49 protein-coding genes and 1 pseudogene (1 of these 50 running past the window's edge) are annotated in these 57,671 nt (G+C 51.7%); 12 read left to right on the plus strand and 38 right to left on the minus strand.

All coding sequences use genetic code 11. From position 1 onward, the window contains the following. Nucleotides 1-43: 43 nt before the first annotated feature. Nucleotides 44-292, minus strand: coding sequence for a hypothetical protein (locus HDT28_00030; protein ID MBD5130975.1), 249 nt, complete (start codon nucleotides 290-292; stop codon nucleotides 44-46). Nucleotides 293-435: 143 nt separating this feature from the next. After that, complete coding sequence (locus HDT28_00035) at nucleotides 436-1,005, minus strand: hypothetical protein (GenBank protein ID MBD5130976.1); 570 nt, start codon at nucleotides 1,003-1,005, stop codon at nucleotides 436-438. A gap of 88 nt (nucleotides 1,006-1,093) precedes the next feature. Here HDT28_00035 and HDT28_00040 point away from each other — a divergent pair, with 88 nt between their 5' ends. Then, nucleotides 1,094-1,636, plus strand: a complete 543-nt coding sequence (locus HDT28_00040) for a hypothetical protein (GenBank protein ID MBD5130977.1) — start codon at nucleotides 1,094-1,096, stop codon at nucleotides 1,634-1,636. Between the two features lie 911 nt (nucleotides 1,637-2,547). On the opposite strand, the pseudogene HDT28_00045 reads toward HDT28_00040, so the two are convergent. The 4 genes and pseudogenes from HDT28_00045 to HDT28_00060 all read right to left on the minus strand — a co-directional run bounded on the left by HDT28_00045 (nucleotide 2,548) and on the right by HDT28_00060 (nucleotide 8,867). After that, a pseudogene (locus HDT28_00045) lies at nucleotides 2,548-2,748 on the minus strand (sulfurtransferase). Between the two features lie 1,157 nt (nucleotides 2,749-3,905). After that, nucleotides 3,906-5,516, minus strand: coding sequence for a hypothetical protein (locus HDT28_00050; GenBank protein ID MBD5130978.1), 1,611 nt, complete (start codon nucleotides 5,514-5,516; stop codon nucleotides 3,906-3,908). 193 nt (nucleotides 5,517-5,709) lie between these two features. After that, nucleotides 5,710-7,962: a glycoside hydrolase family 2 protein gene (locus HDT28_00055; protein MBD5130979.1), complete on the minus strand. Its 2,253-nt coding sequence runs from the start codon at nucleotides 7,960-7,962 to the stop codon at nucleotides 5,710-5,712. Nucleotides 7,963-8,165: 203 nt separating this feature from the next. Continuing rightward, nucleotides 8,166-8,867 carry a DUF421 domain-containing protein gene (locus HDT28_00060; GenBank protein MBD5130980.1) on the minus strand — a complete coding sequence of 234 codons (702 nt, stop codon included), beginning with the start codon at nucleotides 8,865-8,867 and terminating at the stop codon, nucleotides 8,166-8,168. 224 nt (nucleotides 8,868-9,091) lie between these two features. Between HDT28_00060 and HDT28_00065 the strand changes: the two genes are divergently transcribed. Together HDT28_00065 and HDT28_00070 are read left to right on the plus strand one after the other, a co-directional pair. After that, the gene (locus HDT28_00065; GenBank protein MBD5130981.1) at nucleotides 9,092-10,780 is read left to right on the plus strand and encodes an ABC transporter ATP-binding protein; all 1,689 of its coding nucleotides are present in this window, start codon (nucleotides 9,092-9,094) and stop codon (nucleotides 10,778-10,780) included. A 2-nt stretch (nucleotides 10,781-10,782) separates the two neighbouring features. Continuing rightward, entirely contained in the window at nucleotides 10,783-12,552 is a 1,770-nt protein-coding gene (locus HDT28_00070; GenBank protein MBD5130982.1) for an ABC transporter ATP-binding protein, read from the plus strand. Nucleotides 12,553-12,704: 152 nt separating this feature from the next. Here the strand turns inward: HDT28_00070 and HDT28_00075 are convergent, their stop codons facing one another. The 8 genes from HDT28_00075 to HDT28_00110 form a co-directional block, all read right to left on the minus strand. Further along, entirely contained in the window at nucleotides 12,705-13,790 is a 1,086-nt protein-coding gene (locus HDT28_00075) for a polysaccharide deacetylase family protein (protein ID MBD5130983.1), read from the minus strand. Nucleotides 13,791-13,898: 108 nt separating this feature from the next. Next, a complete protein-coding gene (locus tag HDT28_00080; protein MBD5130984.1) occupies nucleotides 13,899-14,627 on the minus strand; it encodes a nucleoside phosphorylase in 729 nt (242 codons plus the stop codon). Between the two features lie 117 nt (nucleotides 14,628-14,744). Then, nucleotides 14,745-15,464 carry a hypothetical protein gene (locus tag HDT28_00085; GenBank protein ID MBD5130985.1) on the minus strand — a complete coding sequence of 240 codons (720 nt, stop codon included), beginning with the start codon at nucleotides 15,462-15,464 and terminating at the stop codon, nucleotides 14,745-14,747. 42 nt (nucleotides 15,465-15,506) lie between these two features. Next, nucleotides 15,507-17,543, minus strand: a complete 2,037-nt coding sequence (gene hflB, locus HDT28_00090; protein MBD5130986.1) for an ATP-dependent zinc metalloprotease FtsH — start codon at nucleotides 17,541-17,543, stop codon at nucleotides 15,507-15,509. A gap of 260 nt (nucleotides 17,544-17,803) precedes the next feature. Further along, the gene (locus HDT28_00095) at nucleotides 17,804-18,511 is read right to left on the minus strand and encodes an AAA family ATPase (GenBank protein ID MBD5130987.1); all 708 of its coding nucleotides are present in this window, start codon (nucleotides 18,509-18,511) and stop codon (nucleotides 17,804-17,806) included. A gap of 270 nt (nucleotides 18,512-18,781) precedes the next feature. Further along, on the minus strand, nucleotides 18,782-21,307 hold the full coding sequence (locus HDT28_00100) for a S1 RNA-binding domain-containing protein (protein ID MBD5130988.1): 2,526 nt from the start codon (nucleotides 21,305-21,307) through the stop codon (nucleotides 18,782-18,784). A 403-nt stretch (nucleotides 21,308-21,710) separates the two neighbouring features. Continuing rightward, nucleotides 21,711-22,037, minus strand: coding sequence for a hypothetical protein (locus tag HDT28_00105; GenBank protein ID MBD5130989.1), 327 nt, complete (start codon nucleotides 22,035-22,037; stop codon nucleotides 21,711-21,713). A gap of 29 nt (nucleotides 22,038-22,066) precedes the next feature. Then, nucleotides 22,067-23,062 carry an SPFH domain-containing protein gene (locus HDT28_00110; GenBank protein ID MBD5130990.1) on the minus strand — a complete coding sequence of 332 codons (996 nt, stop codon included), beginning with the start codon at nucleotides 23,060-23,062 and terminating at the stop codon, nucleotides 22,067-22,069. A 288-nt stretch (nucleotides 23,063-23,350) separates the two neighbouring features. Here HDT28_00110 and HDT28_00115 point away from each other — a divergent pair, with 288 nt between their 5' ends. Together HDT28_00115 and HDT28_00120 are read left to right on the plus strand one after the other, a co-directional pair. Continuing rightward, a complete protein-coding gene (locus HDT28_00115) occupies nucleotides 23,351-24,070 on the plus strand; it encodes a tRNA 2-thiocytidine biosynthesis protein TtcA (GenBank protein MBD5130991.1) in 720 nt (239 codons plus the stop codon). Nucleotides 24,071-24,081: 11 nt separating this feature from the next. Then, a complete protein-coding gene (locus tag HDT28_00120; GenBank protein MBD5130992.1) occupies nucleotides 24,082-24,732 on the plus strand; it encodes an HAD family hydrolase in 651 nt (216 codons plus the stop codon). Nucleotides 24,733-24,807: 75 nt separating this feature from the next. Here HDT28_00120 and HDT28_00125 read toward each other — a convergent pair whose 3' ends face one another. Continuing rightward, nucleotides 24,808-26,067 carry an HlyC/CorC family transporter gene (locus HDT28_00125; protein ID MBD5130993.1) on the minus strand — a complete coding sequence of 420 codons (1,260 nt, stop codon included), beginning with the start codon at nucleotides 26,065-26,067 and terminating at the stop codon, nucleotides 24,808-24,810. A 196-nt stretch (nucleotides 26,068-26,263) separates the two neighbouring features. After that, complete coding sequence (locus HDT28_00130; GenBank protein ID MBD5130994.1) at nucleotides 26,264-27,211, minus strand: DUF5104 domain-containing protein; 948 nt, start codon at nucleotides 27,209-27,211, stop codon at nucleotides 26,264-26,266. A gap of 113 nt (nucleotides 27,212-27,324) precedes the next feature. Here HDT28_00130 and HDT28_00135 point away from each other — a divergent pair, with 113 nt between their 5' ends. Next, a complete protein-coding gene (locus tag HDT28_00135; GenBank protein ID MBD5130995.1) occupies nucleotides 27,325-27,690 on the plus strand; it encodes a DUF3888 domain-containing protein in 366 nt (121 codons plus the stop codon). Between the two features lie 121 nt (nucleotides 27,691-27,811). Beyond that, complete coding sequence (locus HDT28_00140; protein MBD5130996.1) at nucleotides 27,812-28,213, plus strand: GNAT family N-acetyltransferase; 402 nt, start codon at nucleotides 27,812-27,814, stop codon at nucleotides 28,211-28,213. Between the two features lie 57 nt (nucleotides 28,214-28,270). On the opposite strand, the gene HDT28_00145 is transcribed toward HDT28_00140, so the two are convergent. From HDT28_00145 to HDT28_00220, 16 genes are all read right to left on the minus strand, one after another. Beyond that, nucleotides 28,271-28,447: a cytochrome C551 gene (locus HDT28_00145; GenBank protein ID MBD5130997.1), complete on the minus strand. Its 177-nt coding sequence runs from the start codon at nucleotides 28,445-28,447 to the stop codon at nucleotides 28,271-28,273. Nucleotides 28,448-28,593: 146 nt separating this feature from the next. After that, nucleotides 28,594-28,872, minus strand: coding sequence for a FeoB-associated Cys-rich membrane protein (locus HDT28_00150; GenBank protein ID MBD5130998.1), 279 nt, complete (start codon nucleotides 28,870-28,872; stop codon nucleotides 28,594-28,596). Beyond that, entirely contained in the window at nucleotides 28,869-31,220 is a 2,352-nt protein-coding gene (locus HDT28_00155) for a ferrous iron transporter B (protein MBD5130999.1), read from the minus strand. Before HDT28_00155 ends, HDT28_00150 begins: the two co-directional genes overlap by 4 nt. 58 nt (nucleotides 31,221-31,278) lie before the next feature. Continuing rightward, nucleotides 31,279-31,509, minus strand: a complete 231-nt coding sequence (locus HDT28_00160) for a ferrous iron transport protein A (protein MBD5131000.1) — start codon at nucleotides 31,507-31,509, stop codon at nucleotides 31,279-31,281. Between the two features lie 84 nt (nucleotides 31,510-31,593). Further along, entirely contained in the window at nucleotides 31,594-31,824 is a 231-nt protein-coding gene (locus HDT28_00165) for a ferrous iron transport protein A (GenBank protein MBD5131001.1), read from the minus strand. A gap of 134 nt (nucleotides 31,825-31,958) precedes the next feature. Beyond that, a complete protein-coding gene (locus tag HDT28_00170) occupies nucleotides 31,959-32,873 on the minus strand; it encodes a tRNA glutamyl-Q(34) synthetase GluQRS (GenBank protein ID MBD5131002.1) in 915 nt (304 codons plus the stop codon). A gap of 114 nt (nucleotides 32,874-32,987) precedes the next feature. Continuing rightward, on the minus strand, nucleotides 32,988-34,472 hold the full coding sequence (gene glpK / locus HDT28_00175; protein MBD5131003.1) for a glycerol kinase GlpK: 1,485 nt from the start codon (nucleotides 34,470-34,472) through the stop codon (nucleotides 32,988-32,990). A gap of 54 nt (nucleotides 34,473-34,526) precedes the next feature. Further along, a complete protein-coding gene (locus tag HDT28_00180; protein ID MBD5131004.1) occupies nucleotides 34,527-34,766 on the minus strand; it encodes a hypothetical protein in 240 nt (79 codons plus the stop codon). Between the two features lie 13 nt (nucleotides 34,767-34,779). Beyond that, complete coding sequence (locus HDT28_00185) at nucleotides 34,780-36,888, minus strand: hypothetical protein (protein MBD5131005.1); 2,109 nt, start codon at nucleotides 36,886-36,888, stop codon at nucleotides 34,780-34,782. Between the two features lie 190 nt (nucleotides 36,889-37,078). Next, complete coding sequence (locus HDT28_00190) at nucleotides 37,079-38,203, minus strand: hypothetical protein (protein ID MBD5131006.1); 1,125 nt, start codon at nucleotides 38,201-38,203, stop codon at nucleotides 37,079-37,081. 108 nt (nucleotides 38,204-38,311) lie between these two features. Continuing rightward, nucleotides 38,312-39,466: a spore cortex-lytic enzyme gene (gene sleB / locus HDT28_00195; protein ID MBD5131007.1), complete on the minus strand. Its 1,155-nt coding sequence runs from the start codon at nucleotides 39,464-39,466 to the stop codon at nucleotides 38,312-38,314. Between the two features lie 25 nt (nucleotides 39,467-39,491). Continuing rightward, a complete protein-coding gene (locus HDT28_00200) occupies nucleotides 39,492-40,016 on the minus strand; it encodes a stage II sporulation protein R (GenBank protein MBD5131008.1) in 525 nt (174 codons plus the stop codon). Between the two features lie 105 nt (nucleotides 40,017-40,121). Further along, nucleotides 40,122-41,294, minus strand: coding sequence for a winged helix-turn-helix domain-containing protein (locus HDT28_00205; protein MBD5131009.1), 1,173 nt, complete (start codon nucleotides 41,292-41,294; stop codon nucleotides 40,122-40,124). A 140-nt stretch (nucleotides 41,295-41,434) separates the two neighbouring features. Continuing rightward, nucleotides 41,435-42,019, minus strand: a complete 585-nt coding sequence (gene recR, locus HDT28_00210; protein ID MBD5131010.1) for a recombination protein RecR — start codon at nucleotides 42,017-42,019, stop codon at nucleotides 41,435-41,437. Nucleotides 42,020-42,039: 20 nt separating this feature from the next. Beyond that, on the minus strand, nucleotides 42,040-42,348 hold the full coding sequence (locus HDT28_00215) for a YbaB/EbfC family nucleoid-associated protein (GenBank protein MBD5131011.1): 309 nt from the start codon (nucleotides 42,346-42,348) through the stop codon (nucleotides 42,040-42,042). Nucleotides 42,349-42,656: 308 nt separating this feature from the next. Continuing rightward, a complete protein-coding gene (locus HDT28_00220) occupies nucleotides 42,657-44,444 on the minus strand; it encodes a hypothetical protein (GenBank protein MBD5131012.1) in 1,788 nt (595 codons plus the stop codon). A gap of 178 nt (nucleotides 44,445-44,622) precedes the next feature. Between HDT28_00220 and HDT28_00225 the strand changes: the two genes are divergently transcribed. Next, nucleotides 44,623-45,966: a hypothetical protein gene (locus HDT28_00225; protein MBD5131013.1), complete on the plus strand. Its 1,344-nt coding sequence runs from the start codon at nucleotides 44,623-44,625 to the stop codon at nucleotides 45,964-45,966. Between the two features lie 80 nt (nucleotides 45,967-46,046). Further along, nucleotides 46,047-48,194 carry a response regulator gene (locus tag HDT28_00230; protein MBD5131014.1) on the plus strand — a complete coding sequence of 716 codons (2,148 nt, stop codon included), beginning with the start codon at nucleotides 46,047-46,049 and terminating at the stop codon, nucleotides 48,192-48,194. Between the two features lie 155 nt (nucleotides 48,195-48,349). On the opposite strand, the gene HDT28_00235 is transcribed toward HDT28_00230, so the two are convergent. From HDT28_00235 to HDT28_00250, 4 genes are all read right to left on the minus strand, one after another. Further along, nucleotides 48,350-49,141, minus strand: coding sequence for a hypothetical protein (locus HDT28_00235; protein ID MBD5131015.1), 792 nt, complete (start codon nucleotides 49,139-49,141; stop codon nucleotides 48,350-48,352). Between the two features lie 4 nt (nucleotides 49,142-49,145). Continuing rightward, nucleotides 49,146-49,967 (minus strand): hypothetical protein, encoded by an 822-nt coding sequence (locus HDT28_00240; protein ID MBD5131016.1) that lies wholly within the window; start codon nucleotides 49,965-49,967, stop codon nucleotides 49,146-49,148. Continuing rightward, the gene (locus HDT28_00245; protein MBD5131017.1) at nucleotides 49,948-50,994 is read right to left on the minus strand and encodes an ATP-binding cassette domain-containing protein; all 1,047 of its coding nucleotides are present in this window, start codon (nucleotides 50,992-50,994) and stop codon (nucleotides 49,948-49,950) included. The genes HDT28_00240 and HDT28_00245 overlap by 20 nt, the downstream gene beginning before the upstream one ends. A 123-nt stretch (nucleotides 50,995-51,117) precedes the next feature. Next, entirely contained in the window at nucleotides 51,118-52,107 is a 990-nt protein-coding gene (locus HDT28_00250) for a hypothetical protein (protein ID MBD5131018.1), read from the minus strand. 148 nt (nucleotides 52,108-52,255) lie between these two features. Here HDT28_00250 and HDT28_00255 point away from each other — a divergent pair, with 148 nt between their 5' ends. From HDT28_00255 to HDT28_00265, 3 genes are read left to right on the plus strand one after another with little or no spacing between them, the layout of a single operon-like run. After that, on the plus strand, nucleotides 52,256-53,797 hold the full coding sequence (locus HDT28_00255) for a DUF1538 domain-containing protein (protein MBD5131019.1): 1,542 nt from the start codon (nucleotides 52,256-52,258) through the stop codon (nucleotides 53,795-53,797). Then, entirely contained in the window at nucleotides 53,787-54,323 is a 537-nt protein-coding gene (locus HDT28_00260) for a hypothetical protein (GenBank protein MBD5131020.1), read from the plus strand. Before HDT28_00255 ends, HDT28_00260 begins: the two co-directional genes overlap by 11 nt. Continuing rightward, nucleotides 54,320-54,730, plus strand: a complete 411-nt coding sequence (locus HDT28_00265) for a P-II family nitrogen regulator (protein ID MBD5131021.1) — start codon at nucleotides 54,320-54,322, stop codon at nucleotides 54,728-54,730. The genes HDT28_00260 and HDT28_00265 overlap by 4 nt, the downstream gene beginning before the upstream one ends. Before the next feature lie 25 nt (nucleotides 54,731-54,755). On the opposite strand, the gene HDT28_00270 is transcribed toward HDT28_00265, so the two are convergent. Both HDT28_00270 and HDT28_00275 read right to left on the minus strand, forming a co-directional pair. Further along, a complete protein-coding gene (locus HDT28_00270; protein ID MBD5131022.1) occupies nucleotides 54,756-56,666 on the minus strand; it encodes a leucine-rich repeat domain-containing protein in 1,911 nt (636 codons plus the stop codon). Nucleotides 56,667-56,686: 20 nt separating this feature from the next. After that, nucleotides 56,687-57,671, minus strand: the 3' portion of a protein-coding gene (locus HDT28_00275; GenBank protein MBD5131023.1) for a leucine-rich repeat domain-containing protein. 146 nt of this gene lie beyond the right edge of the window; the window shows 985 of its 1,131 coding nt (coding positions 147-1,131); its start codon lies off the right edge, out of view; its stop codon occupies nucleotides 56,687-56,689.

The raw sequence follows: 57,671 nt of genomic DNA on the forward strand, positions 1-57,671 counted from the left end.
AGGCAAGAAACTTTTAGTGTCGTGTTTTTGCTTGGGTGGTTCATTATTTGTTACACCCGAGTAATGTCTTAACAATATTAATATCTCTACGCCACTTTGGAATGCGTAGGCAAGGAACTTTTACGTTAATATGTTTTAACGTAGTAAAACCACGACTACTGTCATTCCGAGGGTGGCGAGGAATCTCTTGAAGCGGCTTGATAGCGGCATAAGCAGTAAAGAACACAATCGATTGAGTTAAGTAAAACAAAAACACAGATAACAGCCGTTCAGAACGCTTTCCGTTATCCATGTTTTAATTTCGATATTAATTTTTCTGTAACCTGTATCCGCGGTGAGATTTCTCGCTTCCGCTCGAAATGACACAAGCAAAACCGCTTCCACTTTCTACAATCGCCCCGTAGGGGGACCCTACGCCCTATACCCTGCGCCCTGTTACACCAGCTTCTCTATAATAGACAAGAACTTATCGACCTTGTTATCGTCGAGCGTGGATAAATACTCGGTGAGCCGCGAAAAGTTATCGCGTTCTGCTTTGGCGTACGGATCGCGGTAGGCAATGCCGCGCGAACTCAGCGACTGCATGATTTCCTCGACCGTCTTGCGGTGCGAGCGCAGTACCGACCGATACTTGTTCTGATACCTCAGCGCGAGCCTGTCGTCGCCGCCCGCAAGCTCGTAAATCGCCTTGCGCACGCTCACGCCGCGCCCGCCCGCTATGAGCACGCACTCGACAAGACTGTAAACCTCGCTGTCCGTGAACGGCACGAACCGTTCGCGCTCGACGGTGCAAGCCCGAATACCGAGCTTGTCCGCGACCTCGGGCACGAGCTCGAACGTTTTGGCTTGACCGTAATAATAATTACGCACCGAGTTGACCGACCTGCCCGTGCGCTCGGCAACGCGCCTGAACGCGCCCGTAAGGCTCTTGCCCTCGCGCCGCGCGCCGTCGCAAAGCGCAAACAGCTCGCGCGTTTGTTCGACCGTCCAATTGTTGTTGTTCATTGTATGATACCACCTTTTATAACGATAATATAATAATCGACAAACCAAAGCATGAATATACATACAATCGAAAAAATATACTTAGCGTATGGAACTGCATATACAAACCGATTTCGACTGTGTGTTCAATATCAACGGCGAGTTCGTCGAGCGTTGCGACAGCCTGCAAATGCAAGAGTACGACGTAGTGTACGTTACCGTGCTCCCGTTAAACGCGGGTATGCTGCCGTATACCGTCAAGCTCGTGGCGACCGAAAGCCTAAAAACGCCGCTCGCCTGCGGCATACGCCTTTCGCCCGAGCACTACCTGTTGCTGCTCGCGCCGCACTATCCCGTAGTCTACGGCTGCGCGCCGAACAAAACCCCGACCGCGCCGATAAGCCCGATAACGCGGCTGTTCTCGCTGATCAAGAACTGCGAGGAAAACTCGGCTTATGCCATGCTCACCGACAACCTTAAACGCGATATCGATAAGAAAACGCTTATCGGCTTCTTCGACGGTTACGAGCGCATAGCCGAGTGCTCGTGGAAGAACGACGGCGAGTTCTATCTTATCGACAAAAACGGCAACGCCAAACTACATTCGTATACCGTCAAGGACGGCTTTATCGACGATATTGTGGAAAAGTAGGGTTCAGGGCGTGGTGGGACGTAAGGTACCCCTGCGTGGTGATTATAGAAAGTGAACGCCTAATCGCTACTCGCCTTCCCCAAATGGGGGCATGGGGGTGGCATACTACTGCGGTCATGCCGAACACGCATTTCCCCGCACAAAAAAGCTCCGTTCTTTCGAACAGAGCCTTTTTTGTGTGTGGTTAAATGTTATCGTGATTATGCTGCAAGGGTAGTCCCGACATATGTTACTTTCAGCTCGTAATCGTTATTGTCTGCGCTGATATCAATCGTAACGGTGTAGTAGCCTTCTTTTTCAATATTGCAGTTGTTACCGTTCCAGTTATAAACACCTTCTTCTTCTTTCCAAACGCTATGCCCCTTACCATCATCGCAACCTACACGCGCCTTAATTTGATCGCCCACGTATAAATAGACCACAATCTCATAGACGCCCGTTGTTGAAGTTTCCGTCATTTGGAAGCCACTGAACCAATCGTAACTACTCATATTTCTCGATTGGTACTTACCTACAAGGTAAACTCCTTCGGAAATTTTTACGGAATCATCACCGGAATCGAATTGTTTATAAGTAAGCCCTTCATTTTTATCCACGTCGAGATGTTCTGCTTGTTTAATTACCCAAAGTTTCTGGTAATCATCGTTTTCCGAATCAAAAGTATAGTACAAGCCGACGTACGTTCCTGCCGCGAGCGTGAAGCTCTCACCGTCGTCCAAATACGTAGCGTCACCGCCGGACTTGGTCTTATCGATACCAACAATTACGCCGTTGTAAGCGATTTTGACGGTTGCTTCTTCCTCTAAGACAAGACCCTCAATCATAACTTCGTAGTCTTTTTCGGGATTGACCGTGAACGTTGCGGTAAGCTTAGTGGTACCGGCGTATACGCCATCTTCTATCGTTTCACCTTCACCGCCGGTCTCTCCGCCGGTCTCTCCACCGGTTTCGCCGCCGGTCTCCCCACCGGTTTCGCCGCCAGTCTCACCACCGGTTTCGCCGCCGGTCTCTCCACCGGTTTCGCCGCCGGTCTCTCCACCGGTTTCGCCGCCGGTCTCTCCACCGGTTTCGCCGCCGGTCTCTCCACCGGTCTCTCCACCGGTCTCGCCGCCTTGTTCGGGTGCTTTGATAACGTATTCACAAACGTCGCACTTGCCGTCGTCGTTGGCGTCTACGTGCGCGGCTTTATCTTTGGTATCGTTGCAGTCTTCGTCGAGGCAGGTGTGCCAGTGACTGGTGGCGTCGGGCGTCCATTTGTCCGACCAGTTATGCGAGTCGCCGCCGGAGCACGCTACGGCGCCTACGCCCATTGCTAAGCACATTGCGCCCGCCGTGATAGTTGCAGCTAATCTTGATAATTTGATTTTTTTCATTTTTCCCTCATGAATGAAATTTGTATTTAAGAAAAACCGTAAGGCAGGCTTTTAACCTAACCGATTAGATAGCTTCCCCTATGCTTTTTTCTCATACATACATTATACTACTTTTTTATGATTTGTCAATATCCGTTAAGAAAATTTTTTTAATTTTTTCCCCGTACTTCTTTGACCTACTTCTTTGAAAAGAAGTAGGCAAGAAACTTTTAAGCTAATAATTTCGGTGCGAAAAAGCACACCTCCTGTCATTCCGAGGGTGGCGAGGAATCTCTTGAAGCGGCTTGATAGCGGCATAAGCAGTAAAGAACACAATCGATTGAGTTAAGTAAAACAAAAACACAGATAACGGCCGTTCAGAACGCTTTTCGTTATCTGTGTTTTAATTTCGATACTACCCTATTGTAAACCTTATCCGCGGTGAGATTTCTCGCTTCCGCTCGAAATGACACAAGCCAAAAAAGTTACGTTTTTCGGGATAAAAGTGGTTATAACTAACACGCAGATTATAAATATACACTTTTGAGGGGGCACGAGGTGCCGTTTTTAGAATAAAAACCCGAACACGCGATAATTAACCTCCACCTTTTGGGGGGAGGGGGACCGCTTGCGGTGGAAGGGGCATAATAGATAAATAAGAAGTAATAGTGAAAAGTGAATAAGTTAAATGTTTTTCTATATTTACCATTTACCTATTAACTCTTCTCTTTTCACTCTTACCTATAATGCCCCCTCCCCTACCCCTCCCCCAAGGGGAGGGTGGGTTTTTCGGGCGATTAAGCATAACACACTTTATTCCAACACGCAAAAAGAGTGGTTAAGCTTAACCACTCTTTTAATAACTAGCTTAAAGTTTTCTTCGCTTCCTTCTTGTTCACAAGAAGGAAGAAAATAAACTATTCTTCCGTAGAATCGTCCTCGGTATCGTTGCCTTCGAGGATATTCTTGATTTCCTCCTCGGTCGGCTGGTCGAACTCGGCGATCGTGCCGACGAACTGCGCTTCCATACCCTCGGCGCCGTCGACCTTATAGAAATAGGTATAGCCATCCGCCCAGTCGTCGACCTTGGCGAAGTACGTGAAATACCCCGCCGCGTAGTCGCAGCTTATGCCCGCGGAAGTGGTTTCCTCGGCGAGCAATTGCGCCTCGCCGTAGCCGTCGAGATTAGAGAACAGCGGCGCGCGGTAGAAATCGTTGCTCGATCCCGCGAAGTACAGGTAATTGCCCTGAATAAACTGCGGCGTGCCCGCAGTCGCCGAGATAACGCCCAAGCGCGGCGTGGAATTGCTGTTGGTGTACAGCACGAGCGCACTGCTCGTCTGCGCCACGAAATACACGACGTTCGACTTAGTATCGGCACGGAACGGATAGACCGAAGTAAAATCGCTCGAAATGAACGTAGGGAACCGTCCGCTTATGTTCGAGTTCGGTTCTTCCGCTTTCTCCTGCTCGGCTTTATACGCCGCCGAGTATTCCATAAGCTTGTTGTGCAGGTTGTCGTAAGCAAGCACGGTATTGCCCGCGCCGTCCGCCGTGCGGTAGAACAGTATGCCGTCGCGCACGCCCTCGATCGTTTCGGTATTGCCCGTCATGGACACGACGAAGTTATCGCTGCCGTCGGGGCGCATAGCCTCGATGACCGTGCCCGCGCGCTGCGTATCGTCGTCGGTGACCGCACGCACGAAATAGATAAAGTCCTCGGGCGTGTTGTTGGCTATGCCCGTATAGTAGGTATCGCGTACGGGGAAGTATACGCTCGTAGCTTCGACCTCGTAAGCCACGGGATCGTAGACCTTCGCTTTATCGGCGTTTATCTTGACCGACACGATCGTGCCGTCCTCGTTGACAACGAGATACACGAACCCGTCATGCTTATAGAACGCGTACGCCGCCGAACTGGTATCGACCTTTTCGCTCGTGGTGTAGATCTTTTTGGGCGAGCCGCCGTTCAGTGGCATCATGAAGAAATCGGTACTCGTGGTCTGAACGGTACCCGTCGAGTTCTTCTCGTTATTGGGCGAAGCAAAGAACACGGCGTTGTCGTAAATGAATATGCCGCCCGTCGCGTACCCGCTCGTACCTATCGTCTTGGGCGCGATCTTGGCGTTATCGATAATATCCTTGGGCTCGCCGAAGTAGTCCTCGCCCGCCGTGAACTTGAACTCGTAGCCCTTGTCGTCGAGCTCGGGCATGAACGTGTTAAGCCCGGTGTTCTTGTCCTCTGCGGTCTTGCCGTTGAGCTCGGCGCGGTAAAGCGCGCCCTTAACGGTCTTGTTCCAAACGTTGGCGTTGCCGTCGGTATCGTCGTAGCCGCGCGTGCCGTTTATAAAGTACACGTAGTTGCCGTAGGCAACCGCCGAACCGCCCTGGCTTGTGACGATATGCGAAGTGTCCTGCGCGTCGAAGCTTATCGACGAATAATGATCGCCCGAGCAACCCGTGAGCGCTATCGGACAAGCGGCAAGCACGGCGGCAAGAGATATTGATACGAGAGTGCGTTTTTTCATGGTTTCTCCAATAAAGATTATAACCTATAAAATAAATTGTATAATAGTGTTTTACGAAAATGAGTTCCCGACGGCTTAGTCGCGCCGTAGACGGACAACAGTCGGTGAGCCGCCGACGGGAGTGTAGACCCACCTACATGACCTAGGCGGCGAGCCGAGCGTAGTTCGTATACGGTGATGAATACGCCGTCGGTTAATTCTTAATTTTAAACGATATCCTGTTCGACGACAGTCCGTCGCCCGAAATCTTGACTACCGCTTTGTTCTCGGCGGGGTCGGGTCTTATGACCGCAAGCGCTCTGCCGTTAAACGCGGGACAGGTATCGAAGTCGGTTTTCCTGAGCATGGGGTCGGCGTTTATGAACGCGACTAGCTCGCCGCCCGTAACGCTCGCCGTAAGATTGCGCATAGCGTACGGCACGAGCGTACCGTCCTTATCGCACACTTCAACGGTGACGAACCCGAAGTCGCCGCGCGCGACCGATAGGTTCTTATCGAACGCGGAGAGCCTGACCGTTTTGGGCGAGCCCGCCGATTTGAGCGAGGTCCTTGCGCACTCGACGCCTTTAAAGTACGCGACCGCTTCGAGCGTGCCGGGATAGTAGTCGACGGAGAACGAAGCGATATGCCTGTTTATCTTGCCCGCGAGCTTGCGGCCCAGAAGCCGACCGTCGAGGTACAGCGCGACTACGTCGCCCGAGGTGTACACCTTTACGTTCACGCGCTGACCGAGGTGACGCGGCCAGTTCCACATACTGACGGGCTCGTCCGTTTCGGGATCGGATACCGTGATATACGCGACGTTTCGCGCGCCGAGGAGTATGCGTTTATACACGGCTTGCGGTTTCTCGCAGCCGATAGCGTCAATATCGCCGAGTGTGTTGAGTATCTCGTTGAGCTTGCCGCCGCCGGGATAGTCGATACCGCACTCGTTAAAGTCGCCTATAACGCTGTCGTTCTTTTCGGTAGCGTCGAGGCTTTCGAAAGCGCGAAGCGAGCTTGTCCGCGCGCCCACGACAATGCGGTTGCGCTTGGCTTTTTCGCTTTCGTACATATTATCCAGATAGTTGAAGCCGCACACGTCGACGAGCTCGAACGCGCCCGCGGTGAGCTTGTCGAACAAATCGTGTTCCCTGCCCGCGCTGATAGCCGCGGCGTCGCTGCCCATCGAGTATTTCTTGCAACCGACTTTTTCGAGCTCTAACGCAGTAGGCACGAACTCGCGCGCCGAGACCGTTACGGGGCGCGTGTCGTCCGTCGCTTTAATTCCGTCCGCGATCATTTTTATTAGCTCGTGACCGTTGTTGCGGTTGTAGCATTCGGGCACGTCGTCCGCTACGCCGTACAGCGCGACCGACGGGTGGTTCCTGAGCACCTTGACGGTGTCGTCGACCGCAATCGTGTTGAACACGCCGTCGAGCGGGGCTTTGTGTGCAATGAGTCTGTCGCAGACATCTACGAACGCGAGCATACCCACGTCGTCGCACGCATCAAGCGCGGCGGTGGTCGGGCAGCCGACGAAGTGCACTGCGTTATACCCTATTTCTTTGAGCAGGGTCAAGCGCCGTACTTCGTTGGAGTATACGGATACGCCGCCGAGCGCCGCGTCCGCATGAGAGAGGTACGCGCCGAACATAAGCGTTTTGTTGTTATTGATATACAGCCCGCGTGAATTGAGCGCACGCGACACCACGCCGAACCGCGTAGCCGCGGCGCACACTTCTTCACCGGTCTGCGAGAGAAGCTTAGCCGACATGGTGTAAACGTACGTGTCGTCGGTCGACCATTCGTACGCATTGGACAAGCGGACGCGCACGGTGAATTCTTTGCTCTGGTCCGCGCGAAGGAATATCTTGCGCTGCTTTTTGCCCGCGCGCTTGCCGCGCATATTGAGCGCGGTGCAGTCGAGCGTGAGTTTGAGCGTTTTGTCGGAGTTGTTATATACGAAAAGCGAGCAGTCGGCGTAGGTTTTGTCGCCTACCGTCGCGGTTTTGACGAACAGACTGTTATACAGTATTTCTGCGGGCGCGTCGAATATGTTCAGCTTTACGCCATCCGCTATGCCCAGACCGATATATTTATCGGACATTTCGGGCGAGGTCACAAGGTCGATTTTGAGCGTGTTGTGCGAGCAAAGCAACGAGCTGTCTATAAAGAACCGCGCAGGACCGTAGCAGTCGATAGTGCCGATAGCCGTTTCGTTCACGTATACCGAGCCGTAACCGCACGAGCCGAGTATGATAAGCTCCGCTATGCCGTCGTTGGTTAGCTTCGGCAGATCGTGCGTGAAAACGGCACGCGCCGACGGCACGTAACCGTTGAGCTGACCGAACGCACACGAATAATCGCGTGCCGCCGACGCGGTAACGTCGTGCGGCAGGCTCGTAACGTATTCCGCCTGCTCGGTAACTACTTTCCAATTCGTGTTTAATTCGACACTTTTCATACTCTCATTATAACAATTAAAGGATAGAAAAGCAAGTAAATTGACCTACTTTCTTTTTCGAAAGAAAGTAGGCAAAGTTTTTTACTGTCGTGTATTTACTTAGGTGGTTCATTAATTGTTACACCCGAGTAATATCTTATCGTTATAAATATCTCTACGACATTCTAAATAGCAAGGCGCGAAAACTTATACCCTTTTTATTTTTATCCGTTGTTTTTGTAATGCACGTTGAACTTATCCGTTTTGTCATCGTACACGGCAAGTATGATATTCGCCAGGTCGCGCTTCTCTTTTATGTTCAGCCGACCGAACAGCCAATCGACGTCCTTGTTTATCTCCGACAGTCCCGAGTACGATACCGCGCCGTCTACTATCAGTACGTCTGTGAGCTCCGCTTTTTCTATCTTGTCTTTATCGAGGTCTTCCATAACGAGCGGCTTTTGCGCACCGACGGGCAGAACGGACAGATCGCCGCTCGGCTCGAATATGGCGTACGCGACGTCTGTAATATCGAAGAACCCTTTTTCGCGGAGCATGGACAGCAGATCGTTCACGTCGATATTGTTCTTTTTGAGCTGTTTGTAGTCTATCTTGCCGTCGTAGATAAGCGTGGCGGGCTTGCCCTTTAACAGGCGTTTAAGGAATGTGTTTTTTCGCCCTATCACGGCGACGAGCAGCGCCAGCACGAAGAATATCGTCATTGCTATCAAAAAGTAGTAAAACGGCACGTCGGTGGTAAACGCCATTTCGGCGGCGATCGAGCCGAGCGAAATGCCGATCGTGTAGTCTATAAATTCGAGCTGGGCTATTTGTTTTTTGCCGAGCAGCTTGGATATTATGAACAGATACACGAAAGCGACCGTGGCGTTGATGAGCACCCAAAATATAGGCTTTATTCCAAACATGATTTTTTCTCCCAAGATATGATAAAAGTTATTCGAGGAGCATTTTTGCTTGCTTGCAAGGGCAAAAATGCGACGACGAGAAATTAGGTGACCGCGACCCTTGGGGCGCGAAGCGCACAAAGTGCGCTTCCCGGGGCTTACCCCGGGATATACCTAATTTATTGCCGTTTTGCAATAACGCTAAACTCTTGACACTTTTTTTCATAAATAATATAATAAGTTATATGATCAAGCTAATGCGATTTCTCAAAGGACACGTGCCCGCAACGCTCGCAGCGCCGCTGTGCAAGCTGATAGAAGCGATTGCCGAGCTTTGCGTGCCCATAATCATCAAGAACGTTATCGACGTGGGTATAGCCAATTCCGACGCGAACTACGTTATCAAGTGGTGCGTTATTATCGGCGCGCTCGCCGTCGGCGGATTCGTTATATCCATAACGGGTCAGTACCTGGCGAGCAAGGTCGCGCTGGGGTTCGGCACACGCCTGCGCGCGGCGACCTTCGGGCATATAAACAAGCTGCCTATCTCGACCGCCGAAAGGCTGGGCGGCTCGTCGCTCGTCACGCGCGTAACGGGCGACGTCACCAACTGCCAAAACGCGCTTAATATGTTTTTGCGACTCGTTCTTCGTATGCCGTTCGTGGTCGTCGGCGCGTTCGTCATGAGCATGATAATCGATCCCGTTCTGTCGCTCATGTTCCTCGCAATGACGGTCGTTCTCGGCGCAACGATCACGCTCGTGCTTCGGCTGACCATGCCGCGCGTGAAAAAGGCACAAAAGAACCTCGACGAGCTGTCGCGCTCGACAACGCAGAGCCTTACCGGCGCACGCGTCATCCGCGCGTTCGGCAAGCAGTCCACCGCCAAAGCCGAGTTCGACGGCACGGCGGAAACCACCGCGCATGTCAATATCGGCGCGGCGCGTATATCCGCGCTTCTCGCTCCCCTCACCTTCGCGGTCGTCAACCTCGCGATAATCGCCGTGCTGTGGTTCGGCGGCATCAAGGTCAATATCGGCGATCTCACGCAGGGCGAAACGGTTGCGCTCATCAACTACCTTAATCAAGCGTTTTTTGTAATAGTCAATATCGGCAACGTGTTCTCGGTGTTTACGCGGTCGGCAGCGTGCGCCGCGCGCGTAAACGAGATACTCGACGAGCCGCTGCCCGACAACGGCGTCGAGACTCAACCGCTTGACTGCGATACCGTGCTCAAATTCGACGGCGTGTCTTTCGCCTACGACGGCGACTACGACGTTCGAGATATTTCGTTCACGCTCAAAAAGGGCGAAACGCTCGGCATAATCGGCGGCACGGGTAGCGGCAAAACCACGCTCGTCGCGCTCGCCGAAAAGTTCTACGAGCCCGCCGCGGGCGTTATCGAATTTTGCGGCAGACCGCTGAACGACTACGACGTCACCGCGCTACGCTCGTTTATCGGGTACGTGCCCCAGCGCGCCGCGGCGCTTCGCGGCACGATCGAAAGCAATCTCACGATCGCGGGCGACGGCGTTACGCGCGAGCAAGAGGAGCGCGCAATGGAGCTCGCCCAAGCCAAGGAGCTATGGGAGAGCCTGGGTCCCGACGGCGAGGTCGCGGGCGACGGCAAAAACCTTTCGGGCGGGCAACGCCAACGCCTGTCGATTGCGCGTGCGCTCTGCCGCGACAATATTTTGTACCTGTTCGACGACGTTACGAGCGCGCTTGACTACAAGACCGAACGCGATTTCGTCAATGCCATGAAGACGGTCGACGGCGCGAAGATTTTCGTGTCACAACGCATAAGCGCGGTATCGGGGTGCGATAATATCCTCGTTCTCGACGGCGGCGCGGTCGTCGGCTACGGCACGCACGAAACGCTCAAAACCTCTTGCCCGCTGTACGCAGAGTTCTGCGCGTCGCAAACGGAGTGATTATGAAAAACAAAAAAACAAAACAGCCGTCGACGATTAAGCGGCTAATGAAATATCTCAAACCGCACACGGGGCTTGTCGTTATATCGTTCGTGTGCGCGATGATCTCGGCGGCGGCTACCCTGTTCGTGCCCGTCGTTATCGGCGAAGCGGTGGACTGTATCGTCGCTTTGGCGGTCGATTTTTACAAGCTCATGATCTATGCGATAGCGCTCGCAGGGCTTATCGTGTGCGTTATGGTGTTCCAGTGGCTTATGAACATAACCGCACAGCGCGCGGCGCACTTGTCCGTTCGCGACGCGCGGCGCGCGGGGTTTGCCGCGCTTGTCGACGCGCCGATAAGCCTTATCGACAGCAAGGCGCACGGCGATCTTTCGGCGCGAATTTCAGTCGACGCCGACCAGATAGCGGACGGCATTATTCAGGGCGCAACGCAGATATTCACGGGCGTTGTCACCATAATCGGCACGCTCGTGTTTATGATACTGATCAACCCGTGGATAGCGCTTGCCGTCGCCGCGCTCACTCCCCTGTCCATGCTCGTATCGTATTTCGTGGCGCGCGGCACGCACAAGTATTTCACCGAGCAGACCAAGGTACGCGGCGAGCTGTTCGCCAAGACCGAGGAGACCGTAAAAAATCGCAATCTCGTAGCGGCATACGGCTATGCGCCGCGAGCCGAGAGCGAGTTCGGCGTGACCAACGACGCGCTCAATAAGTGCGGGTTTAAGGCGACGTTCTATTCGTCGCTCGTCAATCCGTCGACGCGGCTTATCAACTCGATAGTGTACGCGGTAGCCGCGGTCATGGGCACGGTGTTCGCCATAACGGGCGCGGGCGGCACGGTCGTGACCGTCGGCGGCATTACACAGCTTTTGCTCTACGCCAACCAGTTCGCGCGCCCGCTCAACGAGATAACGGGCGTTGTGACCGAGTTCCAGACCTCGCTCGCCGCCGCTAAGCGCGTGCTCGATCTTGCGGACGTCGAGCCGCAGAACGACGACGGGAAAACGCTCGCGGACTGCAACGGCATTGCGCTCGAAAATATCGATTTCTCGTACGTGCCCGAAAAGCCGCTCTTGCAGGACCTTAATCTCGACGTGCCGCAGGGCACGCTCGTAGCTATCGTCGGGCGCACGGGCTGCGGCAAGACCACGCTTATTAACCTACTAATGCGGTTCTACGATCCCGACGCGGGCAGGATATTACTGGACGGCACGGACGCCGCCGAGTACAGCCGCAGCAGCGTGCGCAGTCGGTTCGGCATGGTGTTGCAGGACAGCTGGGTGTTCAAGGGCACGGTGCGAGAAAATATCGCGTACGGCAAGCCCGACGCCACGCTCGACGAGATCAAAGCCGCCGCGCGCGCCGCCGATATCGACGGGTTTATCGAGCGTATGCCGAACGGCTACGACACGATCATCGACGACAGCGACGGCATTTCACAGGGGCAGAAACAGCTGATCAATATTGCGCGGATATTTCTTGTCAATCCGCCCATGCTCATACTCGACGAGGCAACGAGTAATATCGACACGCGCACCGAGAAGCGAGTGCAGAACGCGTTCGATAAACTGCTCCACCCCGATAGCGGCGAGAAGAAAACGGGGTTCGTAGTTGCGCATCGCCTGTCGACCATAAAGAACGCCGACGTTATTCTCGTTATGGACAGCGGCAGGATAATCGAGCGCGGTACGCATACCGAGCTACTCGAAAAAGGCGGCGCGTATGCCGAGCTCTATAAAGCCCAGTTCGCCCGCGAAGCTGCGTAGATTTTTATCTTCTTTCTTGTGAACAAGAAAGAAGCAAAGAAAACCTACTTCTTTGAAAAGAAGTAGGCAAGAAACTTTTAATTTCAATAATAAAAGAGTGGTACAGCTATACCACTCTTTTTATATTAACCTTATTAATTTCTAATTCCTAATTAATAATACCCGCCCTTATACGAGAACGGTCTGAACCGACTGTTATCGTATATCGCGGCGGTGTCGACCAAGTGCTTATAAAGCTTGCCGTAAAGTCTTAGCGCAGTGCCGTCGAACGGTCGGCGGTAGATATACCGCGCGCCGCTGTCATTTCTTTCGGTCTCGGTCGGCGCATTGCTCCCCACGCATAAGAACGTATCGAACCCGTACTGCTTGAATATGTCGTTCTTGTACGTTCCCGCCTTGTGCTGACCCGCGGGATAGCAAAGCACGCGCGTCTCGCCCACTATCGGCTCGATATACTTTTGCCACGCCTTACAGTCCTTGACAAGCCGCTCGGCGTTCACGCTATTAAAGTAGCTATGATAGTACGTGTGCGACGCGAACGTATACCCTAAGTCCTTTAAGTACTGCACGAGTATTTTACAATCGGCGGTATCGCGCTCGACCTGCTCGTCGCTCACCTTGCAATCGGGCGTAACGCGGTAACCGAGAATACCGTTATACCCGTTCACACACAGCGTGGCGCGCCCGCCCGCAAAAGAGAAATCGGGATGCGCTTCGATAAAGCTTTCGAGTATAGTAACGTTCTCGCGCTCACGCGTATACTGAATTTCGTCGTGCTCGGTATAGTCGTATAGCACGCCGTCCTTTAATACGAGCTTATCTATACACCCGCGGTTAGTCGTGTCGTAGGTCATATCGTCGAACGATAAAACAAGCGGCTTTTTGCCGTCGGGCAGTTCTATGGGCGCGCCCGAAAGGACGGAGTCGAGCGAAACGAGCACGTAGCCGTTATCGTACAGCGATTGCAAAAGCGCCTTGAACTCCTTAGCGGTCAAGTGGTCTTTGTCGAAGCAATCGCGCAGCTTATTGGTCGGCGCGAACGCCTTGGCGGTGTCGTACACAAGCTCGTGCGAGAAGATATATTCCACCTCGTTATAGTCGACGAACATACCGCCGTCGATCTCGGTCTCGGCACGCGCCGAAAACCTCGTGACAGCCCCAAAAGCGGCAAGCACGATGACCGCAATACAAATCAATAAAAATAATGCGTTTTTAAGCGTTTGCGTTTTCTTGTTCATATATTATATGTTGAACAAGTAAACCCGTTTTTATTATTTACCCCAAAAGAAAAGTACGGCTATTAAACCGTACTTAATTTAACATAAAAGTTTCTTGCCTACTTCTTTTCAAAGAAGTAGGGCTAATTGCATTGCCCCGTACACCGCCGCCGCCTTGGAATCGGTCAGCTTGGAATGCAGAATATCGTTCGGCTCCCACTCGTCGCCCGCAAGACTGTCCGCGGAAATAAAGAACGTATAGAACTCCTTTTTACGGAAGTTCGCAGCAGCTTGTAACGCCGAGCACTCCATATCCACGCAAATACACCCGTTACCCTTCATCTCGCTCATGCGCGTGCGCGTTTCACGGTAGAACCCGTCGGTCGTCCACGCCCCGCCCGTAACGGTTTTGATCCCGTTCTTTTCGAGCGCGGACTGCACAAACCCGCTGTTAGTAAGCTCTACGTACTCGGTCGTGGGCATATAATGATAGCTCGTTCCCTCGTCGCGGTACGCGCGAGTAGGCACGATAACGGTATGCATAGGCGTAGGTATAAGCGCGCCGCATATCCCGAACGCAATCACCTTTTTCACTCCGCCCGCGTAGATCTCCTCGATCGCCCCGACCGCCGCAGGCGCGCCGATAGGGCTCTGGTAGATCGCCACGCGCTTGCCGTTCAGCTCGCACGCATACACCTTAATCTCAACGCTGCCCGGCATAACGCCTATCGCCTTCGCACCCGTCTTAGCCACAAGCTCGTCGAACAAATGCGTACTGAACGTAGTTATTGCAATATCGGCATTCACGGACTCGCCCAACGGCGCGATTATGCCCTCTTCTTCTATGTACTTAATCATAAATTTCTCCTGTCAAAAAACTTCAAACAGTTAAGCCCAACCGTAATGTTGGGCTTAATACATTTTGTTATAACGTAAAAGTTTCTTGGTTACTTCTTTTCAAAGAAGTAACAAAAACTATCCATTCTTAATTTCTTGCGCAAGCTCGGTAAGCGCGGCGTATGCTGCGGTTGTATTCCCGCGCACCTTAACGGCGGTAATATAATAATTCTCGTGCGTAACGCCGTCATCGGCAGCCTCGTTCATAACACGGTCGTAGATATACGGATAAAGATAAATATCCCCAACGCTGCGATCGGTGTTCTCGATCACGACCTTAACGCGATCGAAATAAATCACCTCGCCGTCAACTTTAAGCGACTGCACGGACGAAGTAACAACCTCGCCGTCAACTATCTCCGCAGGCGCATAAACGAACTCAATCATGTACGCGTCGGCGGTCGCCGATATCGCCTCGATCTCGTGCGCGTCCATCTTGATCTTCTCGCCCTCGGTCGACTTAACAAAGTTATAAGTATAGTCCCACTTCCATTGCAGAACCGCGCTCATAACGCTGAAATCCATTTCGCCGACTGCGTCCTTAATCTTGGTCTGCGCCTTATCGTTAGTCGACTCGGGACTATCGGCGTCCGCCGAAAGCCCGTAGAAATCATACCGCACCGGGTCGCCGAGCCCGCTCAACGGATCGACGCGCACCGCGCAGAGCACGATTATCGTAATGATAATGAGTGCGGCAATCCCGCCGATGATCGAAACCGCAATGTTCGCTTTTCTATGCGACTTGACAACGGTAACGCTGTCGCTCTTGATCGCATTGTTTTTGTCTTTCTTAGCCATATCGTTTTATCCGTCCAGATAGAAATTGATGAATAGAATGATTTACTTATTGTCGTCCTCGCCGCCGTCCTTGGGCTGCTCGTCCTTCTTGGTCGTCGCGCGCTTGATCGGCTTCTTGGTCGACTTAGGCGCTTCGCTCTCGCTCGCCGTATCGCTAGGCTTCGGCTGTTCGGTCTTAGGTTCTTCCGCCTTGACCTCGCTCGGCGTAACCACAGGCGCAGTCGGCGTTGTGGACGTTTCGCGCTCGGTCACGGCATTGAAGTCTGACAGCGACTTTATCGGCGCTTTTTCCATGTCGTCGCGGTGCGCTGCCTTGTAGCTCAGTCGCTCATTGAGCGCGGCCTTGACTTCCTCGGGCGACGCGCCGTTCATGAGCATATCGACTTCCTCGGTATAGATGGTCTCGCACTCTATAAGCACGCGCGCCATGTTATCCAAAATCTTGCGGTTATCGGTAAGCGCCTTGACGGCTTTTGCGTGTCCCTCGTCGATAAGTCGTTTGACCTCGGCGTCGATCGCGTTAGCCACGCTTTCGGAATACGAATGCTGGGTCTGGTAATCACGCCCGAGGAACACCTCTTGGCTTCCGCCGTAGTAGATAGGTCCAATCTTTTCAGACATACCCCACTCGGTGACCATCTTGCGCGCCATGTTTGTTGCCTGCTGAATATCCCCGCACGCGCCCGCCGTGTAGTCCTCTATAACGAGTTCTTCCGCGGCGCGTCCGCCCATAACGCTCGCAAGCCTACCCAAAAGCTGGCTTACCGCTATATGGTTATTGTCGTTATCGGGTCGATACATGGTATAGCCCGCCGCCTGTCCGCGCGGAATGATCGTGACCTCGTGTACGGGATCGCAGCCCTTGACCACGCGCGATACGATAGCGTGCCCCGCCTCGTGGTATGCGGTAATGCGTTGATCGACGGGAGTGACGAGCCGCGACTTCTTCTGCGGTCCCATTTCCACCTTGTCGATCGCCTCGAACATATCCTCCATCGTGATACGCGTACGGTTGTCGCGCGCACAGAGGATAGCCGCCTCGTTGAGCATATTCTCAATGTCCGCGCCCGAGAATCCGCTGGTGATACGCGCGAGCGTTTGGAAATCTATATCCGACGCAAGCGGCTTATTGCGCGCATGGACCTTGAATATCGCTTCCCTGCCGCGCACATCGGGAAGATTGACGTAGATCTGTCTGTCGAATCGACCGGGTCGCATAAGCGCGGGGTCGAGAACGTCGCTGCGGTTGGTCGCCGCCATGACGATGATATGCTCGTTGGACTCGAAGCCGTCCATAGCTACAAGCAGCTGGTTGAGCGTTTGTTCGCGCTCGTCGTTACCGCCGCCCATGCCCGCGCCGCGCTGACGCCCTACCGCGTCGATCTCGTCGATAAAGACAATGCACGGGCTGTTCTTTTTGGCTTGATCGAAAAGATCGCGCACACGCGACGCGCCTACGCCGACGAACATTTCGACAAAGTCCGAACCCGACTTGGAGAAGAACGGCACGTTCGCCTCGCCTGCAACGGCTTTTGCGAACAAGGTTTTACCCGTTCCGGGCGGGCCTACGAGCAGCACGCCGTGCGGCACGCGCGCGCCGACCGAAGTAAACTTCTGCGGGTTTTTAAGGAACTCGACGATTTCTTTGAGCTCCTCTTTTTCTTCTTCCGCGCCGGCTACGTCTGAGAACCGAATTTTGAGCTGGTTCTGCATATTGGTCTTGGTCTTGCCGAAGTCCATGGTCGAGCGCGTGGAATTGTTCATCGCCCTGAACATGAAGATCATAAGCACGACGAGCAGAATCAGCCCGAGCGCGGGAATAATATACTCGGTAATGGAAGTGGCGTATCGGTTATTGAACGACAGAATGATCTCGGTCGCGTCCTCGCCTTTTACTTCGTAGTACCTATCGATAGCGTCGGTCACAAGCTCGAACCTGGCATACGCCTTGTACTTGAACGACTTGCCGCTGTCGTCGGTGCGCACGTACACGGTGTCGTTTTCGAGATAGATCTCGACCACGCTTCCGCTGTTGATGTCGGCAACAAGCTCGGTATACGTTTTCTCTTTAAGCCCCATGGACGCGTACACGACCACGCCGATTATAACGCCGATAAGAATAACGCTTATTACCGCAATTAGAACTTTGGTACTTGTTTTCAAATAACGATCCTCCGCAACGGGGAAAACCCGAAAGCTTTGTATTTAACGCCGTAACCCAGTACAATAGCTATATTGCCTATTCTACGGGTAGCTTATCATTTAGTATAACACTTTTATGCGAATTGTACAAGCGTTTTTCGCCATATCGGGGTATTTTTAATCTTCTTTTAATGAATTCAATCGTCAAACAAATATCTCTGCATTTTTTCGGGACAAGACAAAAAGCGACTGTATATCGAGAAGATCTCGGTGTCCTTATAATCAATATGCCGAAGATTATCGTCGGCGTTTAATATCACCCCGTCATAGTAAGAAAGAAGTATCGGCGAGTGCGTTACTATAATAAACTGCGATCCGCTTTTAGCGAGCGCGTGCATTCTCGTCAACAACCGCATTTGATTTTTCGGCGAAAGCGCGGACTCGGGCTCGTCCATTAAGTATAACCCATTACCCGCAAAACTATCGAACAGTCTATTAAACGCTTCCCCATGCGACTGTGAATGTATCGGCATTTCCCACGACTCGCGGAACCCCTCGAACGCGTTCGCCATGGTATAGAACGATTCGGCGCGAAGAAAATACTTCCACTTCGGCGGCAAGCCCGATTTTAATACGGTAAGATAATCATGTAGCTTGGAAGTGGTATTGATCGTTTCGTACATCATGTTCCGCGTACCGCCCTCGGCGCTCAATCCCATAGCGACCGCAAGCGCCTCGATAACAGTCGACTTGCCCGACCCGTTTTCCCCGACGATAAACGTGACGGGCTTTTCGAATTGGAGCTCCGTCAAACCTTTAATCACGGGAATATCAAACGGATACCTGTCGAAGCTTTCCACTTCCGCGCGCCGTAGTTTTATCCCTCGTATGAATAAACTGTTCATATTTACTCCCGACAGACCAAAAAGCAACGCCAAAAACCGACGTTGCTTTGTTGACCTATATATTATTTGAAAACGAAACTTTTATTCGGGTGAAATCAATAACTCATCGCTGAGAAAACACACGACACCGAAAGTTTCTTGCCTACCGCTTTACAAAAAGGCAACTTCCTTCCTGTCGCACCGCTCTTATTCGGGTGAAATCAATAATCAAATATTAAGAAAACACACGACACCCAAAGTTTCTTGCCTACTTCTTTTCAAAGAAGTAGGTTATCTTTTGCCGTACTTGCCCATGAGCGCGGCGAGCTTTTCTTCCATCGTCATATTCTCGGTCGAAGGCGCGCGCTCGTCATCGCGGTCGCGATAACCGCTCTGGCGGTTGCGGTCGAACTCCCTGCGCGGCGGACGCTCACCGTCGTTACGGAACCGATCTCCGTCGCGGCGCGGACGGTCGAACTTTTCGCCGTTCGCCTTGCGCTGTTCGTATTCGGCTTGACGCTTTTCGCGTTCTTCCTTGCGTTTGAGATACTCGGCGTGCTTTTGCTCGCGCTCGGCTTTATTCTTCTGCCACTCGGCTTTCTTTTCGGCACGCTCCTGCTTTTGCTTTTCGTGATCCGCCTTGCGCTTGTCGCGGGTTGCGGGATCGAGCATGGTGAGCGCGATACGGTGCTTTTGGTTATCGACGGACAGCACCCACACGTTGACCTTGTCGCCGACCTTCAAAACGTCTGACGGGTGACGGATATAGCTGTCTGAAATCTCTGAAATGTGCAGCAAGCCGTCCTGGTGCACGGATATATCGACGAACGCGCCGAAGTCGGTAACGTTGCGCACAACGCCGACTATCTGCATACCTTCTTTGAGGTCGTTCATGTCCATGAGATCAGAACGGAGAATGGGCGGGGGCAGTTCGTCGCGCACGTCGCGGCCGGGCTTGATAAGCTCGGTAACGATATCGTTGAGCGTAGGCACGCCCACGCCGATCTCGGCGGCAACGTTCTCCTCGCCCGCGTCCTTGACCTTTTGCGGAAGGTCGCCGAGCTTACACGCCTTGACGTCGGCTTCGGTATAACCGAACTTTTCGATCAGTTTTTTGGCTGCGTCGTAGCTCTCGGGGTGGACGGCGGTGTTATCCAACACGTTATCGCCGTCGGCTATCCTGAGGAAGCCCGCGCACTGCTCGAACGCTTTTGCGCCGAGCTTGGGAACTTCCAATAATTGTTTGCGCGACCCGAACGGTCTGTTCGAGCGGTACTCTACTATGTTCTTGGCAATGCCGCTATTAAGCCCCGAAACGTACGCAAGCAGCGCGTACGACGCGGTGTTAAGGTCGACGCCAACGCTGTTTACGCAGTCCTCGACTGCCGCTTCGAGCGACGACACCAACCGCTTCTGCGGCATATCGTGCTGGTACTGTCCTACGCCGAGCGAACGCACGTCGACCTTGATGAGCTCGGCGAGCGGATCGAGAAGCCTGCGCGCGATCGATATGGCGCTGCGGATAGTAAGGTCGAGTTCGGGGAACTCCTCCGCGCCGAGCTTGCTGCCACTGTACACGGACGCACCCGACTCCGACACAACGGCGTACGACACAGGACGGTCGAGCTCTTTTATGAGCTCGGCGACGAAGATCTCGCTCTCTTTGGAAGCGGTGCCGTTGCCTATCGAAATGCAGTCTACGTTATATTTATTAATGAGCTGTTTAAGCGTCGCTTTCGCCTGTTCGGTCTTGTTCTGCGGCGGCGTGGGATAGATGACCGCGCTGTCGAGAAACTTGCCCGACGCGTCGATAACGGCTATCTTGCAGCCCGTGCGGTACGCGGGGTCGAGCCCGAGTATGACCTTGCCTTTGAGCGGCGGCTGCAACAACAGCGGTTTGAGATTGCGCTCGAACGTTTTGATCGCTTGCTCGCTCGCTCTATCGAACAGCTCCGCGCGGACCTCGCGCTCTATGCTCGGCGAGATAAGGCGTTTGTAGCTGTCCTCGATCGTGCGGTCGATAAGCGCGTCGAACGCCGAAGCCTTTTTCTTTGCGGCGGATATGGTCGCGAGCGCCTTTACCTCGTCGACCACTACCGAGACTTTAAGGCATTCTTCCTTCTCGCCGCGCGTCACCGCGAGAACACGGTGGCTGGGCACGGTCGCGACCGCTTCGTCGAACTTGAAGTAGGTCTCGTAGACCTTTTTCTTCTCGTCGTCCTTGCAGCTCTCGTCGAGAACGGCGGTTATGCGACCCGAACTAAGCGCCTGCTCGCGCAGTGCCTTGCGGATAGCCGCGTCGTCTGAAATGCGCTCGGCGATAATATCGCACGCGCCGTCGATAGCGGCTTTGCTGTCGGGAACTTCTTTTTCCGCGTCGATATACGGCGCGGTAAGCTCGGCTTCGTCGTAGCTAGTAAGCTCTTGCGCCTCGATGATATCAGCGAGCGGTTCGAGCCCGCGCGCGATAGCGACGGATGCACGGGTCTTTTTCTTCTGCTTGTACGGGCGGTAGATATCTTCCGCCTCGGTGAGCGTTTTCGCGTTGTCGAGCGCCTTAGCGAGCTCGTCGGTCCACTTGCCCTGCGACTCGATAGAAGCCTGAATTTCTTCCTTGCGCTTGATCAGACCTTTGAGGTACTCGTACCGCTCGCTGAGCTCGCGGATGACTTGGTCGTCGGTCGCGCCGTGCATTTCCTTGCGGTAGCGCGCGATGAACGGAACGGTGTCGCCCTGATCCAGTAGGTCGACGATGTTCGAGCAGTGCTCCTCTTTGAGGCTGAATTCCTCGGCAAGTTGTTTCTTTACGTCCATAATATCCTCGTTACAAATGCGGCTTTTTGCGTTTTCTGCCGCCTTTGTATTTTACTACATTTATAAAATAAAATCAATTGTTTTACCCTTACTTCTTTTGAAAAAGAAGTAAGCAAGAAAACTTTACTGTCGTGTATGAAATTAAAAATTTCGTTCTTTGTTACACCCGATTAATTCCCTTACGTTATTTATTGCTTTCCGCCACTTTGAAAAGAAGTAGGCAAGAAACTTTTACTGTCGGGTATGTGCGAAAGTGATTTGTTCTTCGTTACACCCGAGTAATTTCTGTTCGTTATTAATTGTTCTACGCCATTCTTTCCAGCATTCTAAGCGTAAGGAAAAATCTCTTTAAAAACAGGTAAAAACACCCGTATCGTTCGACACGGGCGTTTTATAAACGAATAAACTATACCTCGGTTCTGCGCGCTGCGATCGCAAGCTCTATGTCCTTAATGAGCTTGTCGGTCTTTTCACTTACCGCGCCCTTAGTCTTGCTGAGCTCGATACGCAAATCGTCGATAATATTGCTTATGCGCTTATCGCAGCTTTTAACGTCGCCGTCCTCGAACGGTATTAGGTATTTAAGCTTTTCTTTAAGCTCGTTGAACCTGTTCGTAAGCGCTTCGTCCTCTGACAAAACGATAAGCGTTTCTACCGCGCGGCTGTTGCTCGCTACGAGCTCTCGATCTAGGGCGGTCTTTTCCGCCGATTTCTTTTTCTTGAAAAAACACATGATACTATCCTTTTTAATTCCTAATTAGCTTACAGCTTTTTACCGCAGCCCGAGCAGAAGGTCGCCGACGCGTCGTTGACCTTGCCGCACGAAGTGCAGGTGATGGGCGCGCGGCTTACGCGTTTACCGCAGGCGGGACAGAACACCGCCATGGGGTCGTGCTCGCCGCCGCAGTGCGGGCAGCGCGGCTTGAACGCAGTTCCGTTAGTTTTCATAGCGTCGTAGTACGCAGTCTTTTCGCGCAGCTCCATTTCGCGCAAATACTTTTGCCGTTCCCAGTTCTTGTCGTCCAAGCGCTCGGCTTCCTCGCGAGCTGCCTTGGCGGCGATAGTCGTGTCGAGTACCTGCTCCATCGCGCGCTTGTCCTCGTCGTGAAGATCGAAGTCGGCAATCTTGAACTCGACTACTTTGAGCCCGTACTGGTTTTCGAACTTCGGGCTTAGGATCTCGCCCATGCGCGAGCTTATCATCTTCTTGTTCTCGACGAACTTGTCGTACGTAAGTTGAAGATCGGCAACCGCGTGCGTGAACACCTCGGCGAACTCGGTAGCGACCGTTTCGCTGAACCTGCGGCTGAACTCGTTGCGGTTGAACTCCTGCTTAACGCCCACTATCTTGCGGAAGAACAGCTCGGGATTGGAAACCGTAACTTCGAACTCGCCGCGCGCGCCGACCGTGATCGCTCTGCCCGTCGCCGCGTCGCGGAGCGTAATGCGGTTGGGCGTGCCCCATTTAATGGGTACGGCGGTGTCCTTCGCGATATACACGACCTCGACCGAAAGCCCGCTTTTCCAGCTCTTGACCTCGGCGCGACTATCGAACACGTCGTAGTTGCCGCTCGGGTAATAGCGCGCGTCGCCGCCGCCCTTGATGATAATTGCGTTGTGCGTGAACGGGACCTCGATACGCGCGTTCTTGTCGGTTATTTCGTCGCGAATACGTATAAAAAGCACGTCGTTGTCGTTGACGTCGCCCTCGCAAAATCTTTGATCGAGCTTGATCACTTGCGGCTTCTTAGAAAACATTGTTCCCTCCGGATATGGAATATTATTCGAACGTTATTTGAATAATATCGTTAAATATATTTCTATATTAATATAATGTATTTAGGTATTAAAAGTCAAGTAGTTTCCTTACTTCTTTGAAAAGAAGTAAGCAAGAAACTTTTAGTGTCGTGTATGGGCGTATGTATTAATTTTGCTTTACGCCCGAATAACATCTTTTCGCAAATTATTGCCTTCCATCTCTTTGCCCCACGAAGAATCCCCAAAAAATACTTGCCAATACTGCAAAATCAATGCTACAATATATCCATGAAACTACAAAAGCTTTTATCGCTTGTCAGGCGGTGCGACGCCGACTTTAGACTTATATCAAGCGGCGACAGGATAGCCGTCGGGCTGTCGGGCGGCAAGGACAGCCTTGCGCTGCTCTATGCGCTCGCGTCCTACCGCAGATTCAGTCCGCACCCGTTCGAGCTGTGCGCCGTCGTGATCGACGCGGGCGCAGGATCGGACTTCTCGCCGCTCGAACCCATGTGCGAAGAACTGAACGTTCCGTTACATATAGTGCGCACGCAGATCGCGCCTATCGTGTTCGAAGAACGCAAGGAGAAAAACCCTTGCTCGCTGTGCGCCAAAATGCGGCGCGGCGCGCTCGATAACAAGCTTAACGAATTGGGCTACAACGTGCTCGCGCTCGGGCACAACGCCGACGACATGGTAGAAACTTTTTTATTGAGCCTGATGTACGAGGGGCGGCTGAGCACGCTTCAACCCAAGTCCTATCTCGACAAGAGCGGCATTACGCTCATTCGCCCGCTGCTGTACGTGCGCGAAAAAGAAACTGCGGCGTTCGTCAAAGAGAACAACGTAACGGTTATTCACAACCCCTGCCCTGCCAACGGCTTTACTCAGCGCGAAACGATGAAGTCTGTTATAAATAATATGTGCGCAGTCACGCCCGACGCATTCGAGCGTATGCACTCCGCGCTGTGCCATCCCGAAAGAAACAATCTCATCATAAAAAATTAGCAGGAGATATTATGTTCGACTATATACTTTTCGATCTCGACGGAACGCTGACCGACTCGTTCGACGGCGTTGGAAATTCCATACTGTACGCCATGAAAAAGCTCGGGCGCACGTTGCCCGACAAGCAGTCGCTCAGGTGGTGCTTAGGTCCGCCCATCAAGGAGAGTTTTCTCAAACTTGTAGACGGCGACGAGAAAGCGGCTAACGAGGGCGTACGGCTGTACCGCGAATACTATTCCGACCGCGGGCTGTTCGAAAACCGCGTGTACGACGGCATACCCGAAGTGCTTAGCGAACTTCAAGATATGGGCAAGCGACTGATCGTGGCTACGAGCAAGCCCGAGGTCTTTTCCAAGCGCATACTCGAAAAGTTCAAGCTCAGTCAGTATTTCAATTTCGTAGCGGCGGCAAGCCTTGACAGCTCGCGCACACAGAAGTACCAAGTAATAGACTACGCTATCACCGAAAAGCGTTTAACGATATCGAAAACCGTAATGGTCGGCGATCGCCACCACGATATAGACGGAGCGAATATGTACGGGATTAAATCGATAGGCGTGCTTTACGGCTACGGCACAGAAGAAGAATTAGAAAGCGCCGGTGCTGACTTTATCGCCCCGACACCGAATGATATTGTTGAGATAATTAGGAATTGTGAATGAGGAATTACAAATTAAAACGGTGGCTGTATCGTTGCGTTCGATACAGCCACCGTTTTTTATAATTCCTAATTGATATTAATCTTCCTCTTTCTCGCTCACCGTGATCTTGACCTCGGCGACGCGTTTTTGCGTGGAGCGAGTGACGGTTATATGCAGGTTGTCGTAGTCGAAGCTTTCGCCCGCTACGGGGATCTTTTCCATTTGCTCAGTGACCCAGCCGCCGACCGACGCGCTCTCGAATTCCTCCCTGACGTCCGCGCCGATATACTCGAAAGCGTCTAGGAGCGGCGCGTTGCCGTTGACGACGAACACGCCGTCGCCCGTCTTTTTAATGAATTCTTCGACCTCGTCGTGCTCGTCGTAGATTTCGCCGACAAGTTCTTCGAGTATGTCCTCCATGGTAATGATACCGCTCGTGCCGCCGTACTCGTCGACGACGACCGCCATGTGGATCTTGCCCTTTTGCATCATGCGTAGCGCCGCCGAGATCTTCATGTTCTCCGACAGGCAAACGGTGTTCTGGATACAGCTCTTAAAATCGGTCGCGCCGTCGAGCGTGGCGATAAGAAAGTCTTTTTCGTGGATGATACCGATAACGGTGTCGATAGTGCCGCTGTACACGGGTATGCGCGAATACCCGTTCTCGCGGAATTTCTTGGCGACCTCGTCCATGCTTTCGCTCTCGCTCACGGCGACCACGCCCACGCGGTGGACCATGATGTCGCCCACGTCGAGGTCCTCGAACTCGATAGCAGAGCGGATGAGCTCGGACTCGTGCGCGTCGATACCGCCCTCGTTCTGCGCCGTTTCCACGTACGTCAAAAGCTCGTCCTCGGTTATGCCGGGCGATTTTTTGAGCTTGAACACTTTAAGCAAAAGCTTGCGCCATTGCGAGAATATCCACGTGAGCGGAAAGAATATAATTTCGAGCAGCCATATCGCGCCGCAGAACATACGGCAAAAGCCTTCGGGGTGTTCCTTGGCGATCGTTTTGGGGGTTATCTCGCCGAAGATCAAAACGGCAAGCGTCATCACCACGGTGGACAGCGTGACCGCCGTCGAGCCGTCGCCGAGAATACTGACAAACAAAACGGTAGCGAGCGACGAGCCCACTATGTTCACTATGTTATTGCCGATAAGTATCGTGGTGATCAGCTTATCGTATCTGTCTATCATGTTCCCGACGCGCTTCGCCCATTTTACGCCGTTAGCTTCTAGCGTGTGCAGTCTTACCCTGCTTACGCTCGTAAACGCCGTTTCCGCCGATGAGAAGAACGCCGAAAGAAAAACCAAAACTATTAATACTACTAATATTCCTATTTGAGATGGGTCCATGATGGACGAGTATGATCTCCTATCAATAATAATATTGTACAATATAACATAAATTATTTAACTTGTCAAGCCCTACTTCTTTGAAAAGAAGGAAAGAAACTTTTAGTGCCGGGTATGTGCGTATGTGATTTGTTCCGCTTTGAGCCCGAGTAATTTAGTTGCGTTATATGTCCTACAAACCGACTGTCATTAATTTTTAATGAGCTAAATCGACGCTGATTCCTTCGCTCCATAAACCGTCGCCCCAATACGGATGGTCGGCTGAGTTTTCGCCTTGTCGAATATATACCGAATGTAACCCTACGTTTTCACTGTTTTCGGTGTCTTTATCGCAATACCGAACAGCTATGCTATACTTACCGTCGGCGGTGTCGATCGAATAAGAAAACATACGAAATCTTTTCGTCATATTCCCATCGGCGTCGGTTTGAATATCCGTATCCGTAGCGATTTCGGTACACGCCGTATATTCCGCCGAATAATACGAAAAGAAGTTTTCAACGTTTTCGTCGAACGCGGTATTATCATTTATCACTTTCGGGGCAAATAGCGTTTTAACGTTTTCGACGCTACCGCTTTGTAAAATGTTCATTGTCATGTCTATGTATTTATAGGGCTTAACAATGTAAATTCCTTTTCTATTATCATCGTCCCAATCGCTATCACCGTAAAACGAATAATCTTTAAGCGGATTGTCTTTTACGTTGAATATAAATAGCGACCAAATCCCGACGTTGCCTTTATCGGAAGTATCCATATCGCACCAATACATAATAGCGTGGTATTTTTCTTGGCTTGTAGTAATATCTGCGCCGATTATAAACCATTTCTTTTTTACATTGTTGTCTACATCGTCAAAGGTTGCACCGGGCATATCAAAATTATGCGAAACAAAGCTTCCTTTGTAAAGATTTAATAATGCAGAAACGTCCTCGTCGAAGTTTTGTATATCGGCTATTTTGTTGGAAGCGAACAAAGCCTTAACGCCGCTGTGGTCGTTTTTGTCCAAACAGTCTATAAGTTTTTCCAAATTCTCTTTCGCCGCGTCAGAATTGGTTTCAAGCAAACCGCAACTGCAAAGCGCGAACATACTGCAAATACAAAGTACGATTGATATAAACAGCGATATTATTTTTTTCATCATTTTTAATATCCTTAAACATTTTCATTCTTAAATTTTACTATTCATGAAACATTTTGTCAATATCCCATCAAACAAAAATAATATAAGATCAGACAAATTCACATAATACGGATATGAAGAGATCGATTTTATTGGCGGCAATTATAATCTGTTCAATGCTGTTTACCGTGAATAAGCAAAACGCATTTAGTGCCCATGCGCAAACGGATAATAAAAATATTGACGAGCTTTCTATAACCTTATTACACCCACATATAGAAAAAGCCATTACAGATTATTACGGCTTTAACCGTCGTTACGAAATCGGCGATTCGGACATTGAGATTTTAGAGCGCGACGGGAACATTTTTACCGTAAAAGTAACAGTAGACACGTTCGAAGGTCCGCACAACGATTACTTTACCGAAGTTCTGATTTTTAGGGTCGTGCCGTATGAAGTTACTCTAAAAAGCTATACTCACAGCGATTTTGTCAAATAAAAAACATCGCAAATCATCCGTCAATCAAATCATTGAAAAATGTGTTGAGATATGCTATAATAGCTTTTAGAGGTATGAGATGATTACTCTACGAAATTACACGGACAAAGATATTCCTATTTTGAAGAAACACGGCTATGAGCATTGTTCGTATGAAGAATTGAAAAAATTGATTGACACATGGAATAGCAAAATTTACGATAATTCTTATTTTGAGATGTATGCGATAGAGTTTGAATTTGAAATAGTGGGCTACGCTTCGCTTTATCAACGCTCAAAATCAATAGTCAGTTGCGGATTGGAAATATACCCTGATTATCAAAGAAAAGGGTTTGCGTCAAGCGCATACAGTCAGCTTCTCGAAAATGCAAAAAACAAAGGTTTCAAAATTGCCGTTGCGCAGGTTTTAATAGAAAACGCCGCAAGCATAGCGCTAAATAAAAAGCTCGGCTTTGAGTGCGAGAAATACGAATACATAAATAAACAAGGCAATAAAGTATATTATTTTATTAAATCACTGTGATTGTTCTAATCAACAAAAAATAAAAGGACGGGCAACACCCGTCCTTTTAAGAGCTATTTAGTTATTGCGGTTTTGGTTACGCATAGCGGCGCGCTGCGCTTTATGCGCTTTGCGGCACTCGGGGCAGCGCGTAGGTTCGTGCTCGAAGCCCTTTTCGGCATAAAACTCTTGCTCGCCCGCGGTGAACGTAAATTCCTTGCCGCAGTCTCTGCAAGTCAATACCTTATCGGTCATGTCGTTTTCTCCTTGATTTATTCAACTTTCAAAAACGACAGACAACGAGCTTTTTATTTTGAGCATTGTGAGCAATTTTCAAAACTTGTAGATTTGTTATACCACAATTTTCCCAAAAAGTCAAATAATTTATTAAGATCAATGCTCTACAACAAATCCGTAAAGTCGCACGTAACCTCGGACTGAACGTTGATCTCGGGCATAGCGTCGTCGGGATCGTCGCCGTAGTATTTGTCCTTGGCGGCGGAAGCCGACGGGCACGAGCCCGAAGCGGCACAGCCCGCGCACCCGCAGCCGCAGGACGACGTGCTTCCGCCCGTCTTGGCGGCTTTCTTATTGCGCACCGCTTTAAACACCTTCCAGCCGACGATACCGCCGACGAACAAAATTATGAGTATTATCAAAACAATTTCGAGCGCGGTCATTTCGTATTCTCCTTTTCGATTTCGCTGTCATCGGTTGCGGCGACAGCGGCAAGCGCGGCAGCTTCCGCGACCCTTTGCGCCTTGAACTTTTTAACGAGCTTGAACGCCGCGAACGCGATAAGCGCAATGAGTATAAGCGTAACGGCAAGGCTCATGCCCCACATATAGGTATTGAAGTTGCCCAGCCAGAACACTACAAAGCTGACTACGTACGCGGTCAAAAGCCAGAACCCGATAGCTATCGCCGACTTCTTGCGCGAGTTGAGCTCGCCCATTGCCGCGCCGACAGCCGCCATGCACGGCACGCTGAACAGGTTGAACGCCATATACGCGAACATAGCCGCAGGGGTCATAGACCCTATCATAGCGTCGAACGCGCCCTGGTCGGCTTCGGACGCCGCGCCTTCGAGAATAGCGTCGCCGTCCACGCCCGCGAGCGTGCCGAGCGTTGCTACGACCATCTCTTTGGCGATAAGCCCGGTGAACGCCGCAACGACGAACCGCCACGCGTACTCGTTGCACGCCGCCGTGCTTACAAACCCGTTGGGCGCCGCGAACACGGGATAGAACAAATACTGCAAGCCCCTGCCGATATAGCCGAGGATACTGACGTCGATATCGCAGTATCCGCCCTTGCCGAAGGACGACAGGAACCAAATAACGATGATCGAAACGGCAATGACCGTACCCGTGCGCACGAGCAAGTGCTTGGCTTTATCCCACAAATGGATCATAGTCGACTTGAACTGCGGACGGTGGTATGCGGGAAGCTCCATAATGAACGGCGGCGGATCGCCTTTGAGCATCGTCATTTTAAGAATGACGGCGGCGATTATCGCAACCGCGATACCCATAAAGTACATTATAAACACGGTAAGGTCGCCGTAGCCGTTCCAATACGTGTTAGCCATAATGCTGGCAAACGTCGCCCAGATCGGCAGCTTCGCCCCGCACGAGAAGAAGGGGGACAGCATGATAGTGAGCCTACGCTCTTTCTCGTTTTCGAGCGACTTGGTAGCGATAATTCCGGGCACGGCGCAGCCGAAACACATAAGGAGCGGCATGAACGCCCTACCCGACAAACCGAACCGACGGAACGCGCGGTCGAGTATGAACGCAACGCGCGCCATGTATCCGGTGTCTTCCATAATGGAAAGGAAAAGATAAAGAAGAAGCACTTGCGGCACGAAGGAAAGAACCGAGTCGATACCGGACAGCAAGCCGTCGCAAAGGAAGCCTTCTACCCAGGTCCCCTCGTAGCCTGCGGCGATAAGCCCTTCGCGCGAAACGTCTATAAGACTGCCCGTACACCAGCCGAGTAGGCTTTGCAACCACACGCCCAGGCTCGGCACGCCGCATTCGCCCGGCTCGATCATGAGCGCCGAAGCGAACAGCTCGTTATTGACCGTCACGCCGAAAAGCGAATTGAGGAACAGTATATCCTCGCTGAACGTAACGTGGAAAACCACGAACATTATAACTATGAAAAGCGGTATCGCCCACACGCGGTGGGTAAGCACCTTGTCCGCCTTGTCCGACCGCGACAAACGCTTTTCGTGCGTGGCGCGTTTAAGGCAGGGCGAGTAATTCTTGGCTATGTAGCGGTAACGCATATCGGCAACGAACGCCTCGTAATCGCCGTCGTAGCCGTTGTCGGGCAGTTTATTCTTAACGCCCTCTATCGCCTTGGCTACGTTGGGAAAGCGCGTGCATTCCGCCGTATCGCCCTCTATTAGCTTTGTCGCGTGGAACAGCGGATGCTCTATCTTCTCTGCGGCGAGCGTATCGCGAATGCGCTCTATGAACTTAAAACACTCGCTGTTTTCAAGCACACTCACGCCCTTTCGCTCAGTCTTGCCGAGCTCGACGGCGCGTTGCATAAGCTCTTTTACACCCTTACCCTTTAACGCGCTTATCGCGTTCACGGGCACGCCGAGGGCGGTCGACAATCCGTCCACATCTATCTCGTCGCCCGAACGCTCTACGGCGTCCATCATGTTGAGCGCGACGAGCACGGGCACGTCCGCTTCGAGCACCTGCGTGGTGAGGTACAGATTGCGTTCGAGGTTGGTCGCGTCAACGATATTTATGATCAGATCGGGATGCTCGTCGATCATAAAGTTACGTGACACGATTTCCTCGGGCGTGTACGGCGAAAGCGAGTAGATACCCGGAAGGTCGACTATCTCTATGCGCTCGTCCGTTTGCTTTTTGAGCCCTTTATACAGCCCCTCGCGCTTTTCGACCGTAACGCCCGGCCAGTTACCGACGTGCGCGGTACTGCCCGTCAAACGGTTGAACAGCGTGGTCTTGCCGCAGTTAGGGTTGCCTATCAGTGCTATCTTCATTCTTTAACTCCTTTTTCGGCTGCACTTATCCGCCGAATAAATAAATTATAGTTAATTACTAATCTATCTCCATAACAACGCATTCCGCTTCGGTCTTTCTGAGCGTGAGCTCGTACCCGCGAACGTTGATCTCGATAGGATCGCCGAGCGGCGCTTTTTTGCGCATTGTTATTTCCGCGCCGGGTGTAATGCCCATATCGAACAAACGCCGCCTGATGCGCCCCTCGCCCTCTACCTTCTTTACGCTCCCGCTCTCCTGCGGTGCAAATTCGGATAACCTTTTTTCCATGACCTATTCTCCGTAAATATATTTGAGTTCGCCATTGCTAACCGCATGGCAAATAAAAACGCCCAAAAGCGCTCGCTTAAAATTCTAGGCGAACACGGGGCGTTTACGAACTATAATATGGCTGGCAATATCGCTGTTTAACGCGATACGTGCGTCGTGAACACGCACTATCATATTGCCGTCAGAAAAAGAAAGGGGCGTCAGCTCCGCGCCCGACATGATGCCGAGGTTTTCGAGATGCTTGCGCGTTTTAGTATCCGCTTCCACGCGAACGACCATCATGCTCTCGCCCGCCGCTGTTTGTGATAATGACATATTCGCACCTCCTAAGTAATAATATTCGGTAGTCGTTCGCATTATGCAACTTTGGTTCGCATAGCGCAACTACTAACGATATTATATAGCTTATACGGTACGTTGTCAAGCAAAATAAGGGAGAAATCGAAAAATTAATTATCGAGTATTATTTTGTCCTTATGGATCTTATCGACGGAGAATATCGGTATAAGGCTTTTTAAATCGGTCGGGCGGGGCTCGTCGATAATGCCAGCGGCAAACGCGAGCTTACCAATTATCTGCTCGGGGGTGTAAGTCTTGAACAGCCGTTTTGCGCTGTCGCCCTCGCTCTTACTGAGCTTCCTTCCCGTTTTGTCGCAAACGAGCGGGATATGGTAATATCGGGGCGTGGGCAGACCCAAAAGCCGCTGTAAATAGATTTGCCGCGCGGTATCGTACAAGAGATCGGCGCCGCGCACGACCTCAGTCACGCCGCTTTCGCCGTCGTCCAAAACCACCGCAAGCTGATACGCATACACGCCGTCGCTTCGTCTGATAATAAAGTCGCCGCACTCGGTTGGTAGGTTTTGGCACTGCTCGCCGCAAATGCCGTCCGTAAAGGTTATCGTCTCAATGGGCACGGATATTCTAAGCGACGGGGTCATGCGCGAGCCGCGCTCTGTTCTTTCCGCCGACGATAGAGCTTTGCAGGTTTTGGGATAGAGTATTCCTCCGTCGGGCAATCGCTTTATTTCGGGCGCGTGCAGTTCGGCGCGAGTACAAAAGCACGGATAGACTTCCGCACACGTAGAGATAAGCTCGGTCGCCGCGCTATACGCCGCCGTGCGTTCGCTTTGCCAGATTATAGGCTCGTCGCTCGTAATGCCCACCGCTTCGAGCGTGGCGAGGATATCGAGCGCGGCGGAACGCGGACAACGCGGCGCATCCAGATCCTCTATACGAATAATGAACTTGCCGCCCTTGCTTTTAGCCGAAAGATACGCGACCGTAGCGCACAAAAGATTGCCTACGTGCATGAACCCGCTCGGCGTGGGCGCAAATCTTCCTATGACCGTTCCGCTATTCATAACGGTATTGTATCATGAAAAGAATTTTAATGCAATAAAAAAGGCGTACCGAAGCACGCCTATCCAAATTACAGCATCTATTCCTAATTTCTAATTTACAATCCCTAATTATTCTTACCCTCTCGCCTTTTTGACCGCCGCCGCCCAGCCGTCCAAGAGCTCTTTACGCGTATCATCCGCCATGAACGACGCAAACAGCGTTTCGTCGTGCGAAAGATTTTCCAGTCCGTTAGGGTCGTACACGCCGACGGTAAGACCGGCAAGGAACGCCGCGCCGAGTGCAGTCGTTTCGACGGTCTTGGGACGGATAACGTCGATACCCGAAATGTTCGCCATGAACTGCATGAGCGCATTGTTTGCCGACGCGCCGCCGTCGACGGAAAGCCGAGTAGCGACCACGCCGCTGTCCTTTTCCATAGCGACGAGTACGTCGTTGACCTGGTATGCAATGCTTTCAAGCCCCGCGCGGATAAAGTGATCGCGCGTAACGCCGCGCGTAAGACCTGTTATCGTGCCGCGCGCGTAAGCGTCCCAGTACGGCGCACCCAAGCCGACGAACGCGGGAACAATATACACGCCGAGCGTGTCGTCTACCGCTCGCATCGATATTTCGGTTTCGGCGGCGGTGTTTACGAGCTTCATTTGGTCGCGCATCCACTGAACGACCGCGCCGCCCATAAACACGCTGCCTTCGAGCGCGTAGGTGGGAGTGTGCGAAGTGCCTGCGGCGAGCGTAGTAACAAGCCCGTGCCGACTGACTATCGCGTCGTTGCCCGTGTTCATAAGAAGGAAGCAGCCCGTGCCGAACGTGCATTTGAGCATACCGCGCTTAAAACATTTCTGCCCGAAAAGCGCCGCCTGCTGGTCGCCCGCAACGCCCGCGATAGGTATGCGCGCGCCGATGACCTCGCTATCGGTATAGCCGAACAGCGAACCGCTCGGGCGAACCTCGGGCAGCATCTGCCGCGGGATACCGAAAAGCTTTAACAGCTCGTCGTCCCAATCGAGGGTATGAATATTAAAGAGCATGGTGCGCGACGCGTTGGTGTAGTCGGTTGCGAAGATCTCGCCCGACGACAGCTTCCACATAAGGTAGGTGTCGACCGTACCGAACAGCAGCTCGCCTTTTTCCGCCTGTTTGCGCGCCGACGGAACGTTATCGAGTATCCATTTAAGCTTGGTCGCCGAGAAGTACGCGTCGATAGTCAAACCCGTTTTGTTGTAAATCATGTCGGCGTAGCCGTCGGCTCTTAGCTTGTCGCACATATCCGCGGTACGGCGGCACTGCCACACGATTGCATTGTACACGGGCATACCCGTGACCCTGTTCCAAACGATCGTCGTTTCGCGCTGGTTGGTTATGCCGATCGCGGCAATATCGGTGCGGTTAAGCCCGCAACGCGCGAGCACCTCGCTCATAGTAGACGCGACCGACGAATATATTTCGAGCGGGGCTTGCTCCACCCAGCCTTCCTGCGGATAGAGCTGAGCGTACTCGGTCTGCGCGATCGATTTGATTTCGCCGTGCTCGTCGAAAATTATCGCGCGCGAACTCGTCGTGCCCTGATCGATTGAAAGTATGTATTTGCTTCTTGCCATGGTTGTCCTTAATTACGCAATAAAAAGGTGCGCCGAAACGCACCTCTTTGTCCGTTATTTCTTTTTATTAACTATCTTTTCGAGCTCGGTCGTAAGCTTCTGAACGCGCTCGCGTTTGAGATTGATCTGCTCGGTGAACGCACGGAAGTACGCTACGTCACGCTCATCGGGTGCGACGTGGCTCAGAAGCGCTTCAATAATGACCGCCTGCGAGCGCGACCGTTTTTCTTCGAGGATCTTTATTTCTTGTTCGAGTATGTTGATTTCCCTTGCGAGTTCTTTCTTGATAGACATGAGGTTGCTCTCCTTATTCGTTGGTTTCGCTGTTTGCGGCGGACGCCTGTTCGGCTTCCTCGGGCGGGGGTATGGTCGCTTTTTCGTCGATTATCATACCGTCCTCGGCAACGGGCGTTTCCGCCTTGGGCTGTGCGGTCTTGGGCTTTTTAGCCGTGCTCTTGGCTTTCTGCTTGCGCGCGCCCGCTATGTCGCGAGCCGCTTCGGCTTGGGCTTCGAGCTCCTCGGCTTTCTTTTCCGCTGATTTATTTCCCGACTTGCTTTTGAGCTTTTTAGCCTTGGTTTCGAGCGCGTCCGCCTTATTTTCGAGCGCCTCGGCTTCCTTAGCCGCTTTCTTTTCCTCTTTTGTCTGCGCCGCTTCGAGCTCGGGCGTATCTGCGTTATTGCCCTCGCCGCTTTCGAGCGCGGCTTGCTCCTCGCGCGCTTCAGCTTCGAGCATCATCATGGTGCGTTGTGCGTACGCAGTTATCTTGCCCGCGCGTACTGCGGATATGGTCGCGTCGATGTCCGCCTTGGCGCGCATGGACGCTATCATCTTGCCGGTGAACAGGCTGAGCACGCCTTTAACGTGAAGTATCGCAATCACGCCCGCGACCACGCCGAGCGAGCCGACCACGATAAGCAGTACCGCCCACCACGGCAGTCCGCCGCCCGACACGATCTCGTCCGCCGAGAATACTCTGAACAGTATCGTATGGCTGAGCCCCGTGTAGTTATCGGACGCCTCTACGATCGCCGTCATAAGGTACGAGTCGGGGCGCATTTCGTTCAAACGGTTGATACCGTTCGCGCTGTCATAATAAACTTCTTCGCCCGTTTCCGCATCGGTTACAACGATAACAGCTTCTCCGCACTTGGGGGTAGCGACGGGGGTGTTACGGTCGGAGAAGAACTCGTCGACCTTCCACTGCTCGACGAACGGGATAACAGTCCAGCTGTTAGTCGCTTTAAGTACGTTGAATTTGGTAGTGACGGGCGCCATATCGTAGTAGTTGGAAGAACCCTTAACTGTAGCGGTAAGGTTGTACTCACCCGCTTCGAGCTTAGCAAGCGCCTCGGCTTGCTTCTCGCCCACCATGCCGCTCGACACTACGGAGAAATCTTCGAGATCTGTTATGGGATTGTCTTCGGCATCGGTAATCGTATAAGTGATCGCATCGTTACGCTCGCTCTCGCCGAGCTCCACCGCATACTTGACTTCCGATATAATGAAATTGGTTTCGCGGTCAAAGCTGCCGTATTCCCAAAGCACTACGGACGGCGTTTTAACCCAGCTGTTATAGCCCTGGAAAACACGGAACGGAATATCGGTCTCAAAGTAGCCGTATTCGTCGTCGGCGTTCACCCAAGCATGAAGAATGTATTCGTCCGCGGCAAGAGCATTGGCTCTTTCGATATATTCGCCTACGAATTGATAATGATTGGGATACGTGGGATCGGAGCTCAGAATAACATTTATATCCTCGATCGGCTGATTGCCGAACGCGTCGCAGATAGAGAAATGAATTCTGTCGTTTTGGGGAACGTGCGCAGCTTCCGCGAGTATGATATTCTGCGTTACGTCGAAGCTGCCGTACGACCAAGTGTTGATGCTCGGAATAGTTACCCAGCCGTTTTCTTTAAGAATATTGAACGAAACGTATTCGTCGATACCTATGGTCGTGCTCGTTACATGCAAACCGTACGAACCGACGGAAAGCGCGTTTATCGCGGCTACGTAGTTATCGTTGTTATTGTCTACAATTTGGTAAAAGTAGTTATCTTCGTCGTCCTCGTCGATAACGACCTGAACGGGAATACTGCCGAGATTTACGGGCGTAATGCTACCGCCTGCACCTTCGAGCGATACCGTAATAGCCGTGTGATCCTCGTCGTCGGTTACGATCCCTACGTACGAGATCTCGTACTCGCCCGCGGGCTTCATATTAATAACGTTAACGGTCGGGTCGAACTTTCCCGCCGCCCACTGAACGATAGAGGGTTCTTGCTCCCATACTGCCGCAGCGGCTTCCTCGTTCTCGTCAGCAAACGCGACGGGCAATGCGCCGAGCGCAAATGCGCTCAGCCCGCAAACGAGTGAACCCGTAACGGCGGCTATAATCGACCTGATTGTTTTAGTCATAATTACCCTCATCTAAACTATATATACTTATAATTGTACATATACAGATATTCTACAAGAAACCCGACGATTTGTCAAGTCCTATAAGGGAATTTAATTTATTAATTAAAAAAATAGGGCTCACGGCACGGTCAACGGTAAATTAATCAAACCAAGCGACAACGTGCCCCGAGCCCTACGCCCTATTCCCTTACTTAACTTCGATCTGCTTGCCGCTCTCGGCGCACACGTAAACGTAATGCACGCCGTCGTCCAGCTCGTAGCGGTACTCGTAGCAAATGCGTTCCTTATCGCCCTTTTTGCGAACGACGAGCACGCCCTCGCCGCCGTCGCGAGTTGCCTTGCGCGCTTCCGCCTCCGTCTTTTTAACGGACGGAATATCGTGATGCTCGTTGCCGCAACCGCCCGCCGAGAACGCGACCACTTCGTCGCCGAACACTACCGCGGTAGCATAATCGTCGCACGCGAGCGCGCCGTCGTACTCGCGGCACATAAGCACGGACACCGATTTACCCGTTTGTTCCGCCCATTTGATTTTGAGTCCGTCGTAGCCGCACGCCTTCGCCGCTTCAAGCGCGACCGTCTTGGCGCTGTCTATATCGGTTTGCGCCTCGCCGTCACGCATGAACGAATACTCGATTATCTTATCCTCGCACACCACGGCGTAGCCCGTCTTGCCGTCGCGCTCTATAAAGAACTCTATATGCCCGCCGTACGCACCGACGAACTCGGCAGCGCTTACGTTAAGCGCGGTCTTTACGAGCTCGCTCGCAGCTTGCTTGTCCTCGTCGGTGATCTCTTTTTGCTCGTCCTCGTCGGTAGCGCCACCGCCCATGATCTCGCCGTTATACTCGAAGTCACTGCCGTCCGCCACACTAGCCTGGAACATAGACGCAAACTCGTATAGCGTATCGGCAAGCTCGATAGTCTGTTCGGGCGTGTACGAGTGGAGCACGACCGCCATGTCATTAAGGAACGCTTCCTTATTGCGATTTTCGTACCATTCGTCCACGTGACATTCGAGCGCTGTCTCGGCGCGCACCGCATGAACGAGCGCCGTCGATTTGAGTGTTTCCACGGGCTCGGCGTCTGTGCAAAGCCTGAGCGCCGACATAGTGCTTTTAAGCCCCGCCGCAGCGTCGGACAAAAGATACTCCGCCATCAGCCGACTGTTGTCGGGCGCATTCGCCTCGTGCCGCTTCTGCACCGCGCAAATAAGCCCCGTGATCGTGCCGCCCAGTATAAGAACAAGTGACGATACTATCGCCGCAATGATAACGGCGTAACTGCGTTTTTCGTAAATTCTGTTAGTCATTTCAACCTCTTTTGTAATTCAAAATTATTTTAGAATAGAATAAGTTTTATAATGCTTATATTTTTAACTTAAAGTTTTCTTGCCTACTTCTTTTTCAAAAGAAGTAGGTTAAAGCGCAAAATTATGCCTGCCTATTTTGATATGCACGGTGAGCGACCAAATCCAGCTCGACGTGGCGGTAGCGGGATTATAATAGTACAAGCATCCGCCTGTGGGATCCCAGCCGTTAAGCGCGTCACGCGCGGCGTTGTACGCCGTCTCGTTGGGCGTGAGATTGATCTGCCCGTCGCTGACCGCAGTGAACGCGTGCTTCTGATAAATAACACCGTAAATGGTATTGGGGAACTTGGACGAGCGCACGCGGTTAAGCACTACCGCCGCAACGGCAACCTGCCCGTTATACGGCTCGCCGCGCGCCTCGCCGTACACGCACCGCGCGAGAAGATCGAGATCGCTCTGCGAAATATTGGTCGTGCTGCCGGAGCTTCCGCCCGTGCTACCGCCGCCGCTCGCGGGCAGTGTTATGCCCAGCTTCTTCGCCGTGCCCAAGCCCACCACTCCGTCCACCGTGAGCCCGCAGTCGGACTGAAAGCTCATAACGGCACACATGGTGCGCTTGCCCCAAACACCGTCTACGGTCGACGAGAAATACCCCGCGCTCTTTAACGCGTTCTGCACGGCTTTAACGTTAGCGGAAGTCTTGCCCGCGGAAATGCCGCCCGACCGCGCCGACGAAGAAAGCGTCAAGCCGAGCTTACTCGCCGTGCCCGCGCCGACTACGCCGTCGACGGTCAGTCCGTTGTTCGACTGGTACCGAAGTACCGCGCGCAGCGTGCCGTTGCCCCACACGCCGTCCACCGTGCCCGTGTACAGCCCGTAGGTTTTTAGCCGCGCCTGTATCGCCGCAACGTTGGCCGTGGTTTTGCCCTGCGACACGCTACCCGTAACGGGAAGCTTGATTTTTAGCGCATTGGCAGTGGCAGTGCCCACCGCCCCGTCCGCTTTAAGCCCGTTATCGGTCTGGAACCGCTTGACTGCGGACAGCGTGCCGCTCCCCCACTTGCCGTCGACGGTCGACTTGTAATAGCCGAGCGTAGCAAGCCGCGCCTGCACCGCGGCGACGTTGCCGTAGGTATTGCCCTTTACCACGTCCGCGTACACCGCAGGCGCGATCGCAAGCCCCGCAAACGCCAGGACCAAAATCGCGATCGCCACGGCAAACACGCGAAGATTAATTGACGGGATCGTACTTTTCTTTATCATTGTTTTCTTCCTTTGTATTTATTGCTTAACCGAACAGCTCGGCAAAAAACGATTTGTATTGGAAGTCCTCGCCGTAGCACAACGGCGGATAGATCACGCACCACCAGTTGTCGCCCTTCGCCTCACCCAGCTCGACGATAAGCGCGTCGTAATAGCCCTCTGGCACCGTTACTTCCTTATACTTGCGCGACGGGAAATACTCGTTGGTGAGCTTGGCGTTCGCGCCGTAAGTATAACCGTTGGCGCGGAGCACACCGTCCGCTATCTCGCTCAGCTCGTCGAGCCGCGACTCTATATCGGCGTACGCCTCGTCGAAAGTCGTCTTGTCGACGTTGGTCGACACGTACTTGTTGATCGCGTCGCGTACTTTGAGCTTGACCGCTTGATCGCACTCATCGTTCGAGTTCGCACGGATATGCAACCGCAGTAGCTCGCCTTCATAGTTATTATTATCTATACACGCAGAAAATATAAACGGAAGGCCGAAAAATATAGCGACCGACAGCAATATACTTACTATCTTTTTACCAATAATGCGAAGTTTTTTCATACACACGATTATTGACGGTATAAAGAGATTTATACCGTCAAATAAAAAATATCACAAAAAGGCACGGCTATTACACCGTGCCTTTAAAATTTAAAGGTTGTTTGGTTACTTCTTTTTCAAAAGAAGTAACGCGTCTAAAAACTTCGCCAATCGATTAAGCTCGTCCGATATTTTTTTCTCATCGTCGGCGGACGGGGTATAGCTCGGCTCGAACCAAACGTTCTTAACGGTAAGCTCCGCACGCTTCTTATCGAGCACGGGTTCTATCCTGCCGACAAGCCGATTGCCTATCAATATAGGCAATACGTAGTACCCGAACTTGCGCTTAGCCTGCGGCGTGTATACTTCCCAGCTGTAATCGAAATCGAAGATAATCTTGACCGCCGTCCTATCCCAAAGCATATTATCAAGCGGCGCGAGGAACACGGCGCGATCGGAGGCCGGCGTAAAGTCAAAATACTTCTCGTCGCCCGCGCAAACAAGATACTCGTGCTTATCCCCATCCACGCATACAGGAACTATCTCGCCGCGCTCTTTCAGCTCAGCTATCGCCGAATTTCGCAAATCGTTGTTTTCGAGGTACGCGCCCAGCCACTGACTGCCCTTGGCGTTACGCGCCGCGCCGACCTCGGCTATCCTGCGCTTAACGTACCAACGCATGAATGCGTCGAAATCGTCGAACGCGTTCTCGGTCGGATCAACGCCCAGCACGCGCTCGGTTATATCGAACGCCTTGACTACGCCCTTCTTGCGCGACACGACTATCCGACCGCTGTTCCATAGGTACTCGCAGCACACACCCGCCGCCTTGGACGGACCCCAACCCGTATTGCCCGTCTTGGGCGACGGGATATCGGTCACGAGCGTATCGCCGTGCTCTTTTATATAGTTATATATATCCTCGGTAAACGCGTGGCACTCGTCCTGTCCGCGCCACGACATGACCGTGCGATACTGCTCCGTCGAGCTTTTGCGCACGAACGCGAACTTCGAAAAATCACGCGCCGAGTAAATACACATCATCTTATCCCAACCGTCTACCAGCTCGCGCCGCGAATACAGCGCGTTGTAAAACCCGTCGCGCGTAACGGCGTTACTGCGCGAGAAAAGGACAAGCTCGGCGTTCCTGCCCACTACGTTGAGCGGATCGAACTGCACCGAGCGTAGCCGCCCGAATATCTCGGTTATCGCGCTGTTCTCGTCCAGCCCGAAAAACTCGTCGAACCCGTGATAGCAAACAAAAAAATTCCTAAACTGTTCCTTAGTGACCTGTATCATTCTTCGTACCCGTTGGATTTTTTCAAAAGAAGAGTGGCGTAGGTAAAAGACTAACGCCACATAATTGAAAGGTAAACTATAATATACGCAAAGATGTCAACGTAGCTTTTCTTTGCCTGATTCTTTTTCAAAAAAGTAGGTTACAAGATCGTTCTACGCCCTATCGCCTGCGACAGCGTTACCGCATCGGCGTATTCGAGCTCCGAACCCATGGATATGCCCTGTGCGATACGAGTGACCTTGACGCCGAGCGGCTTGATGAGCCGCGCGAGATACACCGCCGTCGCTTCGCCTTCCACGTCGGGATTGGTCGCGACGATCACTTCCTCGGTCTCGCCCAGCCGCGATAGCAGCGACTTGATATTGAGGTCGTCGGGCGTGCGGTTGTTCATCGGCGAGAGCGTGCCGTGCAGCACGTGGTACACGCCGTCGAACGCGCCCGTTTTCTCGATAGCCGCTACGTCCTTGGGGTACGCGACCACGCATATATGCTTGGTAGGGCGCGCGCGACAAATCTCGCAAACGTCGTCGTCGGTGAAATTGCCGCAGTGCGCACACAGCTTAACGGTTTGCTTAACCTCTTTGAGCGCGGCGCAAAACGCGTCGACCTCGCTATCCGACATATCTATAACGGCATACGCATACCTGAGCGCCGTTTTTTTCCCGACGCCGGGCAGCGTGCCGAAACGGCTCGCGAGCGCGGCGACGCTCTTGATCTCTTTCATTATTTATATGCAACGCATTATTAGAACGCGCCGCCGAGCTGACCGAGCGGGCTGTTCTTAACAAGCTCATCCGCACTTGCGTACGCTTCGTTCGTCGCGGCGGTGATGAGGTCTTCGAGCATTTCCACGTCGTCGGGATCGACGACCTCGGGCTTGATCTCGATCGAGATGAAACGCTTACTGCCGCTGAGCGTGACCGTGACCGCGCCGCCGCCCGCAGTGCCTGTTACGCGCGCGTCTTCGAGCTGTTCTTTGGCTTGGTTCATTTGCTCTTGGAGCTTTTGCGCCTGCTGCATCATTTGCTGCATGTTCATGCCGCCACCGCCCATGCCGCGGTTGTATCCACCGAATTTTGCCATGATTTATATCTCCATGTGTTTTAAAAAAACTTACTTACTTCTTTGAAAAGAAGTAAGCAAGAAACTTTTAGTGTTGTGTATTTACTAAGTAGGTTTTGTTTCGTTTCACCCAATTAGTTTCTTTACGTTAGTTATTTCAATTAGGACGTATGTGAGAGCGCGGGGACCCGCACAAGAGCAGGAAAGCAAGGTTGCACGACGGGGAGTGCACACCCCCGTACATGACCCGAGGGCAACCGCAGCTTGACGAACTATTGCGCGAGGTATACGCGCTCGAACTAATCGGCCCAAAGATCCTTGAAATTCTTCTCGAACATCTCGGAGTTTTTGTTGTAGTTATACGTGAGAACGTTGCTTTCCCAAGTCGCGTATGCCGCACTCTCGCGCGCCGACTTGATCGGATCTTCGAAAATGTCGTAGTATGTTTCGAGCTGACCGGGCGTGGTGTAGTCGTACAGCGACACCTCGCCGGGCTTGGTGATCGAAGCAAGGTACATGATATGCACGCCGTAATCGGTGATAACGGGCTTGTAAAGCACCTGACCGGGTTTGAGCGTGTCGCGCATCTCGCGCGCGGCGTCCGCGAACTCTTGCATATACGTTTCGCTCTCGCCGTCGGCGAGCTTGTACTTGACTACGTAGCCTTGGTTGTTATCGAACGCGCCGGGGTCGGTATTGTAAAGATAGATAAGATCGTCGAACGCAAGATCAGCGCTACGTACGGATGACGCGAGCGGTTGCATGACCGACTTGACGTGGTTCATAACGTCGTTGACCGTCATTTCACGGCTAAGATCGTCCTCACCGTCCACATGCGGATAGCACTTGATCGACTGAACAAGCGATTCGCGGTAGGCGTTGACCAGTTCATCCAGCTCGTTGTCTTCGAGGTTGCGATGTTCTAACTCATGAACGTATGCGTCAAGATCGGCTTTCTGCGCGTCCGAGAACGGCAAAAGGATATGCTTAACGTAGAAGTAATTTGCGTTGGGATAATAAAGTATGGTCGTGTTGCCGCCGGAAATCGCGGTGTCGAACGCCGAGATATCGTCGGTGTATTCTTTCTTTTGGTCGTTGAGCGTTGTGGTAAAGCGGTCGCTTACCTCTTGCGTATCGACCGTAACGCTGTCCGAAAGGTAATTCTGCAACGCCGTAATCTTTTGCGAACGCTCTATCGACTTGCCGCTGAGATAGTACATGATATACCCGAACGGGCTCTCGTTCGAAGTGGGATACGTGCCGATAACGGGATACACCGAAGCAATGCCCTGCTCGTCAATGCGCTTATCGATCTCTTCGATCTCGGCGTCGATATTCTTGCGCTCGTCGCCCGTAATGCGGAAATCGTCCTCGACGCGGCTCTTGATAAGCGACAGGAACCTGCGCATAGCCTCGTTGTCGAGCGAACGCTCGAACTCGCTGCCGTGGTTGCCGGGCTGGACGATAATATCGGGCTCCCACACCACAGTGTCGTCCTCTTCGGGCACGTCAGTGTCAGTCTGGTCGGGCTTTACGGGATAGGTCGTGTCGGTAGAAGTAGTATCGTCATCGTCGTCGTCCGAGATTTCCTCGTAGTCTTTCTCGGCGAGAATTTCATTCTTGTAGTTCTTAACGGTGTTGTCAATTACCGAATAGATGCTGCGTTTAACGGCGTTTTGCTCGGTGAGACCCCACTTAATATTGCCGCAATCGATGAGCGCGTCCACCTCGTTGGTAACGAGCTCAACATTGATAAGCATTTTTGCGGCGTACTTATACAAGCCCTCGTAGTCGGTGCCGAACGACGAGGAAAGCGAGCTCGCGTTGCTGTTTACGTATTCCATGAGATCCATTTTGTAAATGGTTCTTGCCGAGGTCGTGTAGGTAACGGTTTTGTTCTTTACCTTGCCGTCGTCCTCTTCGTCCTCGTAGCTGACCGTATTTTCGATATCGTAAGATTTTACGCGCGCAATCTCTTGCTGATAGTCGCGTTCGTAATCGTGCGAGAAGAATGAGCAGCCCGTGAGCATACTCGTAGAAAGCACTACGGCTAATATTCCTATAACAATGCGCTTAAACTTAAACACTTGTGACACCTACACCAAATAAGATAGTAATAGTCTTTATATTATACAAGATTGAAAACCAAAAATCAATTGATTTAGATATGTTTTTGCCATTTATTTACTTAAATATACGATTTGCCCGTTTACGGTTACGGCATCTTGACAAACTCACTCTGTCTATATTATTATTAATACAATCATGGATATTGGAAGAAACGACCCCTGCCCGTGCGGCAGCGGAAAGAAATATAGGTACTGTTGCGAGCAAAAAACCGATTCGGAAGTACGGCTCGTACAACTGTATAGCCGAATAAAGGCGCGGCACAAGCCGTACTTATTCTTATTGGACGAAACGCTGACGCTGTTCGACCAAGCTATGGACTTTTCGATAGCGTCGAACGCGCTCAGCCTTATTAAATCCATACTGTTCTTAAACGACGCCTCGGCCACGAGCGCGCTATGCTTGCGTAACGTAATGGAAAGCCGCGCGCTGATAGCGATGAGAGATGCGGGCGGTATCGATCGGGACAAGCTTGAACTGTTCAACTACCAACCTGCGCTCATCGAGTACGACGTATACTACGGCGACAAATCACTGGTGGCGACGGGTTGCTTGGATAACGAGCAATTGGAAAAAAATTACAAACAAGCCGCGCGTAAATTCTTGCCGTTCGTAGGGAACGATTATGGTAAGCTCGAAAAATTATCTCGCACTTACCTGCCCTTTCTATGCGACAAGTCCGTCACGTTTCAAAAAATAATAAAGCAATACTTGGGCGAACAGTCGGCGGCGTACAACTATCTTACGCGCATCGTCCATCCTAAGTCTATAAAAGAAATCAGCAAAGAAAGATTAGACGAAATACAGACCGAAACCTTAAATTACCTAACCGCGCGGTACGGCAACTTTCCGATAGAGCAAAACGATATCGCCCCTGCGGCGCAAGACGTTGAAACGCACATACGCGAAGCAGACGAGCTCGAACAATTGCAGGATAAATTTCAGAATATAGTTAATGAGCTTAGAGGTTTACCGCAAAGCTCAATGAGCGAATCGGTTGACATATTCAACGAAATCGCGCTTGCGCTTTTCGATATACACTTCGATCATGCGGTCGGATTAGGTGAAATCGTCCTATCCAAGTTCCGCGTGATTGCGGAGTATATAGCCGAATCCTATAAAGTATTGGACGGAAGCAATGAAGCACCGTCCTACACCAAATTAGTTAAAGACTACTTTTCGGAAGTACTCGACGGCGTGGGCATGAGAGAGGTCGACACAGGCAACACCATTGCATACAATGCGAATGACTATTTTACTCTTTTATACCGCGTAAGCAGCTCGGTATCTCACGGCAACGGCTATCTATGGTTTAGGCATCTCGAAGCGGGGCGTTACCAAGACGACGTAATAGGCTTTATCGACAGAGCGGTGAAAACCCTGTCGATAAGATTGCGCGATATTTTCAATAAGCACGGCGATACACGCACGGCGGATTTATACGATAAAGCATACATTATGCTGAAAGTGCTCGACTCGTAAAATTGACGCCCGAAAAAATTTTTTTAAACCATTGACAAGCTTCCCACTGCGGTGGTAAAATATATAGCAAAGGACGATTTATGAACAAGCGCAAATCGGGACAAAGTCTTATAGAATATATGATGCCGCTTTTGAGCGCACGCAAGCAAGGCGACATTTCGGCATTTGACGAAACGGAGATAGAGAACGTCCGCCAGATCATATCGTTCATCGACGAGATCCCCGGCGGCTTTTTGATATACCGCAACGACGAGGCGCAGACCCTCGTGTACGCCAACAAGGCGCTCATGGACATATTCAAATGCAAGTCGCTCGACGAGTTCCGCAAACTCACCGGCAATTCGTTCCGCGGCATCGTTCACCCCGACGACTACGCGCGCGTTGCGGAGAGCATAAACAAGCAAATTTTCACCGGCGACGATAACCTCGACTACGTGGAATACCGTATAGTGCGCAAGGACGGGATCGTGCGCTTGGTCGAGGACTACGGGCATTATATCAAAAGCAAAGCGTCGGGCGAGTTCTATTACGTATTCATAAGCGACGCGACCGAAAAGCTTACGCGGAGATTATCCGAGACCGCTCAAAAAGATCAACAGCTGCGCGAGCTCAACGAAGAGCTTACTTTTATCAAATCCGAACAACTGCGCAGGCTCGAAATAATCGAGGCGTTGAGCATAAACTACGACTCAATACTTTACGCCGACCTTAACGCGAACACCGTTCTCGCCTACCGTTTGAGCGAACGGCTCGTTTATATGTTCGACAAGCTCGAAGAGGCCCAGCCGCTCGACGCGTACGTCGAAAAGTACGTCAAGCGTTGGGTCCACCCCGAGGACCGCAAACGCGTAAAAGAGTTTACCTCGGTCGAGCATATCCGTAAGGCGCTCGCCGAAAAGGACACCTACTACGTGAACTATCGGTGCATAAAGGACGGCGTGGTGCAGTATATCCAACTGCGCATGGTCAATGTCAACATTAAAAAGGACGTGCCGCAGGTCGTTATGGGCTACCGCAATATCGACAAGGAGCTGCTCCAACAGATAGAGCAACGGAAGATCTTGGAGGACGCGCTCAATAAAGCTAAGCTCGCCGACATTGCAAAAAACACTTTCCTGTCCAATATGTCGCACGATATGCGCACTCCCCTTAACGCAATATTCGGCTATTCCGCGCTCGCAAGAAAGAGCAACGATCCGGAGCGCGTCCGCGGCTACCTCGACAAGATAGAGCAAGCGGGCAACAATATTTTGGAGCTCGTCGAAAAGGTGCTCGAAGTCAGCTATTTCGAATCACAGGACTACACCGAATCCAAGTCCGAGTGCAGTATAAAAACGATACTCACCGATCTATGCGACTGGGCGAAAAGCCAAGCTGAGCTCAAAAACATTAAAATCTCGCTCGACATGAACGCGGTGGAGCACGACTGCGTGCAGATCGACGGCACCATGATGAGCCGCGTACTCAACCAAATAGTAGACAATGCCGTCAAGTACACGCCGAGCGACGGAAGCGTGGAAATTACCGTCACCGAAACGAGCGCCGGAAAAGGCGTATCTACCTACGTGTTCTCTGTCACCGATACGGGCATAGGCATAGAGCCGAAAGCACTCGAACGCGTATTCGAGCCGTTCGAACGCATAAACAACACCACGGCAAGCGGCATCTTCGGCGCGGGGCTGGGTCTGCCCATAGCCAAGCACCTGACCGAAATCATGGGCGGCACGATCGAATGCAAGAGCACGCCGGGCGTCGGCAGTACGTTCACGGTAACGCTTTCGCTCAAAACGGTAGAGCCCGAATCCGTCGAGCCCGCCGCAAGCGAAAAGAGCCCCATGGCGGGCAAGAAAATACTTATAGTCGAGGACAACGAGATCAACCTCGAAATCGAAACGGAAATGTTAGAGGACGAGGGCTTTATAATCGACGCCGCGCCCAACGGCAAGATAGCCGTAGACATGGTGACTGCGGCGGCGGACGACGAATACTCGCTCGTGCTCATGGATATACAAATGCCCGTAATGGACGGACGGCAGGCGGCGCGCGCTATTCGCGCATTGCCCGACAAAAAGAAAGCAAACCTGCCGATAATCGCGCTGTCCGCCAACGCGTTCGAGAGCGATAAGCGCGCCTCGATCGAAGCGGGCATGGACGCCCACCTGACTAAGCCCATTGACGTCGATTTGGTGATTTCGACCTTCTCGCAGGTACTGGAAGAAAGAAAATAGAGTTTAATTAGTAATTAGAAATTAAAACGGTGGCTGTATCGATACGCTCGGTACAGCCACCGTTATTTTATAATTCCTAATTAGCCTTCCCCTCAGGGGGAAGGTGCCCCGAAGGGCGTCGGTGATAAATCTTATCCTTATTAATTCCTAATTGATTAATTCCCTGCGCTCTCGTACCGTCTTATACCAAAATGCCACATGGTAAAAGCGAGCGTCATAAGTATGACGGCGGCGATAAAGCTATACAGCACCGCCCACCAGATATTCGCGCCGGTTATCAAGCACTCTACGGGATAGTAAAGGAACAGCCCGAACGGTATGACGAAGAACATGATCGACGCGAATGCCTTACCCATGTACCGCACAGGGTATTTAGCGTAGTTGGAAATATTGTAAATGGTATTGAGGAATATCCCCGCGCTCTTTACCCAGAACGCGAGCGACGCGAACAACAGCTTAATGCCGGTAAAGCAAAATATACCGAGGAGCGCGCAGAGGATAAGCCCTATTACCCCGCTCGCCGTCCACGCGATACCCGTCATGGGCGCAAACACGGACATGACGACGATACCGACGACGAGCTCGCCTATCCCGTCCCACTTGAACACTTCGGCAACGTACTGGAACAGCGGGTTTATCGGTCGGGTAAGATACACGTCGAGGTCGCCGCGCCGAATCGCGCGGTACGCGAGTATCCACAGGTTATCGGTAAAGATATGATCGATCGACTTGGGTATGAGCACGAACCCGAACAGGAACGCAAGCGTTTCGAACGACCACACGCCGATCGCAGGCACAGAGCCTACGATAAGGTAAATGGTCGAAAGCGATATCGCCTCGGTTATCGCAAAGCTTATCATCATGATGATAGAGTCTGCCTTATACGACAAGCCGCTACGCAAGCTCATCGATACGTATTTAGGATATAGTTTAAGTTCTTTTAGCATAACCCTATCCTCCGAACACCACGACCTTTCTGACCGAGCCCTTGTACATGAGCTGACCGATAAGGTTAATGACGAGTATCCACACCACGGACAGCGCGAACGATATACCCATATCCACCCAATCGAGCTGACCCAGGAACAACCTTACGGGGAAGCTGAACAGCGTGGGGAACGGCGTATAGTACAAAACGTTCTGCGCCCAGATCGGGAACAGCGCGAGCGGCACGAGTCCGCCCGACAAAAACTGCGTAACGATATTAAGCATGGAACTCACGCCGAACATGGCGTGCGTGCGGAACGCGAGCTGTCCGAACAAAAACTGTATCGCGTCCACCATAAGTAGCGACAGTATGCATGCGGGGATGAACAGCAGAATGTTATACCAAACGATGCCCGTCAGCCCGAACCCGAACACGCTTACGAGCGTTCCTACAAGTATCATAGGCACGCCGATAATCAAGAATCGCGCAAAGAACGAGCCGACCGCTGTGAACCCGAGCTGGTGGCGGTAGCTTATCGGCTTCATAAGTCGCATACCGATAAACCCGTAATGCACGTCCTCGGTTATCGACCACATAGTATCCGAATAAGTTATCTCGCCAACTATCGTCGTCAAAAGCACGTACATCAGCATTTGCGGAAATGTGTAGCCGCCGATTTCGGGCTCGGGCGAAAACTTATAAACTGCCCACCACAAAAGTCCCATGAGCACGGCGTTGATAACGCTGCCGATGACCCACAGTGCCATTTGCCCACGGTACGCGATCGTCGTCTGCGCGCCCGACTTTGCGAATATCAAATATTTTTTAAGCCGCCCCGCCGCCATTCTCTTCTCCGTCGTCTGTCGCGCCGTCTTTGCTGTCGGCGTAAATCTTTTCAACAACCTGCTCTATGCCCGTCTCGGCGATATTGACGTCCTCGACCGTCGTGCACGCAAAAAGGTAATTGAGCAGCTCGCCGGTATGCAACCGCTCCGCGTCGATAGTGAAAGTGGTTTTAAGCCCGTCGTCCTCGACCGCAATGCGCGACACCGCGTCACCGAACTTAGTCTTAACGCCGTCGCAGTCGATAGCCGCACGCGTTTGCACGGTAATATCGCGTTTATCGCCGAACATGTGCTTGACGTCGGCGAGCGAGCCGTCGAACAAAATCTTGCCCGCGTCGAGAACTATCACGCGGTTGCACAAAAGCTCTATATCGCTCATGGCGTGGGTCGTCAGTATGAGCGTGGTATTGTATTCCGTTTTGAGCGTGTTTATCGCTTCCACGAGCTTGCGCTTTACGAGCACGTCAAGCCCGATAGTCGGCTCGTCGAGGAATAACGTTTTGGGATTGTGCAGCATCGCCGCGGCAAGGTCGGCGCGCATACGTTGACCGAGCGACAGCGTGCGCACGGGCGCGTCGATAAACGGCTTCATGTCGAGAAGCTCTATAAGCTCGCCCAAGCGCCTTTTGTAATCGTCGTCGGGAATTTCGTAAATATGCTTTAACAGCTCGTACGTTTCGGTAAGCGGAAGATCGTACCAGAGCTGAGTTTTCTGCCCGAACACTACGCCGATCGTTTTGAGTACGGCATTGCGCTCCTTGGACTTGTACGGGTGTCTGCCGTCGATGAGTATCTCGCCGCTCGTCGGCGTGAGTATGCCGCTCATCATCTTAATGGTCGTGGACTTGCCCGCGCCGTTCGCGCCGATATAGCCGACCGACTCGCCGTCGTTCACGGTAAACGAAACGCCGTCGACCGCTTTCACGATCGTGTGCTTTCGCGAAAACAGCGTCTTGAACATTCCCCAAACGCCCTTGCCGCGTATAGGTTTTTTGAAGTATTTCTGTACGTCCCTAAGCTCAATCATACGCGTATCCTCGTAAGAGTAAACCGTTTACCCGAAAAAGTAAACAAGATAGATATATTATAACATACCCCCCCCCGAAGTCAAGCACTTAGAACCGATTCGCGGAAGATATTTATTCTATTATTATTGACTATTTTCCTGCTCGGTAGTCGACTCGTCGATACTCGGCTCGGAGGTATCGGGCTCGTCCGTACTCGGCAGGCGTTTGAGCTTCTTAAACCCGCCTATGAGCATATACAGCCCGATAGCTAAAATGGCAAGCACAACCGCTACGCCGGTAATTGGATTAAGCCTTGCGGCAAGCCCCGCGTCACCGCCGTCGAGATCTTTAAGCATCATCGCCTGCAAAGTGAACAGAGAAATGAGCGCACTCGAAAAGCTTATGTTCTTAACGGCAATAAGCGACAGGTCGCCGTTCCGCCGAGATTTTTTCATGTGGAATATGGCGATGCCGAGCTTTACGAAAGTGAACAGCGCTGCGGAGATAATATATATGACCGCGCTGACGAAATAATTATAGCTGTTCTGGTCGTCAAGCGTAAGCCTGATAATAGGGATAACCGCGAGCGCCAAGAGTATGAGCGCAAGCCCGCAATAGGTGTAGCCCTGAATACTGCGTCTTAGCCTATTACGCTCGGCTATTTCGGGGCTCGCCTGCTCGTCCGCACTCCTGCCGCGTATCTTGGCGAGATATATAACGGTAAACCGCGGTATCATCAAGAAAACGTGATAACCGACTAGCGCGCCCAACCACACCGATTGTTCTAGATTGGCGATCACGATACCGAACACCACGTAACACAGATTAAATATTAACGATATCGCGGCGTTTACGTGCGCCCGAAAATTATACTCCGAAAAGAACTGCCTTACCCTAACGTTGTTTTTTGCTTTTGCGGGAATTCCTATAACGGTAAGCACGCCGTATGTGGACAGAATGAAAAACACGAGCGCGACGATATGAACGGACAAAGCCCACAGCTTTCCGCCCAAGCCAACAAAATATAAAGTCAAGCTTCCGCCGAGCGAAACCACACCGATCGTCCAAACGACGGCGCACAGCCAGATCGGCGGTTTAAGCAAGAATTTAAGAAATTTGTCGCTCACCTTCATTGAGGTAATTTTACAATATTAGCTATGCAAAGTCAAGTGATTGTTTGTTTGCTCACCTAAGCGAAAACAAATCATTATATTGATTTATATAAGCTTTTCGCTTTTTTTCCTTGCCAATTACACTTTTTAATGTTATAATAAACCATACATGAAAAGAGTTTTCCATAAATTACGCGAAGCGTTCATATCCGTACTGCCGGTGGCGGTAATAGTTCTTATTCTCGCCGCCACGCCGCTGGTCGACTTTACCGCGACCGAGCTCGCCGCGTTCGGCGTTTCGGCGATATTCCTTATACTCGGGATAGGCTTATTCAACCTCGGCGCAGACCTAGCCATGACGCCCATGGGCGAACAGGTCGGCGGCGGTCTTACCAAGTCCAAGAAGATAGCGGTACTGCTTGCAGTTTGCTTTCTGATGGGCGTGCTTATAACGGTTGCCGAGCCCGACCTTTCGGTGCTCGCCGAACAGGTATCCACCGTCATGAACAGTACTCTTTTGATAGTGACGGTCGGCGTTGGCGTAGGCTTGTTCCTGCTCCTCGCCGTGCTGAAAATCATACTCAGAAAAGACCTATCGGCAATGCTCATGTTCTTCTACATGACTTTGTTCGCTATCTGCGCGCTGCTTATCGAAAGCGGCAAGAGCGACTTCCTCGCCATGTGCTTCGACAGCGGCGGCGTTACGACCGGACCTATCACCGTTCCGTTCATAATGGCGCTCGGCGTAGGTATCGCTACCACCATCGGCGGCAAGAATAGCAACGAGAACAGCTTCGGTCTCGTCGCGCTGTGCTCGATAGGACCTATCCTCGCCGTGACCGTGCTGTCGCTCGCGTCCAAGGGCGACCTTGCGTACGAGATTCCCACGTACACGGTAGCGAGCGAGCTCGGCAACTTCGGCATGGTGCTTCTCGAAACGTGCAAGGAAGTAGTTATCGCGCTCGCGCTCATCGTCGCGTTCTTCGTAATACTTCAAATCTTCATACTCAAACTTCCCAAAGAGAAAATCGTTCAGATAGTTATCGGTATAGCCTACACGTTCGTAGGACTCGTTATATTCCTTACCGCCGTCAAGATCGGGTTCATGCCGATCGGCTTGGAGCTCGGTAAACAGCTGGCGGAAAACGAACCGGTCCTGACAGTTTTCGGGCTGGTCATAGGCATGGTCGTAGTTCTCGCCGAGCCGGCTATACACGTACTAAACAAACAGGTCGAAGAAGTCACGGGCGGCGGCGTTACCAAGAAAGAAATGCTCATAGCGCTGTGCGGCGGCGTCGGGCTTGCCATCGCGCTGTCCATGATTCGCATTATATACAACTTTTCGGTTCTGTACTATCTCATACCCGGCTACCTGATCTCGCTCGGGCTGTCCTTCTTCGTGCCCAAGCTCTACACCGCGATAGCGTTCGACTCGGGCGGCGTGGCGAGCGGTCCGCTCACTTCGGGCTTCATACTCCCGCTCGCGATCGGCGCGTGCTCGATTATCGCGCCTAACGAAGTTTTGGAGCTTGCGTTCGGCGTGGTGGCAATGGTCGCCATGATCCCGCTCATCACGATACAGGCGCTCGGCTTCAAAGCGGTAATGTCGGCAAAGGCGCGCAACCGCATAATCATGAAACGCATACTCGCCGCCGACGACGAACAAGTCATCAATTTCTCGCGAAGCTGGGAGGTAGACCGTGCCAAATAAGATAAAGACCGCCGTCAAGGCGAAGAAAGAAACGGTCAAAGCCAAAGCCGAAGCGAAAAAACAGGACGTTAAAGCAAAGGCAGCCGAAATCAAACAGAAAAGCAAAAAGAAGCTCGCCAAGCTCGCTGCGGCACGAATCGGCGATAAAAAGCTGAACACCGTGTCGGAGAACTGCTTGGAGCTTCTCGTCACGATAGTCAACCGAAGCAAAGGCGAGTTCTATCTCGATCTGTTACAGTCGTTCGACGTTAATATGCAGTTCGTAACGCTCGGACACGGCACGGCGGACGCGACGATGCTCTCGCGTTTCGGCTTTACCGACAGCGACAAAACGGTAATATTCAGCGTAATACAGCAGAACAAGCTGCCCGCTGCCCTCGCCGCTCTCGACGAACGGTTCAGAACGATAAAGAACGGCAAAGGCGTGGCGTATACCATACCCATGACGAGCGTAATCGGCAAACTCATATTCGGGTTTTTGAGCAACAACAAAATGACCGTCAACCAACAGGAGACCAAAAAATGAACTACGAGCTTATCGTTTGTATAGTAAATACCGGCTTCACCGACGTCGTTATGAGCGCCGCTAAGGAAGTAGGCGCGCGCGGTGGCACGGTCATTCACGGCAGGGGCACGGCTAACAAGGAAGCCGAGGAGTTTTTCCATATCTCCATCCAGCCCGATAAGGAAATGGTAATGATACTCGTCACCGACGATATCAAGGATGCGGTGCTCCACGCCGTGTACCAAAACGCAGGCTTAAAGACCGCAGGTCAAGGCATAGCGTTCGCCCTACCCGTCACCAACGTGGTAGGCATCGCACAGTCTACCCCCGAAGAAAAAAAGGACGAACCGCCCACCGCCGAGCCGACCGCGGAACAACCCGCAGAAACTCCCGAACTAAAAGACGAAACGAAAAATACCGAAAACTAAAAAAGAGCCGCACGGCTCTTTTTTATTACGCTACTTGATCGTCCCAAACGACGGTTGCGTCGCCGCTCCAACCGTCTTCCCAGCCATCGGGCTTTTGGGAATGACCTTTTACGTTTATCGTTAGGTCAGTCTTCCAAACGCTAAACGCGTTAGTACCTATAACCGTTACGCTTCCCGGAATCGTTATTTGCGTTATTTTGGTATTTTGAAACGCAGATTTTCCAATCGTCGTCAGCTCGCTATTTTCGGCGAATACGACTTCTTTCAAGCCATAACAATACGAAAAAGCTCTATCCCCTATAACCGCAACGCTCTTGGGTATCTCTATTCGCTCTAACCCATCACATTGAGAAAACATTAATGACGGTATTGCGGTTAACCCTTCCGGTAAAACTACCGTTTTAAGTGCAGAACAGGCGCCAAACGCACGATCGCCTATGCTGTTTAAGCTGTTAGGCAAAACAATCGAATTAAGCGCACTGCAATTATAAAAAGCTTCGCTACCCAAGCTAACCAGACTGTCAGGCAAAACGATTGAACCAAGCTTAGAACACATACCAAACGCATTGTCGCCTATGTCCGTCAATCCGTCGGGTAGCGTAATCAAATTAAGCTTGGAACAAGCATAAAAAGCCTTAGCACCTATGCTTGTAATGCCACCCGGCAAAGAAACGGTTTCAAGCGAGGTACAACCTTCAAAAAACTGTTCTTCCAAATTTGTCAGACCATCCGGCAAAGTTACGGATTTAAGCGCCGCGCACCAGGAAAAAACACCGTTGCCCAAGCTCGTTACACTGTTAGGTAAAGTAATCGATGCGAGCAAATTACACTCGGAAAACGCTTTTGCGCCAATGCTTATCAAGCCGTTTGGTAAAGTAAGCGTAGTAAGTAGACTACACTCGGAAAACGCGCTTTCGCCTATGCTTGTCAAACCGTCGGGCAAAGAATACAATTTAAGCTTTTCGCATCTACAAAAAGCGTTCTCTCCGATGCTCGTTAAACCGTCAGGTAAAGTAATAGCTCTAAGCTCCCAACAGTCGCGAAAAGCGTTCTCCCCAATGTTAGTTAAGCCGTCGGGTAAAGTAACAGTTCTGAGTTTGTAACAAGAGGAAAAAGCACTTTTACCTATACTCGTTACCCCCTCAGGCAAAGTAAGTGTTTCCAATTCTGTACAACCACTGAAAACGTAATCGGGCATGCTTTTAAACCCTTCCGGTACACCATTCGGGAAATTTATAGCTTTCAACCGACTATTACTCTGAAAAGCACCATCACCGACTTCGGACAAGCCTATGGGGAAATCGATCGATTCGAGATCACATCCATCAAATGCGTTTTGCCCTATACCGACGAGACTTTGCGGCAAGGTAATTGTAGCCAATCGGGAATTCAGCCAAAACGCCTGATTTCCTATTCTCACGAGATTTTGCGGTAAATCGATAAAGGTTAATCCGCAATTGTAAAACGCTTTATCACCTATGCTCGTTATTCCGGAAGGCAACCACGCCGCGGTTAATTCTTTGCAACGGTAAAACGCTTTTTCCGCAATACTCGTAACCGGCACACCGTTATATTCCGACGGAATAAACAGCTCTGCCGTAGCAGGATATTTATTCCCTTCCGATACCTCGTACCCCCTATCCGTAAGAGTGTATTTTAACCCCAACGTTTCGTAGACGGCGTTTACGGTAAGGTCGTCCGTTATATTTCCGAAATCGGCTATATCCCAACGTCCGCTGTTCCCCGTTTTATTAGGCACTACTGGCGGCATTATGCTCTCGCCGTACTTTGCGGTTATTACGATATCTTCTTCGCCCACAGCCTTAAACGTTACCGTTACTTCGCCTTTATTACAGCCCACTAAAACAACCAACAAAGTCGCCGCGACGAGTAACGCTATCATTATAAATATTAATCGTATTTTTTTTACTGCCATTTTAATATCTCCGCATCAAATCACTCATCCCAAACGACGGTTGCGTCACTCGACCAGCCCAAACTCCATTCCTTAGGTTGTTGAGAATAGCCCTTAACGTATATCGTCTGATCTTGCGCCCAGCCGAGAAATGCATTAGATGATACACTCGTTACACTCTTCGGTATGATTATTGTTTTTAGCGCAGTGCAATTTTCAAAAGCACTTTTACTTATGCTCGTCACACCGTCGGGGATTGTAAGCGTTTGGAGTGAGGTGCAGTCTTTAAATACCTCTTCCCCTAAGCTCTTTAATTGCTTCGGCAAAACGATCGTTTCGAGCGCCTTGCAATCTCCAAAGGCCTTTTTACCTAAGCTCGTCACACCGTCGGGGATTGTAAGCGTTTGGAGTGACGAACAGCTATAAAAAGCGCCTTCACCTATGCTTTCTACGCTATTAGGCAAATCAATCGATTCAAGCGACGAACATACCATAAAAACGTTGTTTTCTATACTTCTCAATCCGTCCGGCAAAACTATCGATCTCAAATTTTGGCAATTGCTTAATAGGCTATCAGCCAAATACTCAACACCGTCAGGTATAGTCACACTTATTAAATTTGCAGAGACAAACGCATTGGCGCCTATATGCCGCACGCTGTTCGGAATATCTATCGCTTTCAGTTTGTAGCCATAAAAAGCTCTTTCACCTATATCCGTTATACCGTAAGATAACCACACCGCCGTTATTTCTTTACACGAGTGAAACGCCCTATCCGCGATATGAGTAACGGGAATACCGTCATGCTCCGCAGGGATAAACAACTCGGTAGTTTCGGGATTCATGTTTCCATTTTCTACCTCGTAGCTCGTACCGATAAGGTTATATGCTAACCCTTCCGTTTCATAGACGGCATTGACGGTAAGATCATCCGTTATCTTGCCGAAATCGTCTATATCCCAATATCCGCTGTTCCCGATTTTTTGCGGCACTTCGGGCGGCGTTATGCTCCCGCCGTATTCGGTT

The sequence above is a fragment of the Clostridiales bacterium genome (assembly GCA_014799665.1).
Lineage (GTDB): Bacteria > Bacillota > Clostridia > Christensenellales > Pumilibacteraceae > Anaerocaecibacter.

Coding starts and splice junctions, on each gene's coding strand:
- HDT28_00030 (MBD5130975.1), bottom strand. CDS start 292: ATGGATAACGGAAAGCGTTCTGAACGGCTGTTATCTGTGTTTTTGTTT.
- HDT28_00035 (MBD5130976.1), bottom strand. CDS start 1,005: ATGAACAACAACAATTGGACGGTCGAACAAACGCGCGAGCTGTTTGCG.
- HDT28_00040 (MBD5130977.1), top strand. CDS start 1,094: ATGGAACTGCATATACAAACCGATTTCGACTGTGTGTTCAATATCAAC.
- HDT28_00050 (MBD5130978.1), bottom strand. CDS start 5,516: ATGAAAAAACGCACTCTCGTATCAATATCTCTTGCCGCCGTGCTTGCC.
- HDT28_00055 (MBD5130979.1), bottom strand. CDS start 7,962: ATGAAAAGTGTCGAATTAAACACGAATTGGAAAGTAGTTACCGAGCAG.
- HDT28_00060 (MBD5130980.1), bottom strand. CDS start 8,867: ATGTTTGGAATAAAGCCTATATTTTGGGTGCTCATCAACGCCACGGTC.
- HDT28_00065 (MBD5130981.1), top strand. CDS start 9,092: ATGATCAAGCTAATGCGATTTCTCAAAGGACACGTGCCCGCAACGCTC.
- HDT28_00070 (MBD5130982.1), top strand. CDS start 10,783: ATGAAAAACAAAAAAACAAAACAGCCGTCGACGATTAAGCGGCTAATG.
- HDT28_00075 (MBD5130983.1), bottom strand. CDS start 13,790: ATGAACAAGAAAACGCAAACGCTTAAAAACGCATTATTTTTATTGATT.
- HDT28_00080 (MBD5130984.1), bottom strand. CDS start 14,627: ATGATTAAGTACATAGAAGAAGAGGGCATAATCGCGCCGTTGGGCGAG.
- HDT28_00085 (MBD5130985.1), bottom strand. CDS start 15,464: ATGGCTAAGAAAGACAAAAACAATGCGATCAAGAGCGACAGCGTTACC.
- hflB (MBD5130986.1), bottom strand. CDS start 17,543: ATGGGGCTTAAAGAGAAAACGTATACCGAGCTTGTTGCCGACATCAAC.
- HDT28_00095 (MBD5130987.1), bottom strand. CDS start 18,511: ATGAACAGTTTATTCATACGAGGGATAAAACTACGGCGCGCGGAAGTG.
- HDT28_00105 (MBD5130989.1), bottom strand. CDS start 22,037: ATGTGTTTTTTCAAGAAAAAGAAATCGGCGGAAAAGACCGCCCTAGAT.
- HDT28_00110 (MBD5130990.1), bottom strand. CDS start 23,062: ATGTTTTCTAAGAAGCCGCAAGTGATCAAGCTCGATCAAAGATTTTGC.
- HDT28_00115 (MBD5130991.1), top strand. CDS start 23,351: ATGAAACTACAAAAGCTTTTATCGCTTGTCAGGCGGTGCGACGCCGAC.
- HDT28_00120 (MBD5130992.1), top strand. CDS start 24,082: ATGTTCGACTATATACTTTTCGATCTCGACGGAACGCTGACCGACTCG.
- HDT28_00125 (MBD5130993.1), bottom strand. CDS start 26,067: ATGGACCCATCTCAAATAGGAATATTAGTAGTATTAATAGTTTTGGTT.
- HDT28_00130 (MBD5130994.1), bottom strand. CDS start 27,211: ATGATGAAAAAAATAATATCGCTGTTTATATCAATCGTACTTTGTATT.
- HDT28_00135 (MBD5130995.1), top strand. CDS start 27,325: ATGAAGAGATCGATTTTATTGGCGGCAATTATAATCTGTTCAATGCTG.
- HDT28_00145 (MBD5130997.1), bottom strand. CDS start 28,447: ATGACCGATAAGGTATTGACTTGCAGAGACTGCGGCAAGGAATTTACG.
- HDT28_00150 (MBD5130998.1), bottom strand. CDS start 28,872: ATGACCGCGCTCGAAATTGTTTTGATAATACTCATAATTTTGTTCGTC.
- HDT28_00155 (MBD5130999.1), bottom strand. CDS start 31,220: ATGAAGATAGCACTGATAGGCAACCCTAACTGCGGCAAGACCACGCTG.
- HDT28_00160 (MBD5131000.1), bottom strand. CDS start 31,509: ATGGAAAAAAGGTTATCCGAATTTGCACCGCAGGAGAGCGGGAGCGTA.
- HDT28_00165 (MBD5131001.1), bottom strand. CDS start 31,824: ATGTCATTATCACAAACAGCGGCGGGCGAGAGCATGATGGTCGTTCGC.
- HDT28_00170 (MBD5131002.1), bottom strand. CDS start 32,873: ATGAATAGCGGAACGGTCATAGGAAGATTTGCGCCCACGCCGAGCGGG.
- glpK (MBD5131003.1), bottom strand. CDS start 34,472: ATGGCAAGAAGCAAATACATACTTTCAATCGATCAGGGCACGACGAGT.
- HDT28_00180 (MBD5131004.1), bottom strand. CDS start 34,766: ATGTCTATCAAGAAAGAACTCGCAAGGGAAATCAACATACTCGAACAA.
- HDT28_00185 (MBD5131005.1), bottom strand. CDS start 36,888: ATGACTAAAACAATCAGGTCGATTATAGCCGCCGTTACGGGTTCACTC.
- HDT28_00190 (MBD5131006.1), bottom strand. CDS start 38,203: ATGACTAACAGAATTTACGAAAAACGCAGTTACGCCGTTATCATTGCG.
- sleB (MBD5131007.1), bottom strand. CDS start 39,466: ATGATAAAGAAAAGTACGATCCCGTCAATTAATCTTCGCGTGTTTGCC.
- HDT28_00200 (MBD5131008.1), bottom strand. CDS start 40,016: ATGAAAAAACTTCGCATTATTGGTAAAAAGATAGTAAGTATATTGCTG.
- HDT28_00205 (MBD5131009.1), bottom strand. CDS start 41,294: ATGATACAGGTCACTAAGGAACAGTTTAGGAATTTTTTTGTTTGCTAT.
- recR (MBD5131010.1), bottom strand. CDS start 42,019: ATGAAAGAGATCAAGAGCGTCGCCGCGCTCGCGAGCCGTTTCGGCACG.
- HDT28_00215 (MBD5131011.1), bottom strand. CDS start 42,348: ATGGGCGGTGGCGGCATGAACATGCAGCAAATGATGCAGCAGGCGCAA.
- HDT28_00225 (MBD5131013.1), top strand. CDS start 44,623: ATGGATATTGGAAGAAACGACCCCTGCCCGTGCGGCAGCGGAAAGAAA.
- HDT28_00230 (MBD5131014.1), top strand. CDS start 46,047: ATGAACAAGCGCAAATCGGGACAAAGTCTTATAGAATATATGATGCCG.
- HDT28_00235 (MBD5131015.1), bottom strand. CDS start 49,141: ATGCTAAAAGAACTTAAACTATATCCTAAATACGTATCGATGAGCTTG.
- HDT28_00240 (MBD5131016.1), bottom strand. CDS start 49,967: ATGGCGGCGGGGCGGCTTAAAAAATATTTGATATTCGCAAAGTCGGGC.
- HDT28_00245 (MBD5131017.1), bottom strand. CDS start 50,994: ATGATTGAGCTTAGGGACGTACAGAAATACTTCAAAAAACCTATACGC.
- HDT28_00250 (MBD5131018.1), bottom strand. CDS start 52,107: ATGAAGGTGAGCGACAAATTTCTTAAATTCTTGCTTAAACCGCCGATC.
- HDT28_00255 (MBD5131019.1), top strand. CDS start 52,256: ATGAAAAGAGTTTTCCATAAATTACGCGAAGCGTTCATATCCGTACTG.
- HDT28_00265 (MBD5131021.1), top strand. CDS start 54,320: ATGAACTACGAGCTTATCGTTTGTATAGTAAATACCGGCTTCACCGAC.
- HDT28_00270 (MBD5131022.1), bottom strand. CDS start 56,666: ATGGCAGTAAAAAAAATACGATTAATATTTATAATGATAGCGTTACTC.